This is a genomic window from Azospirillum mesophilum, assembly GCF_053470405.2.
This window is the reverse complement of record NZ_JBPXMQ020000003.1, coordinates 331,566-381,304: the sequence shown is the minus strand read 5'-3', so window position 1 is coordinate 381,304 and position 49,739 is coordinate 331,566. Positions and strand designations below refer to the sequence as shown.

Annotated in this window: 44 protein-coding genes and 2 tRNA genes (1 of these 46 only partly in view); 11 read left to right on the top strand and 35 right to left on the bottom strand. The window is 67.9% G+C overall.

Translation table 11 applies throughout. From position 1 onward, the window contains the following. The 5 genes from ACSVC7_RS06040 to ACSVC7_RS06020 form a co-directional block, all read right to left on the bottom strand. Window positions 1-676 (bottom strand): Rossmann-fold NAD(P)-binding domain-containing protein (locus ACSVC7_RS06040; RefSeq protein ID WP_483508072.1); only part of this gene is annotated, 676 nt, incomplete at its 3' end. A gap of 66 nt (window positions 677-742) precedes the next feature. Continuing rightward, window positions 743-1,198 carry a CBS domain-containing protein gene (locus tag ACSVC7_RS06035; RefSeq protein ID WP_448208635.1) on the bottom strand — a complete coding sequence of 152 codons (456 nt, stop codon included), beginning with the start codon at window positions 1,196-1,198 and terminating at the stop codon, window positions 743-745. An 84-nt stretch (window positions 1,199-1,282) separates the two neighbouring features. Continuing rightward, window positions 1,283-2,311 carry a 2-dehydropantoate 2-reductase gene (locus ACSVC7_RS06030; RefSeq protein ID WP_448208634.1) on the bottom strand — a complete coding sequence of 343 codons (1,029 nt, stop codon included), beginning with the start codon at window positions 2,309-2,311 and terminating at the stop codon, window positions 1,283-1,285. Between the two features lie 201 nt (window positions 2,312-2,512). Further along, window positions 2,513-2,953, bottom strand: coding sequence for a GNAT family N-acetyltransferase (locus ACSVC7_RS06025; protein WP_448208633.1), 441 nt, complete (start codon window positions 2,951-2,953; stop codon window positions 2,513-2,515). A 114-nt stretch (window positions 2,954-3,067) separates the two neighbouring features. Beyond that, entirely contained in the window at window positions 3,068-3,997 is a 930-nt protein-coding gene (locus ACSVC7_RS06020; RefSeq protein ID WP_448208632.1) for a histone deacetylase family protein, read from the bottom strand. A gap of 421 nt (window positions 3,998-4,418) precedes the next feature. On the opposite strand from ACSVC7_RS06020, the gene ACSVC7_RS06015 reads away from it, so the two are divergent. Both ACSVC7_RS06015 and oxlT read left to right on the top strand, forming a co-directional pair. Beyond that, window positions 4,419-4,622 (top strand): hypothetical protein, encoded by a 204-nt coding sequence (locus ACSVC7_RS06015; RefSeq protein ID WP_448208631.1) that lies wholly within the window; start codon window positions 4,419-4,421, stop codon window positions 4,620-4,622. Between the two features lie 365 nt (window positions 4,623-4,987). Next, window positions 4,988-6,292, top strand: a complete 1,305-nt coding sequence (oxlT, locus tag ACSVC7_RS06010) for an oxalate/formate MFS antiporter (RefSeq protein WP_448208630.1) — start codon at window positions 4,988-4,990, stop codon at window positions 6,290-6,292. A 120-nt stretch (window positions 6,293-6,412) separates the two neighbouring features. Here the strand turns inward: oxlT and ACSVC7_RS06005 are convergent, their stop codons facing one another. From ACSVC7_RS06005 to ACSVC7_RS05965, 9 genes are all read right to left on the bottom strand, one after another. Further along, complete coding sequence (locus tag ACSVC7_RS06005) at window positions 6,413-6,619, bottom strand: hypothetical protein (protein ID WP_448208629.1); 207 nt, start codon at window positions 6,617-6,619, stop codon at window positions 6,413-6,415. Window positions 6,620-6,725: 106 nt separating this feature from the next. Beyond that, entirely contained in the window at window positions 6,726-8,945 is a 2,220-nt protein-coding gene (locus ACSVC7_RS06000) for a PAS domain-containing hybrid sensor histidine kinase/response regulator (RefSeq protein ID WP_483508069.1), read from the bottom strand. 524 nt (window positions 8,946-9,469) lie between these two features. Beyond that, the gene (locus ACSVC7_RS05995) at window positions 9,470-11,905 is read right to left on the bottom strand and encodes a sensor histidine kinase (protein WP_448208628.1); all 2,436 of its coding nucleotides are present in this window, start codon (window positions 11,903-11,905) and stop codon (window positions 9,470-9,472) included. Between the two features lie 25 nt (window positions 11,906-11,930). Further along, complete coding sequence (locus ACSVC7_RS05990) at window positions 11,931-12,605, bottom strand: response regulator transcription factor (protein WP_448208627.1); 675 nt, start codon at window positions 12,603-12,605, stop codon at window positions 11,931-11,933. A gap of 4 nt (window positions 12,606-12,609) precedes the next feature. Further along, complete coding sequence (locus ACSVC7_RS05985; RefSeq protein ID WP_483508067.1) at window positions 12,610-13,737, bottom strand: AbrB family protein; 1,128 nt, start codon at window positions 13,735-13,737, stop codon at window positions 12,610-12,612. Between the two features lie 96 nt (window positions 13,738-13,833). Continuing rightward, a complete protein-coding gene (locus ACSVC7_RS05980) occupies window positions 13,834-15,213 on the bottom strand; it encodes a 2-hydroxycarboxylate transporter family protein (RefSeq protein ID WP_448203509.1) in 1,380 nt (459 codons plus the stop codon). Window positions 15,214-15,377: 164 nt separating this feature from the next. Continuing rightward, the gene (locus ACSVC7_RS05975) at window positions 15,378-16,217 is read right to left on the bottom strand and encodes an aldo/keto reductase (RefSeq protein WP_448203508.1); all 840 of its coding nucleotides are present in this window, start codon (window positions 16,215-16,217) and stop codon (window positions 15,378-15,380) included. 206 nt (window positions 16,218-16,423) lie between these two features. After that, window positions 16,424-16,564: a hypothetical protein gene (locus tag ACSVC7_RS05970; RefSeq protein WP_448203507.1), complete on the bottom strand. Its 141-nt coding sequence runs from the start codon at window positions 16,562-16,564 to the stop codon at window positions 16,424-16,426. A gap of 171 nt (window positions 16,565-16,735) precedes the next feature. After that, window positions 16,736-18,112: a cytochrome P450 gene (locus ACSVC7_RS05965; RefSeq protein ID WP_448203506.1), complete on the bottom strand. Its 1,377-nt coding sequence runs from the start codon at window positions 18,110-18,112 to the stop codon at window positions 16,736-16,738. A 142-nt stretch (window positions 18,113-18,254) separates the two neighbouring features. Between ACSVC7_RS05965 and ACSVC7_RS05960 the strand changes: the two genes are divergently transcribed. Further along, on the top strand, window positions 18,255-19,193 hold the full coding sequence (locus tag ACSVC7_RS05960) for a helix-turn-helix domain-containing protein (protein ID WP_448203505.1): 939 nt from the start codon (window positions 18,255-18,257) through the stop codon (window positions 19,191-19,193). A gap of 19 nt (window positions 19,194-19,212) precedes the next feature. Here the strand turns inward: ACSVC7_RS05960 and ACSVC7_RS05955 are convergent, their stop codons facing one another. After that, window positions 19,213-20,442, bottom strand: a complete 1,230-nt coding sequence (locus tag ACSVC7_RS05955) for an MFS transporter (protein ID WP_448203504.1) — start codon at window positions 20,440-20,442, stop codon at window positions 19,213-19,215. A 123-nt stretch (window positions 20,443-20,565) separates the two neighbouring features. Here ACSVC7_RS05955 and ACSVC7_RS05950 point away from each other — a divergent pair, with 123 nt between their 5' ends. Next, window positions 20,566-21,453, top strand: a complete 888-nt coding sequence (locus ACSVC7_RS05950; protein ID WP_448203503.1) for a LysR family transcriptional regulator — start codon at window positions 20,566-20,568, stop codon at window positions 21,451-21,453. Between the two features lie 31 nt (window positions 21,454-21,484). On the opposite strand, the gene ACSVC7_RS05945 is transcribed toward ACSVC7_RS05950, so the two are convergent. The 8 genes from ACSVC7_RS05945 to ACSVC7_RS05910 form a co-directional block, all read right to left on the bottom strand. Next, a tRNA-Glu gene (locus ACSVC7_RS05945) sits at window positions 21,485-21,560 on the bottom strand. A 66-nt stretch (window positions 21,561-21,626) separates the two neighbouring features. Then, window positions 21,627-21,702, bottom strand: a tRNA-Glu gene (locus ACSVC7_RS05940). A gap of 98 nt (window positions 21,703-21,800) precedes the next feature. Continuing rightward, on the bottom strand, window positions 21,801-23,600 hold the full coding sequence (recJ, locus tag ACSVC7_RS05935; RefSeq protein ID WP_448203502.1) for a single-stranded-DNA-specific exonuclease RecJ: 1,800 nt from the start codon (window positions 23,598-23,600) through the stop codon (window positions 21,801-21,803). A 233-nt stretch (window positions 23,601-23,833) separates the two neighbouring features. After that, window positions 23,834-24,829 carry a class II fructose-bisphosphatase gene (glpX, locus tag ACSVC7_RS05930; protein WP_448203501.1) on the bottom strand — a complete coding sequence of 332 codons (996 nt, stop codon included), beginning with the start codon at window positions 24,827-24,829 and terminating at the stop codon, window positions 23,834-23,836. A 45-nt stretch (window positions 24,830-24,874) separates the two neighbouring features. Then, window positions 24,875-26,167 carry a homoserine dehydrogenase gene (locus ACSVC7_RS05925; protein ID WP_448203500.1) on the bottom strand — a complete coding sequence of 431 codons (1,293 nt, stop codon included), beginning with the start codon at window positions 26,165-26,167 and terminating at the stop codon, window positions 24,875-24,877. After that, window positions 26,167-27,441, bottom strand: a complete 1,275-nt coding sequence (locus tag ACSVC7_RS05920; protein WP_448203499.1) for an LL-diaminopimelate aminotransferase — start codon at window positions 27,439-27,441, stop codon at window positions 26,167-26,169. The genes ACSVC7_RS05925 and ACSVC7_RS05920 overlap by 1 nt, the downstream gene beginning before the upstream one ends. 153 nt (window positions 27,442-27,594) lie before the next feature. Beyond that, window positions 27,595-28,941 carry a multidrug effflux MFS transporter gene (locus tag ACSVC7_RS05915; RefSeq protein WP_448203498.1) on the bottom strand — a complete coding sequence of 449 codons (1,347 nt, stop codon included), beginning with the start codon at window positions 28,939-28,941 and terminating at the stop codon, window positions 27,595-27,597. Further along, the gene (locus tag ACSVC7_RS05910; RefSeq protein ID WP_448203497.1) at window positions 28,938-29,402 is read right to left on the bottom strand and encodes a MarR family winged helix-turn-helix transcriptional regulator; all 465 of its coding nucleotides are present in this window, start codon (window positions 29,400-29,402) and stop codon (window positions 28,938-28,940) included. The genes ACSVC7_RS05915 and ACSVC7_RS05910 overlap by 4 nt, the downstream gene beginning before the upstream one ends. A 253-nt stretch (window positions 29,403-29,655) precedes the next feature. On the opposite strand from ACSVC7_RS05910, the gene ACSVC7_RS05905 reads away from it, so the two are divergent. After that, window positions 29,656-30,846 carry an acyltransferase family protein gene (locus tag ACSVC7_RS05905; protein WP_448203496.1) on the top strand — a complete coding sequence of 397 codons (1,191 nt, stop codon included), beginning with the start codon at window positions 29,656-29,658 and terminating at the stop codon, window positions 30,844-30,846. Window positions 30,847-31,124: 278 nt separating this feature from the next. On the opposite strand, the gene ACSVC7_RS05900 is transcribed toward ACSVC7_RS05905, so the two are convergent. Then, entirely contained in the window at window positions 31,125-31,415 is a 291-nt protein-coding gene (locus tag ACSVC7_RS05900; RefSeq protein WP_483508063.1) for a hypothetical protein, read from the bottom strand. Between the two features lie 303 nt (window positions 31,416-31,718). Here ACSVC7_RS05900 and ACSVC7_RS05895 point away from each other — a divergent pair, with 303 nt between their 5' ends. Continuing rightward, the gene (locus ACSVC7_RS05895) at window positions 31,719-33,518 is read left to right on the top strand and encodes a PHA/PHB synthase family protein (protein ID WP_448203494.1); all 1,800 of its coding nucleotides are present in this window, start codon (window positions 31,719-31,721) and stop codon (window positions 33,516-33,518) included. Between the two features lie 274 nt (window positions 33,519-33,792). Here ACSVC7_RS05895 and ACSVC7_RS05890 read toward each other — a convergent pair whose 3' ends face one another. The 7 genes from ACSVC7_RS05890 to ACSVC7_RS05860 form a co-directional block, all read right to left on the bottom strand. Further along, a complete protein-coding gene (locus tag ACSVC7_RS05890; RefSeq protein WP_448203493.1) occupies window positions 33,793-34,380 on the bottom strand; it encodes an OmpA family protein in 588 nt (195 codons plus the stop codon). Between the two features lie 223 nt (window positions 34,381-34,603). Further along, window positions 34,604-35,122, bottom strand: coding sequence for a gamma carbonic anhydrase family protein (locus ACSVC7_RS05885; protein ID WP_448203492.1), 519 nt, complete (start codon window positions 35,120-35,122; stop codon window positions 34,604-34,606). Window positions 35,123-35,142: 20 nt separating this feature from the next. Further along, on the bottom strand, window positions 35,143-36,195 hold the full coding sequence (gene argC / locus ACSVC7_RS05880) for an N-acetyl-gamma-glutamyl-phosphate reductase (RefSeq protein ID WP_448203491.1): 1,053 nt from the start codon (window positions 36,193-36,195) through the stop codon (window positions 35,143-35,145). A 113-nt stretch (window positions 36,196-36,308) separates the two neighbouring features. After that, entirely contained in the window at window positions 36,309-36,797 is a 489-nt protein-coding gene (rpsI, locus tag ACSVC7_RS05875; RefSeq protein ID WP_448203490.1) for a 30S ribosomal protein S9, read from the bottom strand. A 4-nt stretch (window positions 36,798-36,801) separates the two neighbouring features. Then, window positions 36,802-37,266, bottom strand: coding sequence for a 50S ribosomal protein L13 (gene rplM / locus ACSVC7_RS05870; protein ID WP_448203489.1), 465 nt, complete (start codon window positions 37,264-37,266; stop codon window positions 36,802-36,804). A gap of 196 nt (window positions 37,267-37,462) precedes the next feature. Continuing rightward, a complete protein-coding gene (locus ACSVC7_RS05865) occupies window positions 37,463-37,948 on the bottom strand; it encodes a PaaI family thioesterase (protein WP_448203488.1) in 486 nt (161 codons plus the stop codon). 33 nt (window positions 37,949-37,981) lie between these two features. Further along, window positions 37,982-40,204 carry a PAS domain-containing protein gene (locus ACSVC7_RS05860; protein ID WP_448203487.1) on the bottom strand — a complete coding sequence of 741 codons (2,223 nt, stop codon included), beginning with the start codon at window positions 40,202-40,204 and terminating at the stop codon, window positions 37,982-37,984. 348 nt (window positions 40,205-40,552) lie between these two features. Here ACSVC7_RS05860 and ACSVC7_RS05855 point away from each other — a divergent pair, with 348 nt between their 5' ends. The 3 genes from ACSVC7_RS05855 to ACSVC7_RS05845 are packed head-to-tail and all read left to right on the top strand — an operon-like array spanning window position 40,553 to window position 43,176. Further along, a complete protein-coding gene (locus tag ACSVC7_RS05855) occupies window positions 40,553-41,356 on the top strand; it encodes an enoyl-CoA hydratase (protein WP_448203486.1) in 804 nt (267 codons plus the stop codon). Beyond that, on the top strand, window positions 41,353-41,871 hold the full coding sequence (locus ACSVC7_RS05850) for a CoA-binding protein (protein ID WP_448203485.1): 519 nt from the start codon (window positions 41,353-41,355) through the stop codon (window positions 41,869-41,871). Before ACSVC7_RS05855 ends, ACSVC7_RS05850 begins: the two co-directional genes overlap by 4 nt. Before the next feature lie 15 nt (window positions 41,872-41,886). Further along, window positions 41,887-43,176 carry an O-acetylhomoserine aminocarboxypropyltransferase gene (locus tag ACSVC7_RS05845; protein WP_448203484.1) on the top strand — a complete coding sequence of 430 codons (1,290 nt, stop codon included), beginning with the start codon at window positions 41,887-41,889 and terminating at the stop codon, window positions 43,174-43,176. Between the two features lie 331 nt (window positions 43,177-43,507). Here the strand turns inward: ACSVC7_RS05845 and ACSVC7_RS05840 are convergent, their stop codons facing one another. Both ACSVC7_RS05840 and cutA read right to left on the bottom strand, forming a co-directional pair. Beyond that, a complete protein-coding gene (locus ACSVC7_RS05840; protein ID WP_448203483.1) occupies window positions 43,508-44,713 on the bottom strand; it encodes an MFS transporter in 1,206 nt (401 codons plus the stop codon). 96 nt (window positions 44,714-44,809) lie between these two features. Then, a complete protein-coding gene (cutA, locus tag ACSVC7_RS05835; protein ID WP_448203482.1) occupies window positions 44,810-45,151 on the bottom strand; it encodes a divalent-cation tolerance protein CutA in 342 nt (113 codons plus the stop codon). Window positions 45,152-45,274: 123 nt separating this feature from the next. Here cutA and ACSVC7_RS05830 point away from each other — a divergent pair, with 123 nt between their 5' ends. After that, the gene (locus ACSVC7_RS05830; protein ID WP_448203481.1) at window positions 45,275-45,574 is read left to right on the top strand and encodes a hypothetical protein; all 300 of its coding nucleotides are present in this window, start codon (window positions 45,275-45,277) and stop codon (window positions 45,572-45,574) included. Between the two features lie 32 nt (window positions 45,575-45,606). On the opposite strand, the gene ACSVC7_RS05825 is transcribed toward ACSVC7_RS05830, so the two are convergent. Beyond that, window positions 45,607-48,936 (bottom strand): PAS domain-containing protein, encoded by a 3,330-nt coding sequence (locus ACSVC7_RS05825; RefSeq protein WP_448203480.1) that lies wholly within the window; start codon window positions 48,934-48,936, stop codon window positions 45,607-45,609. A gap of 63 nt (window positions 48,937-48,999) precedes the next feature. Then, window positions 49,000-49,206, bottom strand: coding sequence for a hypothetical protein (locus tag ACSVC7_RS05820; protein WP_448203479.1), 207 nt, complete (start codon window positions 49,204-49,206; stop codon window positions 49,000-49,002). 336 nt (window positions 49,207-49,542) lie between these two features. Here ACSVC7_RS05820 and ACSVC7_RS05815 point away from each other — a divergent pair, with 336 nt between their 5' ends. Further along, on the top strand, window positions 49,543-49,739 hold the 5' end (the start) of the coding sequence (locus ACSVC7_RS05815) for a sulfate ABC transporter substrate-binding protein (RefSeq protein ID WP_448203478.1). It continues 817 nt past the right edge of the window; 197 of the gene's 1,014 nt are visible here — the first part of the coding sequence; its start codon is at window positions 49,543-49,545; the stop codon falls past the right edge of the window.

Below are 49,739 nucleotides of genomic sequence, written 5' to 3'. Positions count from 1 at the left end.
CCACGAAGCTGCCGCCGAGCGACTGCACCTGCTCCTTCACCGCCGGGCGCACGTCGGTCGCCGAGACGATGGCGCCCAGCCGCTTGGCCGTGGCGATGGCCTGTAGGCCGGCGACACCGACGCCCATGATGAAGGCCTTGGCCGGGGCCACCGTGCCCGCCGCGGTCATCATCATCGGAAAGGCCCGGCCGTACTCGGCCGCGGCGTCCACCACCGCCTTGTAGCCGGCGAGGTTGGCCTGGCTCGACAGCACGTCCATGACCTGGGCGCGGGTGATGCGCGGCATGAACTCCATGGCCAGCGCGGTCACCCCGGCGGCGGCGTAGGCCTGGAGGTGGTCGCGGCTGGCGTAGGGCTGGAGGATGCCGAGCAGCAGCGCCCCGCGCTTGACCAGCGCCAGCTCGTCCTGCCCGCCTTCACCGCTGGTGATTTCCTGGGCGATCAGGGGGCGCTGCACCTTCAGCACGATGTCGGCGTCGGCCAGCGTCGCGGCGGCGTCCGGCGCGATGGCAGCACCCGCGTCGGCATACAGCGCGTCCGGCAGGTTGGAGCCCAGACCGGCCCCGCTTTCCACGGTCACGTCGAGACCGAGGGCCTTCAGTTTCTTGACCGTCTCCGGAGACGCCGCCACGCGTGTCTCGCCCGCGCGCCGCTCCCTGGGTATGGCGATTTTCATGATTCTTATGTGCCTCCCACAGCCGCCGGCCGGGCGAGCCTTCGGCCTTCCGGCCGGCGGACAGGCTTATTGGTTTGCGGCGACGGGATAGCTCCACGTCTCCGTGTCGGCGTCCTCGCGCGGGACCGCCTCAAGCTGCGCCTTGATGATGTCGCGTACGCTGACCACGCCGATAAGGGTCGCGCCGTCCAGCACTGGAACGTGCCGGATCGTGTGCTCGTCCATGAGTTGGAGAACGTGGCGCACGGAATCGCCCGGCGCGCAGCAGACGGGCTGGCGGCTCATCAGCGCGGTGACCGGTTGGCCCAGCACAGCCGGCCCACGGTCGGTGAGGCCGCGCACGATGTCGCGTTCGGAGATGACGCCGACGACGGTGTTTCCCTCCGTCCGGCAGACGTCCTTGACCACCAAGGCACCGGTGTTCTCGGCCTTCAAAAGTCGCAGCGCGGTCTCGATGGTTTCGTTGATCCGCACCGTGCCGATGCGGGTTCCCTTCCGGCGGAGAATGTCTTCAACCCTCATGACGTTCCTCCTTTGAACCTGGGCTTTGAACCCGGGGTCCGGCCCCCATTCTTTTTGATTGGAGTGGGGCCGGACCGTTTCCGCCTATTGGGCCGCGACGGCGGGTGCCGTCACCTCGTCCGTCTTGCGGCCGGGCCGCGTGTAGAGCCCGGCGACCTCGCCCCGCTGGCGCACGAGGGCCAGCACGACGTCGATGGTCGGAGTGGCGAAGCCGACCATGCGGCCCATCTCCTGAACCACCGACAGCAGCGCGTCGATTTCCATGGGACGGCCGCGCTCAAGGTCCTGCAACATTGAGGTCTTGTGCGCCCCGACCGCGCCGGCGCCGTTGATGCGGCGTTCCACATCCACACGGAAATGCACGCCCAGCCGGTCGCCGATCTCCTTGGCCTCCAGCATCATCGCCTTGGCGACCGCGCGGGTCTCCGGGTCGGAGCAGATGACATCCAGCGTGGCGTGGGTCAGCGCGCTGATCGGGTTGAAGCACAGGTTGCCCCACAGCTTCAGCCAGATCTCGTCACGGATGCGGTCGAGCACCGGGGCGCGCAGGCCGCCCTTCTCCATGGCCGCGGACAGCGCCTTAACGCGCTCCGACTGCGTGCCGTCCGGCTCGCCCAGCGAGAATTTGTCGCCATAGATGTGCTGGATGACGCCGGGCTCCACGACCTCCGTCGCGGGGTAGACGACGCAGCCGATGGCGCGCTCCGGCCCGAAACCGTTCCACTGCACGCCGCCCGGATCGACGGAATCGAGCTGCCGCCCCTCGAACGGACCGCCGTTCTTGTAGAAGTACCAGTAGGGGATCCCGTTCACCGCGGTGACGATGGCGGTGTCCTTGCCCAGCAGCGGCTTGATCGCGTCCACCACGCCCGGCACGGAATGGGCCTTCAGCCCGATGATGACGTAATCCTGGGGACCCAGGTCCGCCGCGTTGTCCGTGCAGCGGGGACGGACGACGGTCTCCTCCTCCCCGACGATAAGCTTCACCCCGTTCTGGCGCATCGCCGCGAGGTGGGCACCACGCGCCACGAGGCTGACGTCCGCGCCCGCCTGGTGAAGGCGCACGCCCAGGTAGCCGCCGATGGCCCCGGATCCGTAGATGCAAATTTTCATGTCCCGATCCCTTCCCCCCTTTTTGCCGCGCCCCGCGCGGCCATTGCACGAACCCCTATCAATCAGCACTCCTAACAAATACAGAGTTTGGTATACCAGATACCAGATGTCAACACGCAAAAAGGGGCCGAAGGCCGGGCATGAAAAACCGGGCGCCCAGGGGTCCAGGCGCCCGGTTCGAACAGGTTCGCGCGGCCTGGATCAGCCGATCGGCAGCACCAGCTGGAAGGACTTAATCGTCATGCGCTTGCGGTGGTAGAAGCGGTGGGCGTCGCCGCGCTGGACGCCGGAGATGATCTCCATCTGCGCGCAGTTGCGCTCCTTGGCCTGCCCGACCAGCCAATCGAACAGCTGGTCGCCCAGCCCGTAGGAGCGCAGCTTCGGCGAGGTCACCAGATCCTCCACATACATATAGCGGCCGCGCGACAGGGTCTCGTGCACCCGGAAGCCGCCGCAGCCGGCCACCTCCCCGTTGAAGCGCAGGAGGGCGAGGTTATAGCCGTCCTCCATCTGGCGCTTGATCTGGTCGCGGTAGGCATCCGCGTCGGTCATGTGGGTGCGAAGCTCCTTCATGACGAAATAGCTTTCGTTGATGTCGGAGTCGGTCTTCGCCAGGGTGATCTCGACCGTCTGCTGCTCCATGATGCGCAACTCCCTACCTTGATTTTGTTTGGGTAAACGCGGGATGGTCCGCGTTGGTATATGGTATACCAACAGAAAGCGCGCCAGAGCAACACCACCGATGGGCAAGATCCGTCAAGCACGCATCAGTGCCCGGAGATGGGCGGCGCAGCCCTCCCCCAGGCCGACATTGTCGTAGCCGCCTTCCAGGGCCGACACGACCCGCCCGCCGCACAGACGGTCGGCCGCATCCACCAGCTTGCGGGTCGCCCATTCGAAGTCGGCGGCCGTGAAGTTCAGCTGAGCGAGCGGATCCCGCGCGTGTGCGTCGAACCCGGCGGAGATCATCACCAATTCCGGCTGGAAGGATTCCAGCGCCGGGAGGATCTGCCGCTCCATGGCCTGCCGGAACTCCACCGTGCCGGAATACGGCGGCAGGGGCACGTTGAGGACGTTGCCCGCGGACCCGGTCTCCCCCGCCCGTCCCGTCCCCGGATAAAGCGGCGACTGGTGGGTGGAGGCGAAGAACAGGTCCGGCTCGTCCCAGAACATGGCCTGGGTACCGTTGCCGTGGTGCACGTCGAAGTCCACCACCGCGACCCGCTTCAGCCCATGGCGCTTGCGCGCGTGCTCGGCGCCCACAGCGATGTTGTTGAAAACGCAGAAGCCCATGGCGCGCGCGGGCTCCGCGTGATGGCCGCAAGGGCGCACGGCGCAGAAGGCGTTCGTCGCCTGCCCGCCAAGCACCGCGTCCACCGCCGCGCCGACGGCTCCGGCCGCCCGCAGGATGGCGGAACGCGAACCGGGCGACAGCAGCGTGTCGGCGTCGAGCCGGACATAGCCGTTCTCCGGCATCGCCTCCAGCACAGCGTCCACATAGGCCGGCTCATGAACCCAGCGAAGCTGCTCCACGGTCGCTTCCGGCGCCATGTGGCGGGGCAGCGACCGGAACTCGTCCCGGTCGAGCACCTCCCACACCACGGCGATCCGTTCCGGCCGCTCCGGGTGGCCGGGGCCGGTGTCGTGCAGCAGGAAATCGGGGTGGGTGAAAATGGCGGTGGTCATGGTTTCGGTTTCCCCCAGGCTGGCCCTGTTCCGGGCGTGTGATGGCGGCGCGCCCGCACGGAGAACGCCACAGGCATACCAAATGCCAATTGCGTACCGTTTGTTTTGCAAGCAGACAATACGCCTACATACGAAAGGCGAAGCGGCGCCCGGCGTCGGTGGCGGGAACGGTCGTCCAATTCCGGTGTTGTGCAGATGCACAAAGCCATTTGGATCGCGAATTCCTGCACAAGGCCCTGGTGAACCTTCGTTTTCTTACGTTTGAAAATATATGCGTATCCAACACCCGCTCGGCGCCGCACCATGCTCAGAACGCATGACCGGTATCTGGTATACCAAAAACACTTGCTGATGCCCTCGCCAATGGGCATAGTCATCGCAACAACGAAGCAACAACCCATCCCCGAAACGGAGAAAACTCATGCTGGACGTTCTGGCCCTCGCGCTTCTGATCTCGGTCTTCGGTGGGACGGTGAGCCATCTTCTCGCCGCGCAGCTGGGGGCCGGCGGCTCCACGAACGCTTCGACGTCCGGCCTTCCCGTCAACCGCCTGCGCCGCATCGAAAAGCCCGCGGATGACGAGGTTTCCGGCCCTACCTGGGCGAGCTTCCCGCGCGCGTTCTAATCTCTTGCCGGACGATCCGTCCGGCCCGATACGGCGATTAGCCAAACGAAAAAGGACGGCCTTCCCGGGCCGTCCTTTTTCGTTTGCGCAAGGCCCCAACAGCCTCTCTGGAAGATCGTTACGCTAATAGTTCGCTACACGCACAAAATCCTTGCGCGCTCAGAGCGTATCTGGCATACCATATCTTTAATGCCAATCGGCGGTTCCCGAGAAGCCCGCACCGGATGGAGAGGGCGCCGGCATCTCGGCAGCAAGGGCCTGGGCACGGACGCGGCACCTGAACAAAGGCCAGCATCCCAAAAGAAAAAAACTAAAAAAACAACAACCCGACTCACCGAAAAGAGATCGATTCGAGGAGGAGACAAATGCACCAATCGCTCTCGGAGGGTCACAAGGCCCCCCTCGGCGGACGCTGGTTCCAGCTCGTCATCGGCGTGATCTGCATGTCGATGATCGCCAACCTGCAGTATGGCTGGACCCTGTTCGTCAACCCGATCGACGAGAAGTATCATTGGGGCCGCGCCGGCATCCAGGTTGCCTTCACCATCTTCGTGGTCATGGAAACATGGCTGGTCCCGGTCGAGGGCTGGTTCGTCGATAAGTTCGGCCCCCGCATCGTGGTCCTCATCGGCGGCGTGCTCTGCGCGCTGGCCTGGGCGATCAACTCCGTGGCGGACAGCCTGGCGATGCTCTATCTGGGCGCGGCGCTCGGCGGCATCGGCGCCGGCGGCGTCTACGGCACCTGCGTCGGCAACGCGCTGAAGTGGTTCCCCGACCGCCGCGGCCTCGCGGCCGGCCTGACGGCCGCCGGTTTCGGCGCCGGCTCCGCCCTGACGGTCGTTCCGATCGCCAACATGATCAAGTCCTCGGGCTATGAAGCCACCTTCATGACCTTCGGTCTGGCTCAGGGCGCGGTCGTCTTCCTGCTCGCCTGGTTCCTCGCCGAGCCGAAGGCCGGTCAGGTTCCGGAATTCAAGAAGGGCATGGTTGCGCAGTCCCGCGAAAACTACACCCCGGTGCAGATGCTGAAGACCCCGGTCTTCTGGGTCATGTACCTGATGTTCACGATGGTTGCGGCCGGTGGTCTGATGGCGACCGCTCAGCTCGGCCCGATCGCCAAGGACTTCCACCTCGACGGCGTTCCCGTCAGCATCATGGGCCTGACCCTGCCGGCGCTGACCTTCGCACTGTCGATCGACCGCGTGTTGAACGGCGTGACCCGTCCCTTCTTCGGCTGGGTGTCGGACCACATCGGCCGCGAGAACACGATGTTCGTCGCCTTCGCCCTGGAATGCTTCGGCATCCTGGCGCTCAACCAGTGGGGCCACAACCCGGTCGCCTTCGTGATCCTGACCGGCCTGGTGTTCTTCGCCTGGGGTGAAATCTACAGCCTGTTCCCGGCCTGCTGCGGCGACACCTTCGGCTCGAAGTTCGCCACCACCAACGCCGGCCTGCTGTACACGGCCAAGGGCACCGCGTCGCTGGTCGTTCCCTTCGCCAACATCGCCGTCGCCTCGACGGGCAGCTGGCAGGCGGTGTTCTTCTTCGCCTCCGCCGTCAACGGGATCGCGGCTCTCCTGGCCATCTTCGTCCTGAAGCCGATGCGGGCCAAGCAGATGTCGGCGGTCGACCAGAAATCCTCGAAGCTCGCAGCCGAACCGGCGCAGTAATCCGCCACGCTGCACACCGAAGCACCCTGACGCAGCCGGGCCGGGAGGAAACTCCCGGCCCGGTTCGCGTTCGCGCCCGGCGTGACGCTGATCAGCGCAACAGCGGTCAGCGAGACAGGATCAGAAACCGCGCGGGAAGGACGCCCAGGACGGACCGGCGGCGATCTCCTCCTCGGTCTTGCGCTCCTGCTTCACCCGCTTCAGATGGCTCGCCGACCAGGGATCGCGCACCGGCTGGCCGGCGGTGGCGACCTGGGCCGACAGGATGCGGAAGATCACGACGGCGAAGCCCGACAGCAGGAGAGACAGGACGACAATCGCAAGCATGGTTCGACCCCCAAAAGGCGTAGGCGTACCAATACGCCTTTTGGGCAAGCGAATCGAGTCCGCACTGCAACATGCCCATTACCTAATGGTATCAGGGCCTGAGCTGTCAGGAGCAGCGGACGAGGCGCAGGTGGTCTTCCAGCATGCTGTGAAGCTGGCGGGGGGTGACCGGCTTGTGCAGCAGCCCCAGCCCGTGCGCCTGCGCGTCGCGGTGGCACTCGGCCCCGGTCTCTCCGGTCAGGATGACGCCGGGGACCGGAGCCCCGACCCATTCGCGGATGCGCAGGATGGCCTCGGTTCCCACGCGCCCGTCGCGCAGGCGGTAGTCGGCAACCACGATGTCCGGCGCCCGACCGTCTTCCTTCAGCCGTTCCAGCGCCTGATCGGTGGAGCCGGCGATCAGCACTTCGTAGTCCCAATCCTGGAGCATGGCGCGCAGCCCCAGCAGGACGATGGCGTCGTCGTCCACCAGCACCGCCAGCCGGTCGCGGCCGGACCGTTCCAGCATCGGCTCAACGGGCGCCTCGCGCTCCCCCTGCCCCGCCGCCATGGGAACGGCGATGGAAAAGGCCGAGCCCCGTCCCGGCTCCGACCGCACATCGACCGGATGACCGAGCAGGGCCGACAGCCGCTCGACGATGGCGAGGCCCAGGCCCAGCCCCTGGGCGCGGTCGCGTTCGGGATTGCCGACCTGATGGAACTCCTCGAAGATCCGCTCCAAATGGTCGGGCGGGATGCCGATGCCGCTGTCCTCCACGCTGATGGTCAGCGTGTCGGTTTTCGCCTCGGCGCGGCAGCGCAGCCGCACGAAGCCCTCGTCGGTGTAGCGCACCGCGTTTTCCACGAGGTTGCGCAGCATGCGGGCCAGCAGCGTCGGGTCGCTGCGCACGGCCACGCCGCATTGCGTCTCCACCGCGAAGGCCAGCCCCTTGCTGGCGGCGATGGGTGCGTAGGCGGCGCCGACCTCCTCCAGCAAGGGGCCGAGCGCGACGTCCTCGACCTCCGCCTTGATCACGCCGGCGTCCAGGCGCGACACGTCCAGCAGGCTGTCCAGCAGGCTCTTCAGCGTGTCGAGCCCGCGCTCCAGCATCGTCAGGGCGCCGCGCCCCTCCTCACTCGCGACATGGCCGCGCACGACCTCCGTGAACAGGAACAGCGACTGCATCGGCTGGCGCAGGTCGTGGCTGGCGGCGGCGAGGAAACGGCTCTTGGCCCGGTTGGCCTGTTCCGCCTCGGCCCGCGCCTCATAGGCGTCGTGCACATCCACCGCCGTGCCGATCCAGGCGACCAGCCGGCCGTTCTGCATCATGGGATTGACCCGGCCCAGATGGTGCCGGTACAGGGCGTCGGCCCGCCGCAGGCGCAGGTCGAATTCGTAGGGCACGCCCGCGGCGATGGCGTTGCGGCTGAGGTCCACGACGCGCTGCCGGTCGTCCGGGTGCAGGATGTCCCACCGTTCCATTTCCGTGATCATCCGGCCGCCGTAGTCGCGCCACGCCTTGTTGAAGAACTCCAGCGTGCCGTCCGGGCGATTGATCCACATGATCTGCGGGGCGTTGTCGATCAGCGCCCGGAACCGCTCCTCGCTGGCGCGCAACGCCTCCTGGGTCCTCCGGTGTTCGGTCACGTCCACGGTCAGGCCGATCATGCGCTCCGGCCGGCCGCTCGCGGAGGAGAGGACGCGCCCCCAGGCCGACAGCCAGCGCTCCTCGCCATCGGGACGGACGATGCGGTATTCGACCTCGAAATGCGGATGGAGCCCGGCGATGATCTCGCTCCGGTGTGCGAGGAAGCCATCCGTCCCGTGGTCAGGGTGGATGAGCCGCATCCAGGTCTCGACCCCTGGCTCGTCCCGCTCGGGATCAAGCCCGAGGATGCGGAAGGTCTCCGCCGACCACACGGCCTTGCCCGTGATCAGGTCCGTCTCGAAGCTGCCCGCCCGTGCGGCGCTGAGCGCCATGCTCAAATGCTCTTCGCTGCTCCGCAGCCGCTCCTCCATGCCGCGCCGTTCGGTGACGTCCTGGAGGTAGGCGACCACCCCGCCGGAGGATGGGAACAGGCGCACCACATACCAGCGCCCGCTGCGCGGCCCCCTCAGTTCGAACTCCGCCGGCTCCTGCCCGGTCATCACCGCCTGCGCCGCCTCCCAGACCGGTGTCCCGACGAACTCCGGCACGATGTCGTAGAGGCTTCGGCCGATCAGGGGCGGCTCGTCCAACATCAGGCGGTCCGCGCGTTCGTTGGCGAAGGTCACCCGCCAGTCGCGGTCGAATTCGATGATCGCGTCCGTGGTGCTGCGCAGCACCGCCGCCATCCGATGAGCCATGAAATTGGCGTGCCCGCGCGCACGCAGGAATTGCCGGAAGGCCCAAATTCCGCACAGACAAACGGCCGCCAGGATTGCCACGAGGATTGTGGATGATCCCGCTGCGGCCTCGGCCTCTGGAAGGACCTCCATCGCCCATGCAGCAGAACAGGCCGTCATGGCCAGCAGAAAGACGATTTGGATCATTACATTTTCATTGGAAATGGGACGGCGGAGGCAAGCGCAGCCCTCCGGGAAGGCGGGACGCCACTATAACCAAAGGAAATCCCGTGAAACGAGTACGCAGAAGAGGATAGACGGCTTTGCCCAAAGTCCATGCATTTTCACGCGATTGACGATTCGTTTTTGCAACCGCTTTTTCAAACGCCGTGACAGGTTTCCGACAGCTTTCGCGACCATAAGACACGCCATCGCGTCGCATCTTTGCGCACGCGCTGCGTTTCCTCCAAAAAGCACCTGCGCCCCCTCGGCCCCGCCGCCGAGGGGATTTTTGGCTCAGACCGTTTTGACTCACGCCGGGGCGGTCACGGGCGTTGCACGACCCGCTGCCAGTGCCGCAGGAAGCGTTCGTGCTTCAGGTCGTCCAGGAACACCAGCAGCGCCGGCCCCAGCGCGATGCGCTGCACCGGACCGCTCAGGCCCTCCAGCAGGTGCGCGGCCGACATCGGCCCTTCGGCCGTGGGCGACAGGGCGTAGAAGGCGTCGCCCTTGGCGATCACCCCCTGCCCGCGTTCGGACAGCAGATAGTCGATGAAGCGCCCGGCGAGCTGCGGCGAGCGGGCATCCTTGTGGATCGTCGCCACGCGCATGGCGACCAGCGTGTAGTCGGACGGCGCCACGATGCCGATGGGCGCCCCGGCGATCTGCCGCACCCGCGCGTAGGTGCCCAGCAGGTTGTAGCCGATCAGCGCGTCCCCCCGCTCGATGGCGTCCAGCATGTCGGCGGTGCAGCAGGCGACACGCACCCCCACGTCCCCCAGCGTGTCGGCCAGTTGCCAGAACTGGCTGGACAGCACGGAATCCTGCGCCGCGAACAGATAGCCGATGCCCCTCTGAGCGAGGTCGTAGGTGACGACGCGCCCGCGATACCGCTCCTCCTGGTCGCGCAGCAGCCGGATCAGCGCGTCGCGGGAGTGCGGCACCTCCGCCTCCGGGACGAGGGTCCGGTTGTAGACGATGACCGCCGGTTCCAGGGTGAAGCCGAAGGCCTCGTCCCGCCAGTTCGCCCAGTCCGGCAGGGCCGCGGTGTAGGCGGAGACATAGGGCTTCGCGAAGCCGTCGTTCACCAGCTTCGCCTGAAGGTCGGCGGAGGAGCTGATGAGCAGGTCCGGCGCTTCTCCCGTGGGGGCCACCACGCTGTCGTACAGCTCCGTGTTGGTCATCTGGACGTAGTGGATGGCAACGTTCGGGTTCGCCTGTTGAAAGTCGTGGATCAGCACCTCCATCTGCGGCCGGTCGGTGGCGGTGTGGATGCGCAGCCGCTCCGCTTCGGGGCCAAGCGCCGGGAACAGCGTGATCTCGTCCGCCCACCCCACCCCCGGCCACAACGCCAGCAGCATCGCCAGCACCAGCGGCAGCAGCGCCGCCTTGGCACCCGCCTTAGCGCCCTCTTGCGGCGGCGGAAAGGCCAGCCGCGCCAGCAGCCCGCCGTCGGGCCGGTCGTGCAGCGAAAAGGCGGCGTCGTGCGCCTCCGCAACCGCCTCCACGATGGCGAGGCCGAGGCCGCTGCCGACCGTTCCGGCCGCAGCGCTGCCGCGCCCGAAGCGCCGCAGCACGACCGGCTTTTCCGTGTCTGGGATGCCGGGACCGTGATCGGCGATCTCCACCACCGGGCCATGGCCATGCCCGCCCGGCCGCAGCCGCACCTCCACCCCCGCCGGGCCGCCGCCGTACTTGACGGCGTTGTCCAGCAGGTTCGCCAGGGCCTCCCGCAGGCTGACGGGATCGCCGGAGACGAGGAAGGACGTGGCCTGCCCCTCCTGCACGATGCGGATCGGCGTGCCCTCCGCCACCGCCTCCGCCCGGTGGACGACCTGCCCGATCAGGGCCGCCAGATCGACCGTCTCGCGCTGCACGGCCTCGCCCCGGTGCAGCACCATGGCGTGGCTGAGAAGCTGGGTGGTCAGTTCGCTCACCTCCACGGCGTTGCGGTGGACGCGCCCGACGATGCGGCGCAGGCGGTCGGTCTCGGTCTCCTCCGCCGCGATTTCGGCCTGCGCGCGCAGGGCGGCGAGCGGCGTGCGGATCTGGTGCGCAGCGTCGGCCAGGAAGGTCTTGGTCTGGTCGAGGTTCGCCTTCAGGCGGCCCATCAGGTGGTTGATGGCGCCGAGAAGCTGACTGACCTCAGCCGGGGCCGGCACGTCGATGGGGCTGAAGTCGTTCGGCCGGCGCGCGCGGATCAGCCGTTCCAGATAGCCCAAGGGCTCCAGCGCCTGCCGCACCCCGAACCACAGCAGCGCGGCACCGGCCAGCACGGCCAGCAGGATGGGCGCGAAAGCGTTGGCGAAGATCTCCTGGGCCAGCGCGTCGCGCGCCTCCCGCGTCTGCGCGACGACGATGGTGACCGGCCCGGTCACGTCAGGCCGCACGATGAGGCGGCCGAGCACCGCCACCCGCACCGGCACACCCCGGTAGACAGCGTCCGAGAAGACGGGACCGCTCTCCCCACCGTGCGCCGGCTTGGCCGGAAGATCGCCGTAGCCGGTGAGCAGCGCCCCACCCGGCGCCACGATCTTGTAGAAGACGCGGTCGCGCCGGGCCATGCCCAGGATGCTCAGCGAGGAATAGGGAAGGTCCACGGTAATCGCCCCCTCCTCCACCTGCACCGCGTCGGCGATGGCGAGCGCGGAGGCGGACAGGAGCTGGTCATAGGCCCGGTCCGCCGCCCGGTGCGCGTAAGCGCGCACGAACAGGAACAGCACCGCGCCGACGATCCCCAGCACGACCAACAGCCGCAGCAACAGCCGCCGTTGCAGGGAGGAGGCTTCAGCGCTCCTGCGTGAGATCCGCAACATAGCCCAGCCCATGCACGGTGCGGATCACCACCGACGCCCCGTCCAGCTTGCGCCGCAGGCGGGAGACGTACAGCTCGATCGCGTTGGGGGCCACCGCCTCGTCCAGGCTGCACAGCTGGTCGATGAGGGCGCCCTTGCTCATGACCCGGCCGATGTTGGCAAGGAACAATTCCAACAGGCGGAACTCGCGGGCCGACAGGTCCACCGGCTGCCCGGCGACGGCGACCTTCTTCCCGGCCCCGTCGAAGGTGACGTTGCCGAAGGCCGTCTCCGACGAGGCGATGCCCTGCGGTCGGCGCAGCAGGGCGCGGCAGCGCGCCTCCAGTTCCCGGAAATCGAAGGGCTTGACCACATAGTCGTCGGCGCCGAGGTCGAGCAGGTCAACCTTGGTGTCCACCTCCGACCGCGCGGTGATCACCACCACCGGCGTCCGGTCGCCGCGCCGACGCAGGGTCCGCAGCAGAGTCTGCCCGTCCATTCCCGGCAGCATGATGTCCAGCACCAGAAGCTGGTAGGTCTCGGTCCGTAGCAGTTCCGCCGCCTGTTCCCCATCCGCCGCCCAGTCCACCCCGTAGCCGAGCTTGCGCAGGCGATGGATGATCGCGTCGGCCAGATCCTCGGTGTCCTCGACGACCAGAATGCGCATGGTCTTATCGCTCCGCGAGGTCCTGCACCGGAATCTGGCTCGGTTCCCGTACCTTGCCAGAGCCGGGCTTGCGCGGCTCCCACAGCGGGGTGCAGACGCCGATGCCGAGGAAGCGCACCACATGGTGCGCGCCGATGAAGGCCACGTCGAGCCCCAGCGCGAAGGCCACGATGGTCATCGCTTCCAGCCCGCCCGGCGCGTAGGCGATCCACAGGGAGCCGAAGGGCATCTCCAGCCACCGGGACGCCGCCCCGGCGAAGCCCGCCGACAGGACCAGCGCGATCAGCACGCTGGCCACCGACGGCCCGATGGCGAGCCGCAGCGTCGCCATCGGCACGCCCCGGAACCGCGCGCCGATGGTCGACCCGGCGGTCAGGAACCCGGCGACCAGGACCGCCGTCGGCACGACGCCGTGCACCAGCCCCGACAGGTGCAGCGCGGAACTCGCCAGCATCGCGCCGAGCAGCACGTCGCCCGGCAGGCGGAAGCGCTTGAACAGCCACGCCCCCGCCCCGCTGGCGGCCAGCAGCCCCAGGACGCCCAGCGCGCCTTCCGGGTCGACCGCCGCCGCATGGGCGCCCAGCCCCGGCGGCGGCGCCACGTAACGCAGGATCCAGGGCATGGCGACGACCAGGATGAACAGCCGCAGGCTCTGCGCCAGCGCCACGCGCGGCAGGTCCACCCCGGCCTTCGCCGCCATCGCCAGCACGGCGGCCAGCGCACCGGGGATGGAGCTGAAGCGGGCCGTGGCGCGGTCCCAGTTGTGCACCCGCTCCAGATAGGCCGAGCACACCATCACCGTGGCGGCGATGGACAGCGCCAGCATCAGCATGCTGAGCGGCCACGTCCGCATCACCCGCCACGTGTCGGGCGAAATGCCGGAGCCCATGGACATGCCGATCAGCGTGTAGGAGACCTCGCGCATCCAGTCCGGCACATGCAGCGGCACCCGCGTGCCGATGGCCCCGGCGGCGACGGCCACCATGGAGCCGGCCAGCCACGCCGCCGGCATGCCGATCCAGTTGAACAGCGCCCCGCCCGCTCCGCCGAGAGCCAGCGTCATGACCACGACGCCCGCCTCCTTCAGCCGCAGGCCGAACGTTCCCTTACCCTCTGCACCATCACGAGGCATTCGCGCCCGTTTCCCTTTTTCTTCGCAAACCACACAAAAAGCACCGCCCTCCGCCGGACGCGGAAGGCGGTGCCTGGAGCCATATGGCTGTCAGCCTCAAACGATGTGGGCCAGGACGATCAGCACCACGGTCACCGTGATAGCACCCCCGATGCGCGTGGCGATCTGCGCAAAGGGCATAAGCTGCATGCGGTTGGCCGCCGTGAGGATCGCGACGTCGCCGGTGCCGCCCTGCCCGCTGTGACAGGCGTTCACGATGGCCGTCTCGATCGGGTACATGCCCAGGAACCGGCCGACCAGGAAACCGGTGCCCATCAGGGTCGCGACCGTGGCGACGATGGTCACCATGTAGGGCACGTTGAAGGCCGACACCAGCTTGTCCCAGGGCGTCATCGCCACGCCGATGGCGAACAGCAGCGGGTAGGTCACGGCGGTGGAAAAGAACTTGTAGACCACATAGGCACCCTGCTGGAGGCCCGGCGACACGGCGCGCAGCAGCTTCACCAGCACGGCCAGGAACAGCATGGACACGGGGGCCGGCAGGCCGAACAGGCGATGGCACATCAGGCCGACGAGGTACAGCGTGATCGCGGTGATCCCGGCGGCGGCCAACGTGCTGACGCAGTTGGTGCCGGTGATCTCCGGCTGCTGGGCCGGGTGCAGGTCGTCGTCGCCGGCCGGCTGCAGGCGGCCCTCGCCGGTCAGGTGCGGCTTGCGCTTGCCGAGGTAGTTCAGCGCGCCGGACAGCAGGATGGCGGTCAGGCTGCCCAGCATCACCGGCGGCAGAACCTGCGCGAACAGCTCGCCCTGCGGGACGTGCAGGATTTCCGAATAGCCGATGGACAGCGGGATGGCCCCCTCGCCCACGCCGCCGGCCATGATCGGCACGACCACGAAGAAGAAGCTGTGATAGGCGCTCATGCCCATCGCCACGCCGACCAGCGTGCCGACGACGCCGGCCGCGACCGACCCGATGGCGAGCGGCACGAAGATCTTCAGGAATCCCTTGACCAGGACGTTGCGGTCCATGCCCAGGATGCTGCCGACGATGATCGCGGAGATGAACAGGTAGAGGAAGTTGGTCGACTTCGTGAAGTCGGTCACCACCGTAAAGATCTGGTCCGGCAGCAGGTGCTTGTAGGCCAGATAGGACGGGATGAAGGTGGCGAAGATCGCCGCCGCACCGATGTTCCGGAACACCGGCAGACGCTTGCCGATCTCCGCGCAGCTATAGCCGCAGACCGCCAGGACGGCGATCACCATGCAGATCTCGGTCGGCAGCTTGCCGGTCGCCAGGAAGCCGGCGATCAGCGCCACGAGGATCGCGTAGATCGGCAGCGGGATGACGCCGATGCGCGTGTCCACCAGCTTCCACCAGAAGGCGAGAACGCTGTTTTCCGGCGCCGCCTTCCCGTCGATCAGCGCGGCGGCATCGGTTGCGCGGTCGATGACCGCCGTGTTTTGTGCGACCTGCATGGTCGTCCTCCCCAGACGAGTTTTCCGCGCGCCGTTTCGTTCCGCACCCGCCCGCGTGCCGTGCCGGCAGGGCTTGGTCGGCGCATTCGTCCGTTATGCTGACGATTCCTGTCAGGAAGCTGTCAGCACGGTTGGGAGTGAAAAAGTTTCCGAGGAAATGAGATCTACAGCATCTCCAGCGGACGCGGCCCCTTGGGCGGCGGGAAGGCACGGTCCAGGTCGGCCATATCCTGGTCGTCCAGCCGCAGGTCGAGTGCTGCGCGGTTCTCCCGGACGTGATCGGGGTTCGACGCCTTGGGGATGGGAATGACGCCGTCCTGACGCAGCAGCCACGCCAGCGCCACCTGGGCGGGCGTCGCCCCGTGCCGCTCCGCGACGCGCCGCAGTTCGGCGTGGCGCAGCATCCGCCCCTGCTCGATGGGCGAATAGGCCATGATCGGGATGCCGCGCTGCCGGCACCAGGGCTTCAGGTCATAGTCGATGCCCCGGCGCGTCAGGTTGTAGAGAAGCTGGTTGGTCTGGACGGCGTCCCCGCCCGGCACCTCCACCAGCTCCTCCATGTCGGCGAGGTCGAGGTTGCTGACGCCCCAGTGGCGGATCTTGCCGTCGCGGATCAGCGCCTCGAACGCCTCGACCGTCTCGGCGAAGTCGGGGCTGCCGCGCCAGTGCAGCAGGTAGAGGTCGATGCGGTCGGTCTTCAGCCGGCGCAGGCTGCGCTCGCAGGCCGCGATGGTGCCGCGCCGGCTGGCGTTCTGCGGCAGCACCTTGCTGACCAGGAACACCTCGTCGCGGCGCCCGGCGATGGCCTCGGCCACCACCTCCTCCGCCCCGCCGTCGGCGTACATCTCCGCCGTGTCGATCAGCGTCATGCCGAGGTCGAGGCCGAGCCGTAGCGCCGCGACCTCCCCGGCGTGGTCCCGGCGGTCCTCGCCCATGTACCACGTGCCCTGGCCGAGCACCGGAACAGCCTCGCCCGAAGGCAGGAGCGTCGTCGGAATCGTCATGACCAGCCTCTCCGTCGGATCGCGGGTGAAAAGCCCTTCTCCCCTTGGGGGAGAAGGGTTGGGATGAGGGGTCGGTACCGCCGTAAGGCGGGAAAATTGCTGGCCGGCTTTGCCGGCGCCACCCTCACCCCAACCCCTCTCCCCTCAAGGGAGAGGGGCTCTAAAGATTTATCCGCTGCGGGTCGGCGCGCAGCGCCAATGAAAACTCAGCCGTCCACCCTCCGTCTGGTCGTGGGCCCGGTGGCGGATTGGTTCAGCTTCTCGGACAGCAGCTTGGCCGTGTCCTCGGGAAGCTCGTCCAGGCGAAGGGCCGCGGGAACGGCGTAACCGCCGGTCCTGCGGTCCATAACACACCAGCCCGCACCATCGTCGCGAAGCCGTGCCACATACCGCTGTCCTTGTGTCCGCATGCGTCCCTCCCATTCGAAAACCGCTCTTGGCGGTCATTGGACGCACACAAACCCAGGGCTCCAGCGCTGGCCTGGGCCAAGCATCGGGGGTACTCCCGGCGCGGACTCTCACGCAACCGCCGACAGCCGCAAGCGCAGGGGCTGGGCCGGGCGCAGCGACACCGTCATGACCGGTTGCGGAGGAGCCGCCCCCTCGGGCACGGACAGTTCGAAGCGTTGCAGCACCATCGCCGCGATCACCAGCATTTCGGTCATCGCCAGATGCTGCCCCAGGCAGACGCGCGGACCGACGCCGAACGGCAGGTAGGCACCGCGCGGGAAGGCTGGCGCGTCGGGGGCGAAGCGCTCCGGCCGGAAGGACAGCGGCTCGGGAAACCAGCGCGGGTCATGGTGCATCACCTGCACCGGCAGTATGAACATGGTGCGGGCGGGAAGCTGCCACGAACCCAGGGTGATCGGCCGCGTCGACCGGCGGCTGTTGAGCACCGGCGCCGCCGGGTAGAGGCGCAACGTCTCCTGAAGGGTCTGCGTCAGGAAAGGCAAGGACCCCAGCCTGTCCGCCGTCGGCACGCCGCCCTTCAGCACCCGCCGGACCTCGTCGCGCGCGGTGGCCTGCGCCGCAGGGTTCGCGGCCATGCACCACGCCCACCAGACCAAGGTGGCCGCTGCGGTCTCGTGCCCGGCCAGGAACATGGTCGTGCACTCGTCACGCACGGTTTGCAGCGGCCACGCCGTGGGGTTATCCCTATGCAGGCGCAGCAGGCGGGACAGCAGGTCGTCGGGCCAGGCGTCGGGCTCCAACGCCAGCCGTGCCTGCACATGCCGGTCGATCAAGCCCCGCAGCGCCGCAAGGGCGCGCCGCTTCGCGCGCTTCCAGGGCACCCAATCCGGCCAGCTCGCCGGCCAGTACAGCTCCGCGTTGACCGCCCGCAGGATGCTGTGCACCGCGTCTTCCGCCATGCGGGCGTCGTCGCCGATCTCGTCCGAAAACATCATTCGGACGATCACATCCATCGCCAGAGACGTGAAGGCGCTCTCCACCGGCCGGGGCTTCCCGTCCAGGGACCAGCGCGCAAGCGCCTGCCCGGCTGCGGCGGCGATGGTCGGGACGAAAGCTTCCACCGCCTTGGGCTGGAAGCTCGGTTGCATGGCGTGCCGCTTGGTGCGCCAAGCCTCGCCCTCGGCGACGAACAGGCTGCGCCCCTGGATGCGGGCGAAGACGCGCATGCCGCGTTCCCAGCGGATCAGGGCGTCGTGCTGGCCCACCAGCAGCGCGCGCGCGAGTCCGGGGTCGGCGACGATGACCTGATGCTCCGGCCAGACGCGGAGGTGCACGACGTCGCCGAATTCCCGCTGCCACGCGGCCAGCGTGCCGAGCAGGTCGCGCGACATCCGCGCCAGCAAGCCCCAGCCGGTCAGCCCGGACGGAGGTCCCGGCGGCCAGAAGCCGGGTGGATGGGACGCGGAAGTTTGGAGTGCCGCCATGGGGGACAGCGCATCCCCATGGAACGGGCATTTCGGGGGCGATGAGGTGTTCATGACCGGCATTGTTCGGCGGCACGCACCGATTGTCTTGAACGCAACCGACATCGACGGGCTGTCCCGCTGCCGTCTATGATGCCCGACGATGTCGTCCGACCCGTTGCCTCCACCACCGCACTGCCCCGACCCGCTGACGCGCGCGCCCCGCCTGTCCGGCGAGGGAGAGACCGCGCACACGCGCCTGCACCTTGCGCCGCTGGCGTTGCAGGGTGCGGTAACGGCGATCATCGGGCGGGACACGCGGGGCGTCGATTTGAACGACGCACAGCGCCTGTCGCATTTCCCCGCCTCGCCGCTGGTGTGCCTGTCCTGGCTCCAGGGGCTCGACGGAGGGCTCGTGGAGCGCACCGCCGGCGGCCCGCGCTGGCGGCCGTTCGGCGCCTCCGTTCTGCTGTCGGGCAGCCAGTCCCGGCCGACGGTCAGCTGGGCGCCGACCAGCGGGCGGGGCGGCATGGCGTGCTTCCCCGCGGACGTCGCGCGGGACCTGTTCGGCATCGACCCGGGCGCCATCCACGACCGCTTCGTCCCCGCGTGGGAGGTGCTGGATGCTTCCTGGCGGCCGTTGCTGGACGCGCTGCTCGACGCCGACGACGATGCGGGGACGCTGGCCGCGCTGGAACGCCACTTGGCCGGGCGCTGGAACGCGCTTCAAAGCCGCACGACCTCCATGCCCTCCCTGCGCCGCTTCGGCCGCCACTGGGTCGAGCGGCTGGCGTGGCAAGCCCACCAGTGGCAGCGCACCCACAGCCCCCGGCAGGTCGAACGCCGCATCATGGCGCAGAGCGGGCGGTCCCTGCGCCAGTGGAAATCGCTCGTGAAGACCGAAGGCTTGTTCTTCTCCGCACGGGAGCGGGTGGAGGCCGGCCGGCCCCTCGACTGGGCGGAGCTGGCCCAGGACGAAGGCTTCGCCGATCAGGCGCATTTGTGCCGCGCGACCAAGCAGATCACCGGTTTCCCACCGGGCGAGTTCGCCCGGCGCTTCGTCGAGGACGAATCTTTCTGGCTGTACCGGGCGTGGATGTGAGGCGGACGCCAGCCTCCCCTTAACCGACCTTGCGGACCGGGCGAGAGGACGCCGTAACGGCGAGCGCCGCGACAGCCACCGCGAGGGGGACGAACGAGACCCACAGGACCGTGTCCCATCCATAGGCCGTCAGCAGCCCCCCGGACGCGAAGGAACCCAGGGCCATCGTCCCGAACACGATGAAGTCGTTGAGCGACTGCACCCGCGTCCGCTCCTCCGGACGGTGGCATTCCAGCACCAGGGCCGACGCGCCCAGGAAGCCGAAGTTCCAGCCGACGCCCAGCAGGATCAGGCTCAGCCAAAAATGCGCCTCGTCCACCCCCGCCAGTCCCACCGCGGCGGAGGCGGCGATCAGCACCAACCCGGCGGTCACCATGCGGGGGGCGCCGAAGCGCGCGATCAGCCGCCCGGTGACGAAGCTCGGCGCGTACATCGCGATGACGTGCCATTGCAGGCCGAGGTTGGACGCCTCCTGCGACAGGCCGCACAGACGCATCGCTAGGGGGGCGGCCGTCATGATGAAGTTCATGAGCAGGTAGGACACGAGACCGCAGATCACGGCGGTGACGAAGCGGGGCTCGCCCGCGATGGCGCCGAGCGGGCGGCCGCCGGCAACCTCCGCCGCCGTCGGCATCGGAAGCCGGACGCCGAGCAGGACGAGGGCGGACACGGCCGCCACAGCGGCTTGCGCCAGATAAGTGGCCGCGAACAGGTACGGCGGCCAGAGGTCCATCGTGTGGGTGACGAGCTGCGGACCGATGACCCCCGCGAACACCCCACCCGCCATCACGGCGGACATAGCGCGGGGGCGCCGCTCCGCCGGGGCGCAATCGGCGGCGGCGAAGCGGAAGGAGAGAACCACGGCGGCGTAGGCGCCTCCGAAGATCATCGCCGCGCAGAACAGCCAGAAGGACCCCAGCACCACCGCCAGGGCGGACAGCACCCCGACCAGAGCGCCGCATCCCGTGCCCGTCAGGAACGCGGCGCGGCGGCCGTGGCGGCGGGCGATGGCGCCGGCCGGCAGGGTGCACGCCGCCATCCCCACCACGAAGATGGAGATCGGCAGCGTCGCCAGCGCCGCGCTGGGTGCCAGCGTGTTGCCGACGATGGCGCCCGTTGCGTACACCACCACCGCATTCGCGCCGGCAAGCGCCTGCGCAACCGACAGCCGCAGGACATTGCCCAGCTCATGCCCATACGGATTCGCGGGCGCGAGCGCGGTCGCGGTGCTGGCTTCGGCTTGGGACATGGGTTTCCTCGGGCGATGGGTTGGGCTTCGTGACGCCGGCGGGCGCGGTTGATCCAGGATTAACGGCCATCCATTATGAGCGGAAATGGTATGTTCTCATGAATGAATGAGCGGGAGTCATGGATGCTTGATCGCCAGCTTCTTGCGATCCTGCGGGAGGTGGACCGCCTGGGCAGCGTCACCGCCGCCGCCGACCGGCTGAACGTCAGCCAGTCGGCGCTGAGCCACACGATCCGCAAATTCGAGGAGCGCACCGGCGTCGCGATCTGGATGAAAAAGGGGCGCAACCTCCGCTTCACCCAGGCCGGGAACCACTTGCTGTCGCTGGCCCAGCGCGTGCTGCCGCAGTTCGAACATGCCGAGCGGGCTCTGGCCGACTTCGCCTCGGGCCAGCGCGGCGCACTACGGGTGGGGATGGAATGCCACCCCTGCCAGAAATGGCTGATGCGGATGACCGCGGTCTATCTCGCGCAATGGCCGGATGTGGATTTCGAAGTCCGCACGGCCTTCCGCTTCGACGGCGTCGCCGCGCTGCTGGACAATGAGATCGACCTTCTGATCACCCCCGATCCGATCGATTCGGCCGAGGTCCTTTTCACGCCGGTCTTCGATTACGAACTCGTCCTGGTCGTGCCTGAGGCGCATCCGCTGGCCACACGCGGCGTGGCGCTGCCGCAGGATCTGCTGGGCGAGGAACTGATCACCGTTCCGGTCAGCCTTGAGCGGCTCGACGTCTACACGCGCTTCCTCGTGCCGGCCCACTGCCGGCCGCGCCGCCACAGCACGGCGGAGGCGACCGACCTGATGCTGCAACTCGTTGCCGCCGGACGCGGGGTCACCGTCCTGCCGGATTGGCTCGTGCGCGAGGAAGGTTCGGACCTGCCCATCCGCACCGTGCGGCTCGGGCCCGACGGGATCGGCAAAAGCATCCACCTTGGCATTCGCCGGGGCGAGGAGAGCGTGGACTACATCGCCGGATTCCTGGCGCTGGCACGGGAAACGGGAGGGTAGAAGCGCCCCAGCGCGATATCGGGAATTGAGATGGCGTCCCCAAGGGGATTCGAACCCCTGTCGCCGCCGTGAAAGGGCGGTGTCCTAGGCCTCTAGACGATGGGGACATCGTTGGCGCGGCGGGCGTGCCGGCCAGATCAGCCAAACAATTCCCAGCCGTTATGCCGGGAAAGTGGCGTCCCCAAGGGGATTCGAACCCCTGTCGCCGCCGTGAAAGGGCGGTGTCCTAGGCCTCTAGACGATGGGGACGTCGTTGGCGTGGCGGGATTACTAATGGCCGGTCGTTGAGAGTGCAAGCACATTTTTCTCCGCCCCCGTCACATCGGCGTATGCCCTCACATGGGTCCTCACATGGACTGCGCGGGTGCCGCGTCGTCGATCAGAAGCTGGACACCCTCCGCCCCGTTCCAGCGGTCGATGCGCAGGATGCCCGCAAGGTGGAAGGGCGATCCCCGGCCCATCAGCAGCGCCTTTCCAAGCTCCGTTTCCAGCGCGCGGAAGGCGATGGCCTTCAGCCGGGCGCCGTCGTTGCCCTGCAGGATGCAGCGGACGTGGTTCGCCCCCACCACGTCGGCGCGCACGACGCGGGCGTCGGTGACGGCGAAGCGTGGCTCCGCGTTGCCCGTGCCGAAGGGGCCGAGCTTGTTCAGCGTGTCCACGAGGCCGGAATTCGCCGCCCCTACGGACAGGGCGCCGTCCAGCTCCAGAGTCGGCACCAGCGGGGCCGCCGCGACCTGCTCGGCGATTCGGCTGGTCAGGAACGCGCGCAGGGCGTCCATCTTGTCGCCGGCCACGGTGAAGCCCGCCGCCATGCGGTGGCCGCCGCCGGCCATCAGAAGCCCTTCCTGCCGGGCCGCGATCACCGCCGCGCCCAGATCGACGCCGCGCACCGACCGGCCGGAGGCTTTGCCGATGACGACGCCACCGGCCCCCTCCTCCAGCGCGATGACGCAGGCCGGGCGGCTGTAGCGCTCCTTCAGGCGGCTCGCCACGATGCCGATGACGCCGGGATGCCACCCCTCCCCGGCCACGAAGACCAGCTCGGCGACCTCGTCCGCGTGCTCCTCCAGCCGGGCGATGGCGTCTTCCAGCACGCCCTGCTCCACCACGCGCCGCTCGGCGTTGTGGGCCTCCAGCTTCTGGGCCAGTTCCATCGCCTCGATGGGGTCGTCGGTGGACAGGAGCCGCGCGCCGAGGTCCGACGCACCGACCCGCCCGCCCGCGTTCACGCGGGGGCCGAGCACATAGCCGGCGTGGTAGGCGTCCGGCTTCTCCTTCACGCCGGCGATGTCGGCCAGCGCCGACAGGCCGGGGTTGGAGCGCCGCGCCATCACCTTCAGCCCCTGCGCCACCAGCGCGCGGTTCAGCCCGGTCAGCGGCACCACGTCGCAGACCGTGCCCAGCGCCACGAGGTCCAGCCAGTCCAGCAGGTTCGGCTCGGCCCGGCCCTGGTAGAAGCCGGCGGTGCGCAGGGCGCGGTTGATCGCCACGACGGCCAGGAAGGTCACCCCCGCCGCGCAGAGCGTGCGGTAGGTCCCGTCCTCGTCCAGCCGGTTCGGGTTGACCAGGGCCAGGGCGGGCGGCAGCCGGGGCTCCGCCGCGTGGTGGTCCAGCACCACCACGTCCAGCCCGGCCTCCGCCGCCGCCTCCAGCGCCGCAAAGGCGGAGATGCCGCAGTCCACCGTCACCACCAGCCGCACGCCCTCAGCCTTCAGCCGCAGCAGCGCCGGGGCGTTGGGGCCGTAGCCCTCCTTCATGCGGTCGGGAACGTAGATGCGCAGATCCGCCCCCACCGCCCGAAAGAACCGCCGCAGCACCGCCGAGGAGGTCGCCCCGTCCACGTCATAGTCGCCGAAGACGGCCACCGGCTCCCCGTCCAGGATGGCGCGGGCGATGCGCTCGGCCGCGGCGTCCATGTCCTTGAAGCGGGAGGGATCGGGCAGCAACGCCTTCAGGGTGGGGTTGAGGAAGGTGTCGCAAGCCTCCTCCGTCACCCCGCGCGCCGCCAGCACCCGCCCGACGATCTCCGGCAGCCCCCTGCCCTGCGCCAGCCCCCAGGCCAGCCGCTCGTCATAAGGCCGCGCCTGCCAGCGCTTGCCGGACAGGGAGTGGGCGACGTTCAGGAAAGCGGGAACGGTGTCGGTCATGCTGCCCAGGATGCCACGGAAGGAAGGGGCGAACCCATAGCAGATGAGAGCGACGAAGGTACAGGTCGCCTATTGCGTCAACCGTGTGACGACAACCTTGTGACGGCGGGTGCCGTGACGACCGGCTATTCCGATCGGTCGCCACAACTCATGAAAAAGGGGCGTGCGGTTGTGCACCGCACGCCCCTTACCTTTCCCGGACGGGGACCTTGCGGCTCCCGTCTCAGCGCTCGTTACTTCGCGACGCCCGGCTTGCGGTGCCAGTTGTGGTGCGCCTCGATGTAGCGGACGGTGCCGGACTTGGAGCGCATGATCACCGAGTGGGTGGTGGCGCCGCCGGCGAAGCGGCGGACGCCGCGGAGCATGGCGCCGTCGGTCACGCCGGTGGCGGCGAACATGACGTTGCCCTTGGCCAGTTCGTGCAGGCTGTACTTCTTGTTCAGGTCGGTCACGCCCCAACGGGCGGCGCGGGCCTTCTCGTCGTCGTTGCGGAACAGCAGGCGGCCCTGGAACTGGCCGCCGATGCAGCGCAGCGCCGCCGCGGCCAGCACACCCTCCGGCGCGCCGCCGGAGCCGACATACATGTCGACGCCGGTGCCGACCTGGCTGGTGGCGATGACGCCCGACACGTCGCCGTCGTTGATCAGCATGATGCGCGCGCCGGCTTCACGGACGCGGGCGATCAGTTCGGCGTGACGCGGACGGTTCAGGATGCAGACCAGCAGCTCCTGCACCTCGGTGCCCTTGGCCTTGGCCAGCGCCTTCAGGTTGTTGGCCGGGGTCTCGTCCAGATCGACGATGCCTTCCGGCAGGCCGGCGCCGACGGCGATCTTGTCCATGTAGACGTCGGGGGCGTTCAGGAAGCCGCCCTCGTCCGCCATGGCGATGACGGCCAGCGAGTTCGGGCCGCCGGTGGCGCAGATGGTCGTGCCTTCCAGCGGGTCGAGCGCGATGTCGACCTTCGGACCCTTGTCGATGCCGGCGCCGACCTTCTCACCGATGTACAGCATCGGCGCCTCGTCGCGCTCGCCCTCGCCGATCACGACGGTGCCGTCGATGTAGAGGGTGTTGAGCGCCTGGCGCATGGCGTCGACCGCAGCCTGGTCGGCAAGCTTCTCGTCGCCGCGGCCCATCAGCAGCGACGCGGACAGCGCAGCCGCCTCGGTGACGCGGACGGCTTCCAGAGCCAGGTTCCGGTCCATACCGGACAGGTCGACATGAACGGACATTGGTAGTTCTCCCCCGAAACGATGCTCGGTTCTTCTGTGGTTCGGTTAAAACTGCTCGATGCGGATCATGCGCGGCGGCTCGACCACGGCGTCCTTGGCGCCGATGGCGGAGAGCGCGCGCTGCATGGCCGCCTCGTCGGTGTCGTGGGTCGTCAGGACCACCGGCACCGCTTCTCCCGGCGCGCGGCCGCGCTGCAGGAACTGCTCCATGGAAACGTTCTGGTCGCGCATGGCCGCCGCGATATCGGCTATCACGCCGGGGCGGTCGAGGACCATCAAGCGTACGTAGTACGCCCCCCGACGGGCCTCCATGGGCGAGGGCTGGGCCTTCGCAAGCTGCGCGGCCGGCACCCCAAAGGTGGGGGTGGAGCGGCCCCGGGCCACGTCGATCAGGTCGGCGACGACGGCCGAGGCGGTCGGGCCGGCCCCGGCGCCGCGCCCGACGAACAACACGCGGTCCACGAAATCGCCCTGGGCGATCACGGCGTTGAACACGCCGTCCACCGCCGCGATGGGCGCGGCCTTCGGCAGCATGCAGGGGTGCACGCGCTGCTCGATGCCCTGCTCCGTCCGCCGGGCGATGCCCAGCAGCTTGATCCGGTAGCCCAGCGCGTCGGCGTAGTCGAAATCCACCGCCGAGACGTGGCGGATGCCCTCGACATAGACGTTCTTGAAATCGACCGGGGTGCCGAAGGCGACGGAGGTCAGCACGGCCAGCTTGTGGGCCGCGTCGACGCCGTCGATGTCGAAGCTCGGATCCGCCTCGGCGTAGCCAAGCTTCTGCGCCTCCGCCAGCACGTCCGCGAACTCGCGGCCGGTGGTGCGCATCTCGGTCAGGATGTAGTTGCAGGTGCCGTTCAGGATGCCGTGCACCTCGGACACGCGGTTGCCCGCCAGCCCTTCGCGCAGCCCCTTGATGATCGGGATGCCGCCGGCCACCGCCGCCTCGAAGGCGATGGCGAGGCCCTTGGACTCGGCCTTGGTCGCCAGCTCGGTGCCGTGGTGGGCCAGCAGCGCCTTGTTCGCGGTCACGACGTGGCGGCCGAGATCCAGCGCGGTCTCGACGGTGGTCTTGGCGGCCCCTTCGGAGCCGCCGATCAGTTCCACCACCACGTCCGCGCCGGGATGCGCGGCCAGCTTCACCGGGTCGTCGTACCATTCGATCCCGGACAGGTCGACGCCGCGGTCCTTGCCGCGCGACCGGGCGCTGACGGCCACCACCTCGATCCGGCGGCCGCAGCGCTGCTCGATGATGTCGGCCTGCTGGGCCAGCAGCTTCAGGACGCCAGCCCCGACCGTTCCCAGCCCGGCGACCGCGATTTTCAGAGGGGCGGCCATCAGACTTTCGCCTTGTCGGAGTCGAGGAGAGCGGCGCGGGCCGCCGGGTCCTTGCTCGCCGCAGCACCACCCGCGTTGGAGCGGAAGAACTCCTTGATGTTGCGGGTTGCCTGGCGGATGCGGTGGACGTTCTCCACCAGCGCCAGACGGACATGGCCATCGCCGTACTCACCGAAGCCGATGCCCGGCGCCACGGCCACCTTGGCCTCCTGCAGCAGCAGCTTGGAGAATTCCAGCGAGCCGAGATGGGCGAACTGCGGCGGAATCGGCGCCCAGGCGAACATGGAGGCCGACGGGCTGGGAACCTCCCAACCGGCGGCGGCCAGCCCCTCGATCATCACGTCGCGGCGTTGGCGGTACATGGTCCGCACCTGCTCCACGCAGTCCTGCGGGCCGTTCAGCGCGGCGGCGGCGGCGACCTGGATCGGCGTGAAGGCGCCGTAGTCCAGGTAGGACTTGATGCGGGCGAGCGCGGTGATCAGCTTCTTGTTGCCCGTGGCGAAGCCGATGCGCCAGCCGGCCATCGAGTAGGTCTTCGACATCGAGGTGAACTCGACCGCCACCTCGCGCGCCTCCGGGATCTCCAGGATGGACGGGGGCGGGTCGCCGTCGAAGAACACTTCGGCGTAGGCCAGATCCGACAGGATGTAGATGCCGTGCTTGCGGCAGAACTCCACGATCGGGCGGTAGAAGTCCAGCCCCACCACCTCGGCCGTCGGGTTGGACGGGTAGTTCAGTACCAGCGCCAGCGGCTTCGGCACGCTGTGGCGCACGGCGCGCTCCAGCATGTTCATGAAGCTGTCGATGTCGGTGGAGGTGCCGTTCGCCTGCCCCACCGGCAGATGGCGCACCGACGCGCCGGCCAGGATGAAGCCGAACGGGTGGATCGGGTAGCTGGGGTTGGGCACCAGGATGATGTCGCCGGGGCTGGTGATCGCCTGGGCGAGGTTGGCGAGCCCTTCCTTCGACCCGATGGTGACGATGCACTCCGTCTCCGCGTCGATGTCGACGTTGAAGCGGCGCTTGTAATAGGCGGCGTGCGCCTTGCGCAGGCCGGGGATGCCGCGGGAGTTCGAGTAGCGGTGCGTCTTGGGATCGCGCACGGCCTCGATCAGCTTATCGACGATGTGCTGCGGGGTGGGCTGGTCGGGATTGCCCATGCCGAGGTCGATGATGTCCTCGCCGGCGGCTCGGGCTCGCGCCTTCATCGCGTTCACTTCGGCGAAGACGTAGGGCGGAAGCCGCTTGATCCGGTGGAATTCTGAATCGCTCATGGACGCTCCGAAGCCTGTCCGGCCACGCCACGAACCCATACCAGCGGACCGGGACCACCTATCTACCGCCCCGCCTCAGCAGATGCGAGGCAAAATTCGCGTTGCGCGAATATAGGCCGCAGGAAGTGCCGTCCCGGCCACCGGCACCGGCGTTCAAGCGCCGGATTTCGACGGGCCGGTTTTCGGCGGAGCGCTGCCCTGGTGGAGCACCACCTCGATCTCCTCGCCACCGGCCCCGACCACGGCGGCCGGGTCGACCGCGATCTCCAAATCGGCCAGATCGGGCGCCGGCGCCTCCTCCCTCGTCCGCGGGCGCAGCAGCGCGAAGGAAAGCAGCGCAACCAGCGCCATCCCCGGCATGATCGTGGTCATGGCCGTGAAGGGATCGGAAAACAGCAGCGCCGCGATGGCGGAACCGGCGAGCCCGCCGCCGATCTGCATGAAGCCGATCAGGGCGGAGGCGGCGCCGGCCATGCGCGGGAAACCGGCCAGGGCATCGCTGGTCGTCCCCGGCATCACCAGGGCGATCCCGAAGGCCCAGACCGCCGTCGGCAGCATGACGGTCGCCACCGACGGCGGCAGAAGCCGCAGCCCCACCGCGTAGCCAAGGCCACCCAGAATCACGAAGCCAATCCCGAAGGGTACCAGCCGCATCGCCTCCACCCGGCGCAGCAGCCGCCCCGCGACCGCCGCGCCGGCGGTGTAGGACCCGGTCTGCAACAGCATGGCAAAGCCGAACTGGGTGGGCGTCAGACCGACCCGGTCGATCATCACGAAGGGCAGCAGTGCGGCCAGCGTGTAGAGCCCGCCGAGCGTCAGGCCGAGCACGAGTCCCGAGCTCATGAAGCGCCGGTCGGTCAGCAGGGTGGCGTAGTTGCGCAGCACCGGGCCGGGCCGGGCGGCGGCCGGGTTGCGGCTGCGGTTGGTCTCCGTCGTGCCCAGCGCGAAGACGGCCAGTACCGCCAGCCCGTAGACGGTCATGACCACGAAGATCGCGTGCCACCCGACGCTGCCCAGGATCACCCCGCCCAGAGTCGGCGCGATCGCCGGCACGATGGCCAGCATCAGGCCGATCAGGTTCAGAATGCGCGCCGACTGCTGGCCGGTGAACTGGTCGCGCACCATGGCGCGGGAGATGGCGATGCCCGCCGCCGCCCCGATTCCCTGGAGGGCGCGCCCCGCCAGCAGCCATTCGATGGAACCCGACAGCGCCGCCACGACGCTGCCCAGCGCGTAGGTGACGAAGAAGCCCAGCGCTACCGGGCGCCGCCCGAAGGCGTCCGACAGCGGCCCGCAGGCGAGCTGTGAGAAGGCGAATCCGAAGAAATAGACCGACAGGCTCAGCTTCAGCGCCGCCGGGGTGGTGTGGAAGGCGTCCACCAGCGTCGGCAGCGCCGGGGTGTAGAGCGCAAGGCTGAGCGGCCCCAGCGTGACGATCAGCGTGCCGATGATCGCCGTGCGCATCTCGGACATGACGGGGGTGGTCTGGCTGGCGCTCACTGCGGCACCCCTTCCCGCTCGTCGGCGATCAGGTCGGCGATCAGGCGGGCGCGCAGCCGGCCCAGCATGGTCCGGAACCGCTCGACCTCCTCGGGAGCGAAGTCGTCCAGCGCCGCCTCGCGCACGCCACGGAACACCGTCACGACGCGCTCCAGCAGAGGCTCCGCCTGCGGCGTCAGGCGGACGATCTTGGCGCGCCGGTCGGACGGGTCCGCTTCCCGCGCCACGAGGCCCAGCGCCTCCAGGCGGTCGAGGAAGCCGACCAGCGTCATGGGCTCCACGCCCATGTGCGCGGCCAGCACCGTCTGGCGGGAGCCGCCGTGCCGGTTGACGTAGACCAGGGCGCGCGCCTCGCCAGCCGTGAGGCCGAGTTGCGCGTCGTCGAGAGCCCGGTCGAAGCGCGCGCGCAGCAGCCGCGCGCTGTCGATCAGGAGGAGTCCGAAGGGGGCGTCGTCTTGCATGCCTTATAATAAGGCTGCCTTAACATCCAGACAATATGCTTGAAATGGGACCCGGAACGCCGCGTTCACCCGCGCTCGACGCGGCCGGCACGAAGCCCGCACCGCACCCGCGGACGACGGCAGAAGCCCGCTGTCGAACAGAGCCCTTACCAGCCCATGTCGCTGGACATTTTGCAAAAAAGAGGGCAAAAGGCCCCAAGCCTATTACCATAGGTTTGCAAAACTCCTTTCCTCACACGCAGCACAAAAATTCATGTCCCTGCCCTTTAAGCACGTCCCCGGCTTGGACGGCGTCCGAGGCCTGGCGGTACTTTCCGTGGTCTTACACCACACCAGCATTATCGGATGGGGCCCTTTCTTTCAGGGGCATCCTCCGCTGCCTTCTTTTTTGATCGGCGGGGTCGTCGGCGTTGATATATTCTTTGTCCTTTCCGGATTTTTGATCACAAACATACTGATCAGTGAATACCAATCCCATGGTTCGATTTCGATCTTTAATTTCTATATGCGCCGATTTTTGAGACTGTATCCGGCCCTGTTGATCGTGGCCGGCTTCTCCGCCGCCCTTTTGTTCTCCGGCCAAATCAGCATGAAGCCACAGGTGCTGGTCTACGCGCTGACCTACACCACCAATTTTGCCTGGGCTATCGAGGGGCAGCAGGGGCTCCTTGAAGCCTTGAGCTTACTGAATCACGCCTGGTCGTTGGCGGTTGAAGAGCAGTTTTATCTTGTTTGGCCGTTCTTTCTGGTTTGGGCATTGAAAAGCAGCACCGCTCGGCGCAGCCATGTCGACAACCGCCGGCTTCTTGGAATGGTTGCTTTGATCGCCTGCGCCTGCTTTGCCTTCCAATGGGTGGCCGTTTACTTCTCCGACTTCCATCTCGGCCTTAATCTGGCCACACGGACACTCGTCGGTCGCGCCGGCCCCATACTCTGCGGTTGCGCCACCGCGATTATCTTAAGCTATCGTGACCGTTTTCCCGTGCTCTCCGCTCTGATCACGCACTGGCTGACACAAATCGTCGCGTTCGTCGGCCTGATGATTCTGGTGTCGTTGATCGACAGCGACCTGCATTACATTATCTACAACGCGGTCCCGGTGTCTGTTTTCACTTCGGCGCTGCTGTTCGGCCTGTCGTTTCCGGAAAAACCGAAACGGCGCGTCAGCGCGTGGGTACATTTGCTGTTTTCAAGCGCACCGCTGCGCTACATCGGGCGAATTTCTTATGGCATCTATTTATACCATGTGCCGATTTTCTTTCTTTTCCCGGCTTCGTGGGTGATGGGCACTTTCGACCCAAAGCTTGCCTTTGCGATCGTATTTGCAATCCCGTTCGCACTCAGCCTCGCCGTTTCCGCCTTCTCCTTTCACGTCATCGAGCAGCCGATGCTGCGACGCAAGGACCGCTATCATCGCTTGGCTGCCAGCGTGGCGGTCGGCTGAGCGTTTGCCACGCCTTCATGGATCGTGGGGCGGCGAGCGGCGAGCGGATCGCCGCCTGGGCCGGAGCCGCGCGAGGAGCAGTTGGCCCGCGCCTAATTGCCGCAGCCTGAAATTCTGTTGCGGCAGCACCACCGCTGGACGTAGGGTTCCGTTCCTTGTTGTCGCAGAGGCTGCCCCGTGGTCCGCTCCGCCACCGTCGAACACCCGCATCGACCCAGCGAAGGCCGGCCCGCACCCCGCTTCCCCAAGGCCCGGCCTCCGCTTGCTGGAAACCCGCCTCAGCCCGGCTTGCCGGGCGTGATCTCGGGCTTGGGCGGCACTTCGGCCGGGGTCGGCAGCATCTTCTTCGCCTCGTCGCGGTCCTTGGCCAGCTTGTCCAGCTCCTGCTGGCGCTGCGCCTCGGTCCGGATGTCGGTCGGGCGTGGGGGCACGGTGCCGAGGTTCGGGTATTCCTTGTTCTCGCCCGACAGCCCGCGGATCAGCGTGGTGTCGTCCTTGACCGGCTTGTCCTCGCCCGTCACGGCGCCGAGCAGGCCGGTGTCCAGCACGCTCGCGCTGCACGCCGACAACGCAAGAACAACCGAAGCGGCGGCCAGCGATCGTCCGGCCCCCGTCTTTGTCGCCAGACCCCGGCGTATGGCTTTTTCCATCCTGCGAACCCCATGTTCTTACCCGTCGCGCCGCTTGAATGGCGCCGGGCTACATAAAATATTCATACGAGAGGTGTATGACCGTTCCCGCGCTCGCTAGCCCAAATGGCCAATCGAGGCCGGATCGAACAGAATCCTGAGCAGACTTCCGGCAGGCTTTGTATAAACCTCAGCACGTCCCTCCAGAAGCTTAAACTCGCCTAAAGAAGAAGGACCGAACCCATGGCCGAGAATCAGGCCCCTGACGTCAAGCTCCCCGATCCGGTCGAAATGTCGCGGGCGATGACCCGCATCGCCGAGCAGAGCCAGCGACTGGTCACCGAGTTCCTCTCCCGTCAGGCCTCGGACGGCGTCGGCGCGAAGAACCCGGACCCCATGGGCGTCGGCCACGCCTTCCTGGAAATGACCACGCGCATGATGGCCGACCCGGCCAAGCTGATGAAAGCGCAGATGACGCTGTGGCAGGATTACCTGACCCTGTGGCAGCGCACCACCCAGCGCTTCTTCGGCCAGGAGGCCCAGCCGGTCATCGCCCCGGCGAAGGACGACCGCCGCTTCAAGGACTCGGCCTGGGACGAGAACACGCTGTTCGACTTCATCAAGCAGTCCTACCTGCTGTCCGCCCGGTGGATGCAGTCCACCGTGAACGAGGTGGACGGGCTGGACGAGCACACCGCCAAGAAGGTGGACTTCTACACCCGCCAGTTCGTGGACGCGATGGCGCCCTCCAACTTCGTCATGACGAACCCGGAAGTGCTGCGCACGACCATCGAATCCGGCGGCGAGAACCTGGTGAAGGGCCTTGAGCACCTGCTGAAGGACCTGGAGCGCGGCAAGGGCGAGCTGCGCATCTCCATGACCGACTACGACGCTTTCCAGGTCGGCAAGAACATCGCCGTCACGCCGGGCAAGGTCGTCTTCCAGACCAGCCTGATGCAGCTGCTCCAGTACACCCCGACCACGCCGGAGGTGAACAAGCGGCCGCTGATGATCGTGCCGCCGTGGATCAACAAGTACTACATCCTCGACCTGCGCGAGAAGAACAGCTTCATCAAGTGGGCGGTGGACCAGGGCCATACGGTCTTCGTTCTGTCCTGGGTGAACCCGGACGAGAAGCTGGCCGCCAAGGGCTTCGAAGACTACATGGTCGAAGGCCCGCTGGCGGCACTCGACGCCATCGAGAAGATCACCGGCGAAAAGGACGTGAACGCCATCGGCTACTGCCTGGGCGGCACGCTGCTGGCCTCCACGCTGGCCTACATGGCGGCCAAGAAGGACGACCGCATCAAGTCGGCGACCTTCTTCACCACCATGCTGGACTTCACCGAGGCCGGCGAACTGTCGGTCTTCATCGATGAGGAGCAGCTGACCTTCATCGAGAGCCAGATGGCCGAGCAGGGCTATCTCGACGGCTCGAAGATGGCGACGACCTTCAACATGCTGCGCGCCAACGACCTGATCTGGTCGTTCGTCGTGAACAACTACCTGCTGGGCAAGGATCCGTTCCCGTTCGACCTGCTGTACTGGAACAGCGATTCGACCCGCATGCCCGCGGCGATGCACAGCTTCTACCTGCGCAACATGTACCAGAAGAACCTGCTGGCCCAGCCCGGCGCGGTGACCCTGGGCGGCGTTCCGATCGACCTGCGCAACGTGAAGACCCCGTCCTTCTTCCTGTCCGCCCGCGAGGACCACATCGCGCCGTGGAAGTCCACCTACATGGGCGCCCACCTGTTCAGCGGCCCGGTGAAGTTCGTGCTGGCGGCGTCGGGCCACATCGCCGGCGTCGTCAACCCGCCGGCGGCCGAGAAGTACTGCTACTGGACCAACGGCAAGCTGCCGAAGGCGTCGGAAGACTGGCTGAAGACGGCCGACCAGACCCCCGGCTCCTGGTGGCCGGAGTGGAACAACTGGGTCGGCAAGTTCTCCGAAGGCAAGGTCCCGGCCCGCGACCCGAGCAAGGGCGGCCTGCCGGCCCTGGAGGACGCGCCGGGCTCGTACGCCAAGGTGCGGATCGTCTGAGGCGTTTTTGCCCCCTCCCTAACCCTCCCCCGCCCTTGGCGGTGGAGGGAACTCTGCCGCAAATCCCAATACCCTCTCCCGCGCAGCGGGGGAGGGAGGGACCCGCGAAGCTCTCGCGCAAGCTTCGCTTGCGCTGACGCGGCAGGCGGACCTTTCAGGTCCGCTGAGAGCGGGAGGGAGGGGGCAAAACGCGCCCCAAAGACAGTGCCCCCAAAAGACAAAGGCCCCGGATCGCTCCGGGGCCTTTTCTTTTCCCAACCTACAGCGTGCCGTCTTACGACGACGGGGCGTTCACGCCGCGCGGCAGGATCTGGGCGCGGCGGTTGGACGGCTCGCGGACGTTCGGGCCGGTCTGGACGAGGAGCTGGCTCTCGCCGCGGCCTTCGGTCGTGATGTTGGCCGCCGGAATGCCCTTGGAGACCATGGCGCTCTTGACCGCCTCGGCGCGGCGGACCGACAGGCGCTGGTTGTAGGCCGGCGAGCCCGAGGTGTCGGTGTGGCCGATCACGTGGACGGTGGCGTTGGCGCCACGGCCGATGGCGGCCACGGCGTCGCCGATCACGCGGTCGGCGGCCGGGGTGATGTTCGACTTATCCCAGTCGAAGAACACCAGATATTCGGTCTGGGCGCGGGCCGCCGGAGCCGGAGCCACGGCCGGAGCCGCCGCCGGCGGGCACGGATAGCTGCCCTGGTGGATGGCGTAGCCGCCGCTGGCGGTGCGGACCGGGGTGTTGCCCCAGCCGATGACGGGGTTGCACCACTCGCCGCTGGGATTCTCGGCGGTCGCCTGGGCCTGGGCCCCGGTGGACAGGCCGAAGGCGATGATGGCGGCCGGAACAACGGCCATGGTAGCGCGAATCATGCTTTTCATTGTCTCCACTCCCGTAAAGATCCGCTCCGCGACGTTCAGCGCGCGGAGGACGAATCGCACAAACGATAGGTCATCCCGCGAGCATGCGACGTGACAAATCGCGAAACATGTGGGGTGGATCGCTGTTCCGACATCCCCTCCGGAAGTCCTAACCGTTTCGCTTCGGCGTCACTGTTGCTGCGCCGCAACGCACCGGACGCGCCGAAAGGAGTAGTCAGGCGTCCCGGTAGGTCCGCGCCAGTTGGACGTAGTTCCGCGCATTCAGGGGGAAGAAGGCGAGGTCTTTTTCGTTGAGTTCGCGGATCGGCCGCGCGGGGCTTCCGGCCCAGAGCTGGCCGCTCTTCACGCGCTTGCCGGGCGTGACCAGCGCGCCGGCCGCGACCATGGCGCCCGATTCGACGTGGGCGCCGTCCATGATGCAGGCCTTCATGCCGATGAAGCAGCCGCTGTCCAGCGTGCAGGCGTGCAGCAGGGCCATGTGGCCGACGGAGATGTCGTCGCCGATGTAGGTGCCCTGCCCCGCCGCGGCGACGTGGATGATGGTGCCGTCCTGGATGTTGGTGCGGGCGCCGATGCGGATCTCGTTGACGTCCCCGCGCACCACGCAGCCGAACCAGATGCCCGTGTCCGGCCCGATCACAACGTCGCCGATGACGGTCGCGGTCGGCGCGATGTAGGCGCTTTCGTCGATCGTCGGCAGCGTGCCCCTATAGGGCAGGATCAGGCCGGACATGGGATACCCTCCTTACGGGATCACGGGAACAGCGGAGCCTGCTCCAGGCCCGTGGTCTCGCCCAGGCCGAACATGACGTTCATGTTCTGGATGGCCTGGCCCGAGGCGCCCTTCACCAGATTGTCGATGACCGACACGATGATGGCGCCGCGCGGCGTGCGGTCCGGGAACACGCCGATCAGCGCGTGGTTGGAGGCGCGGACGTGCCGCGTCGCCGGGGCGATGCCCGCCGGAGTGACGCCGACGAAGGGCTCGCTCTCGTAGCGCTTGGTCAGCGCGTCGCGCAGGTCGTCGGCGTTGGCGCCGTCGGCCATGCGGACGTAGATGGTCGCCATCATGCCGCGGTTCATGGGCACGAGGTGCGGGGTGAAGCTGACCGTCACCGGACGCCCGGCCGCCAGCCGCAGCTCCTGCTCGATCTCCGGCATGTGGCGGTGGTAGCCGACGCCATAGGCGTTGAAGCCCTCCGACACCTCGGCGAAGAGGTTCTGCTGCTTGGCGTCACGGCCGGCGCCGGACACGCCCGACTTGGCATCGATGACGATCCCGCCCGGCTCGATCAGCTCCTCCATCAGCAGCGGCAGCAGCGGCAGCAACGAGCAGGTCGGGTAGCAGCCGGGGTTGGCGACCACGCGCGCCTTCCGCACGCCCTGCCGGTTGAACTCGGTCAGGCCGTAGGCGACCTCCTTCTGGAGATCCACGGCGCGGTGCTCATGGCCGTACCAGGTCGCGTATTCGGCCGGGTCGGTCAGGCGGAAGTCGGCGGACAGGTCCACCACCTTCAGGCCGTGCGGCAGGCCGGCGATGACCTCCTGCGTGGTGCCGTGCGGCAGGGCGCAGAACACCATGTCCAGGCCGTCCCACTTCACCTCCTCGATCTTCACGAGGCCGGGAAGCTTGTACTGGCCCAGATGCGGGAACACCTCCGCCATGGGCTTGCCAGCCTGTCGTTCCGCGGTCAGCGCGCTGATCTCCACGCCCGGATGGCGCAGAAGCAGGCGCACCAGCTCGGCGCCCGTGTAACCGGACGCGCCCAGAATGCCGACGCGGATCGGGGAGTTGCTGTAGGCCATGGAAAGGGTTCCTCTCGACGCACGGGAAATTGTTGGCGCGGAAAGCAAGAAAGGGGCGCCCCGGCCGGGACGCCCCTCGCTTGTACAGTAGATTCGCGGGTCCGCGGTAGGCTTTAGCGCTTCGAGAACTGGAAGCTGCGGCGGGCCTTGGCCTTACCGTACTTCTTACGCTCGACGACGCGGGCGTCGCGGGTCAGGAAGCCGGCGGCCTTCAGCGGCGGACGCAGCGTCGGCTCGAAGTAGGTCAGGGCCTTGGAGATGCCGTGGCGAACGGCACCGGCCTGGCCCGACAGGCCGCCGCCGGTCACGGTCACCGTCACGTCGAACTGGTCGACGCGGTCGGTGATGCCGAACGGCTGGGCGATCATCATGCGCAGCACCGGGCGGGCGAAGTAGACTTCCTGGTCGCGGCCGTTCACGGTGATCTTGCCGGAGCCCGGCTTGATCCACACGCGGGCGACGGCGTCCTTGCGCTTGCCGGTGGCGTAGGCGCGGCCCTGGGCATCCAGCTTCGGCTCGACAACCTCAGCGGAAGCGCCGGCCGGGGTGGCGGTGCCGGCGAGGCCCTTCAGGTCGGAAAGGGTGGTGGTAACCTGAGCCATTGGATTACGCGCTCCGCTTATTCTTCGGGTTCATGGCGCCGACGTCGAGGGCGACCGGCTGCTGGGCCTCGTGCGGGTGGGCGGCGCCCTTGTAGACCTTGAGGTGCGTCATCACCTTGCGGCCGAGCGGACCGCGCGGAACCATGCGCTCCACGGCCTTCTCGATGACGCGCTCCGGATACTTGCCGTCCAGGATCTGGCCCTTGGAACGGCCCTTGATGCCGCCCGGGTAACCGGTGTGCCAGTAGAACATGTCGTCCTGGCGCTTGTTGCCGGTCAGCTTCACCTTCTCGGCATTGATCACGACGACGTGGTCGCCGCAATCCATGTGCGGGGTGAAGGTCGGCTTGGTCTTGCCGCGCAGGATGTTCGCCAGGATGCTGGCGAGCCGGCCGAGAACGAGGCCGTCGGCATCGACGACGTACCACTTCTTCTCGATGTCGGACGGCTTCAGATTGTAGGTCTTCATCGCCACACTCGTTGACTGAAACGTGGATCGGCGGGCCACCGAATCTGGACGTTCAATCCCCGGGGCGCCGAAGCGGCCGGTTTTGTACGTTTTCGAATGCGCGCTGTCAACGGAAAAAGATGCGTGCGATATCAATGGCTTGCAAGCGCGGTATCAAAATACCGTTTCCGCAAAGCCATTGATACGACAGCGTTTTTCAGCCTTCGCCGGAGGATTGGTATCCAGATACCGTGAGGGAAACCGGGTCGTGGGACGGAATCGAATAGGTGCCGGTGGCGTGGGCCACGGGCTCCGGATCGCCTTCGGAGAACAGCAGGACTTCGCCGTAGGCCAGCCGCTTGCCCATCTTCAGGATGCGGCAGTCGGCGGTGATGGCGACCGGGGCCGGGCGGCGCAGGAAGTTGATGGTCATGCTGGTGGTCACGGCCAGTTCCACCCGCCCGATCAGGCTGAGCACCGCGCCGTAGAGCGCCACGTCGGCCAGCCCGAACATGGCCGGGCCGGTCACCGTGCCGCCGGGGCGTACGAAGGTTTCGTTGTAGGGCAGCTTCATGCGGATCGTGCCGGCGCCGAGCTGCTCGATGACGATGCCGTAGTTGCCGACCAGCGGCACGCCCTCGCGGATCAGGGCTTCCAGTTCGCCAACTGAGATTTTAGGAGCGGGGTTTGCGGACGTGCTCATTCCTCACCGGATCGTTGTTGGTTGTCGTTGCTCTTATAACTGGGCCGTCTGGGGCGCGATTGCCCGCGCGGAGTCGCCGCCGCGCTCCGCCGGGAAGCGCAGGGCGACCACGGTCCCCTGCCCCGGCGCGCTTTCCAGCCCGGCGGTGCCGCCGTGGGCCTCGACCAGCGCGCGCGTGATGGCGAGGCCGAGCCCGACTCCACCGCTGCGCCGCACCAGCGCGTCGCCGGACTGCACGAAGGGATCCCACACCTTGGGCTGGTCCTCCGGCGCGATGCCGACGCCGGTGTCGCGGACGATGAAGAGGAAATCGCCCTCCCCGTCCCGCTCCGCCTCCATGCGGACGAGCCCGCCGCGCGGGGTGAACTTGATGCCGTTGACGCCGACGTTCACCAGCGCCTGGATCACGCGGCGCGCGTCGCAGCGCAGCGGCGGCAGGTTGGGCTCCACCTCCACTTGAAGGGAGACGCCGGCCTCGCCGGCGCGGTTGGCGAGGATCTGCGCGGCGCGGGCGACGATGTCCGGAACCAGCGCTGGTTCCTCGTTCAGGTCCACGACGCCGAGTTCGATGCGCGAGATCTCCAGGATGTCGTCGATGATCTCCAGCAGATGCCGGCCGGAGGTGTGGATGGCGTCCACATAGCCCTTGTAGCGGTCGTTCCCGATGGGGCCGAACAGCCCGACCTGCATCACCTCCGAATAGCCGAGCACCGCGTTCAGCGGCGTGCGCAGTTCGTGGCTCATCACCGCCAGGAACTGGGTCTTGGAGCGGTTGGCCGCCTCGGCCTCCCGCTTGGCGGCGCGGAGCGCGGCTTCCGTCTCCTTCAGGTCGGTGATGTCGCGCCCTTCGGGGACCAGGAAGATGACCGTCCCGTCCTCGTCCAGGATCGGGCGGAGCGAGAAGTCCACCATGATCTGCCGGCCATCGGGCGCGCTGTGCGAGGTTTCGAATCGCACGAACTCCCCGCGCGCGGCGCGCGCCACGCCGTCCTTCAGCCGCTGCTGATCGGCGGGCGAATGGCGCCACCAGGGCGTGTCCCAGAAGAACCGGCCGTAGACCGCGTCCTCCGGCGCGCCGATGAAGGACAGGGCGGTCTCGTTGGCCTCGATCATGCGGCCTTCCGGGGTCAGCAGGCCGATGAACTCGAAGGTGTGGTCGAAGATCGCCTTGAAGCGCCGCTCCCGTTCCCGAAGGGCGAGCGTGGCGGCGCGCTGGTCGCTGACGTCCATCACGACCGCCTCGACCGTGCCGCCCTCGGTGCGCCACGCGCTGATGGACAGCCAGCGCTCCCCGCCGTCGTCGGCGCGCAGACGCACGGTCAGCGGCAGCGGAGCGCCCCCCTCCGGGCAGGCGCCGGTCCAGCCGATGATGGCCGGCACATCGTCCGGATGCAGCAGATCCAGCAGCCCGGCCTGCTCTTCCAGCAGCTTGGCGCGGCCGATTCCCAGACGGCCGAGGTTGTCCGTCGCGTATTCGATGGGGTAGTTGCCCTCCGACCGCCAGGCCAGCCCGACGACCGGGCTGCGGCCGACCATGGCGGCCAGCCGGGCGCGCTCCTGCTCCGCGCGGTGGCGCAGGGTGGTGTCGCGGCCGACCGACTGCACGGCGGTGATTCGGCCCTGCGCGTCGAACAGGGCGTAGCGGCGCCAGCTGATCCAGCGCTCCGTCCCGTCGGCGTGGGGCCACAGTTCCTCCTGCGCGGAGGCCGGGGACTCGGGCGTGACGGAGGCCAGGAAGTCCCGGATCGCGGCGGCGGTGGCGGCGGGCAGCAGATCGCCCAGATTGCGGTCGATCATCGCCCGCGGGCCGCTGTCGAACAGCGCCGCGAAGGCCCGGTTCACCAGCGTGACCGTCAGGTCGGGGCGGAAGCGGCAGATCAGCTCCGACTGGTCGTCGATGGCGGTGCGGAACTTCTCGCGGCTCGAATAAACCTTGCAGACGACGCAGTGCTCGCTGTTGGTATCGGTCAGCGTGACAACCCGGCCGCCATCGGAAAGCGACGCCCGCGCAACGGGCACGCAACGCGTCTCCCCGTCGCCTTGCCGCAGGAAGGCCATGCCCTCGCTTGGTACCTCCGGATCGTCCAGCGCCAGAACCTCGTCCAGCGGCACGCCGGACAGGGCGTCCGGTTCGACACCGACCAGTGCGGCGAAGGCGGCGTTGGCCGCCCTGACCCGCCCGGTCCCGCCGACCACCACGGTCGGCGCCGGGCTGGCGGCGAACACGGACGCCCAGTCGACGGATTCGGTGTCCACCAAAGCCCCCTTTCCCCCATGCTCCGCTGATGCGTCCGGCGGCTTTCGCACGGAGCGTTCCTGTCATTGTGCGCCGCCCAGGGGTTCATTTTGACGGAGGTTCCCTCACGCGCCAAGCGAATCCACCGCACACCAATCGTCCTAGGCATGAACCGGCGGGGATCCGCAAAAGCGCATTCCCTATTGTGAAAATGCGCAATTATCTCGCCAACCACTCGACAAACATGTTGAAATCGGCGCAGGCCTGTCGTCTCATGGCTGTGTTTCCAACGGCCCGGTTTCACGGGAGTGAGCGGCGGGGTAATCTCCCCGCCAACCATCACGAAAGACCGGGAGGATCACGAACCCATGAGCGCAGCCCTTCCCTCCACCGCCGACGACGCGCTGGTCCTGCGCGAGGACCGCGACGGCGTCGCCACGCTCACCCTGAACCGGCCGCAGGCGCGTAACGCGCTGTCCGTCGGGCTGATGGGTGCCTTGCAGGCGGAACTGGACGCCATCAACGAGGATTCGTCGGTTCGCGCCGTGGTGCTGACCGGCGCCGGCCCGGCCTTCTGCGCCGGCCACGACCTGAAGGAGATGCGCGCCACCCCCGCGCGGGAGGCGTACGAGGCGCTGTTCGTCCAGTGCTCCCGGCTGATGCTGACGGTCAGCCGCATCCGCCAGCCGGTGATCGCCAAGGTGCACGGCATCGCCACGGCGGCGGGCTGCCAGCTTGTTGCGACCTGCGACCTCGCCTACTGCGCCGACACGGCGCGCTTTGCGACGCCGGGCGTCAACATCGGCCTGTTCTGCTCCACCCCCATGGTGGCGCTGAGCCGAGCGGTCGGGCGCAAGGCGGCGATGGAGATGCTGCTGCTGGGCGACCTGATCGACGCGGCGGAGGCGGAGCGCATCGGCCTCGTCAACCGCGCGGTGCCCGCCGACCAACTCGACGCCACGGTGCAGGCGGCGGCGGCGAAGATCGCGTCCAAGTCGCCGCTGACGCTCGCCCTCGGCAAGGAGGCCTTCTACCACCAGATCGACCTGGACGTGGAGCAGGCTTACGCCTACGCCGCCAAGGTGATGACCGAGAACATGATGGCCCGCGACGCCGCGGAGGGCATCGACGCCTTCCTGGGAAAGCGCGCGCCGGTGTGGTGCGGCCAATGACGACCGTCCTGACGCATCACGACGATTACAGCGACGACTTCATCCGCAGCGTTCTGGACCGCGTGAAGTCCATCGCCATCGTCGGGGCCAGCAACGACCCGGTGAAGGCCAGCTTCTTCGTGCTGAAATACCTGCGCGATAAGGGCTACCGCGTCATCCCCGTCAACCCGAAGCTGGCCGGCCAGACCATCCTGGGCGAGCCCGTCTACGCCAGCCTGAAGGACCTGCCGGAGCCGCCGGACATGGTGGACGTCTTCCGCAATGCCACGGCCGCTGCCGGCGTGACGGAGGAGGCCATCGCGGCCGGCGCCAAGGTGGTGTGGATGCAGCTTGGCGTCCGCAACGACGAGGCGGCGGCCAAGGCCGAGGCGGCGGGCCTGACCGTCGTCATGAACCGCTGCCCGAAGATCGAAGTCCAACGCCTGTTCCACGAGATCGGGCGCATCGGCGTCAATTCCAACATCCTGACGTCCAAGAAGACCGCACCCGCCAAAAGCTTCAAAAAACTCATCTAATAAGAGGAACCAGCCATGAGCGAGCAGAAGTCCTTCGGTTTCGAGACCCGCGCCATCCACGCGGGCGCCGCCCCCGACCCGGCCACGGGCGCGCGGCAGACGCCGATCTACCAGACGACCAGCTTCGTCTTCGACGACGTGGACGACGCCGCGTCGCTGTTCAACCTGCAGAAGGTCGGCTTCATCTACTCCCGCCTGACCAACCCGACGGTCGCGGCGCTGGAGGAGCGGCTCGCCAACCTCGAAGGCGGTGCGGGCGCCACGGCGACCGCCTCCGGCCACGCCGCCCAGCTGCTCGCCCTGTTCCCGCTGCTGTCGCCGGGCGACGAGTTCATCTCCTCCCAGAAGCTCTACGGCGGCACGCTGAACCAGTTCGCCAACAGCTTCCCGCGCGCCTTCGGCTGGAAGGCCGTGTTCGTGGACACCGACAACCCGGAGAACGTCCGCGCTGCCATCACCCCGAAGACCAAGGCGATCTTCGTGGAAAGCCTCGCCAACCCCGGCGGCGTGGTGACCGACCTTGAGGCCATCGCCAAGATCGCGGACGAGGCCGGCATCCCGCTGATCGTCGACAACACGCTGGCGACGCCGTACCTGATCAACCCGATCCAGTGGGGCGCCACGCTGGTCGTGCACTCCACCACCAAGTTCCTGTCGGGCAACGGCACGTCGGTCGGCGGCGTGGTCATCGACAGCGGCAAGTTCGACTGGACCAAGTCCGGCAAGTTCCCGGCCCTGTCGGAGCCGGACACCGGCTACCACGGCCTGAAGTTCCACGAGACCTTCGGCCATCTGGCCTTCACCATCCACGGCCACGCCGTGGGCCTGCGCGACCTGGGTCCGAGCCAGGCGCCGCTGAACGCCTTCCTGACGCTGAACGGCATCGAGACGCTGCCGCTGCGCATGCAGCGCCACAGCGACAACGCCTTGAAGGTCGCACAATTCCTGGAAAGCCACCCGGCGGTCGGCTGGGTCAGCTACGCCGGGCTGGAGTCGTCCAAGTACAACGCGCTGGCCAAGAAGTACCTGCCGCGCGGCGCCGGCGCGGTGCTGACCTTCGGCGTGAAGGGCGGCTATGACGCGGGCGTGAAGGTGGTGGAGAACGTCCAGCTCTTCAGCCACCTCGCCAACATCGGCGACAGCCGCTCGCTGATCATCCACCCGTCCTCGACCACCCACCGCCAGCTCCCGCCGGAGGGTCAGGCCCTGGCTGGTGCCGGCCCGGACGTGGTGCGCCTGTCCATCGGCCTGGAGAGCGTCGAGGACATCACCGCCGACCTCGATCAGGCGCTGACGAAGGTCTGAGCGTAGCGGAGGGGGCAACCCCCTCCCTCCCACTTCGTGGTCTCCTCCCTCCCCTGCGAAGCGCTACGGCATTCACAGATTTCGCTCGTGCGATAGCCCTTCTCCCCTCCGGGGGAGAAGGGTTGGGATGAGGGGGAGCCCCGCCAGGGGCTATAAACGCGGGCATAGTGGCGATTTTTCCGGGCTGCCGCCCGTAACCACCCTCACCCCAACCCCTCTCCCCTCAAGGGAGAGGGGCTTTCCCAGGGTAAATCAACCACTTACCGCACACGCAGCATCCGTGCATCCCATAGCGCCTGCGCGGAGGAGGATTAGGGAGGGGGCAAGGCCGCTATTCCGCGGGTGCCGGCACGGGTTCGGCCGGTTCCTCGCGCCCGGAGGGCAGCAGGAGCGCCGCGAGGAAGGCGATCAGCGCCAGGAGCGACAGCGTGATGTAGAGCATCACGAACTCGCCCGTCCGCTCGTAGATGAAGGCGACGAGTTGCACGGCCAGCGGCCCGGCCCCGAAGGACAGGATGAACTTCGCGCCGTAGGCGAGACCCCGGTGCTTCTCCGGCGTGTAGCGGGCAAGCAGCAGGTTTTCCGCCGGGATCTGCACCTGGGACGCCACGACCACCAGCGCCGCCGCCCCGACCAGCGGCAGGCCGGCCAGCATCGCCACCGCCGCCATCATCGGGAACTGGACGAACAGGCACAGGGTGTAGATACGCTTCAGCGGGTACTTGTCCGCCAGATGCCCGCCGATCAGCTGCGGCAGGGCGGCGACGAGATAGACCGCCGTCACCACGCCGCCGACGCCCAGCGTGCCCTCGCCCAGCAGGTGGCTCAGCCGCGCCTCGAACAGCTTGGGCAGCACCACCTGCATGCCGTTGAACATCAGCCCGGCGCAGACCATCGTCACCGACAGCACGAAAAAGGCGCGGATCACGTCGCCGCGCGACGCCTTCCGTTCGGGCTTCACGTCGCCCTGCCGGTCCTCCACGACGCCGAAGGCGATCAGCAGGGCCAGCGCAACGCCCAGCGCCAGACAGAGCGCCCCCGGCACCAGGAAGGCCGCGCGCCAGCCGTACCACTGGGTCAGGCCGCCGGCCACCAGCGCCGCCGACGCGATGCCCACCGTGCCGAAAATCCCCTGATAGCCCAGCGCCTTGCCCCGGTTGACGGCGTTCTTGACCATCCAGGACATGCCCACGGGGTGATAGATGGAGGAGCCCAGCCCGAGGGCGGCCAGCGCCCACAGCATGCCGGTCGCCCCCTCGACCAGCCCGCACGCCACCGTGCCGGCGCCGGTGACCAGGAAAAAGACCGCCATCATGCGGCACTCGCTCCACCGGTCGCCCAGCCAGCCGGCGAGCGGCGCGCCCAGCCCGATCAGCAGCGAGCCCAGGGTCCACAGCCGGATCAGCTCGTCGTAGGGAAGGTGCCAGTCCCGCTCCAGCCCCAGCACGACCGTCAGGTACAGCGCCGTGACGATGTGCATCAGCGCATGGCCGACCCACGAGAATCCGATCGACAGACGCGCCGACATGTCGGTCATTGAACCACTCCGCACCCGGAAGAATTGCAGTTGAAACTGGCACGAGGCTCAGCGGCGGTCCAATGCGCGCCGGACATGCCCGTCATGCGGACGCTCTCATTCCGTCCCAGCCCTGAGCCAGTCCAGATAGGCCGGATTGCCCCGCCCGACCGGCAGCTCCACCACGCAGGGCACCTCGTAGCTGTGCAGCTCCCGCACGCGCGCGGCCAGACGGTCGAACAGCGCGGCGCGGGTCTTGGCGATCAGCACCGTCTCCGTGGCCTCCTCGATGGCGCCCTGCCAGCGGTAGATGGAGGCCATGCCGTCCAGGATGTTGGCGCAGGCGGCGAGCCGCTCCTCCACCAGCGCGCGGCCGATGCGCGCCGCCTCCTCGCGCGAGCCGGCGGTGATGTAGGCGAAGACGAATTCACCGGTCATTCCGGTGACGCTGTTCTCCATGTCGCACCTCGTTATGGCGTGCCGTGATGCGCGGCCGGCGATTCCGGCGTAGACTGTCCGAACTTTGCCACAGCCGCCCCATCCCGCACCATCGCCCCGCTTCACAACAGTGCAGAGACGACCATGGCCACGCCGCGCCGCTCCTCCTCCCGACGCTCGCCCACCGATCAGCAGGTCGCCTGGCTGCGCCGCGGGCTGGACCAGGCGGGCGGCAAGCTTCCCCTGTTCGACGAGCGCGGCCAGCGCGTGAAGAAGCAGACCATCGAAAGCTGCCTGAAGGCCGGCTGGGCGGAGCGCTGGTTCGACAACCCGCTGAAGCCCGACTGGCTGGTCTGCCGCCTGACCGATTCGGGCCGCGCAGCGGTCTTCGCCCGCTCCACGGTCATCCCGGTGAATTTCCAGGAGGGGGCGCGGGCGGAGTAGCGCCCCCCACTCCACGCCCCTACTCCACACCCCTACTCCACGCCGGCGCGCAGCTGCTGGTCCACCGCGGCGCCGAGTTCGCGCGGGGTCACCGGCTTGTGGATCACCGTCAGGCCGTGCGCGGCGGCGTCGTGCAGGCAGTCGGGGCCGGTCTCGCCGGTCAGGATCACGCCGGGTACCGCCGCGCCGTAGCGTTCGCGCACCCGTAGGATCACCTCCGTGCCGACACGCCCCTCGCGCAGGCGGTAGTCGGCGATGACGATGTCCGGGGATTCGTCCTGCGCCTCCAGCCGCTCCATGGCCTGATCGGCGCTGCCCGCCGACAGCACGGTGTAGCCCCACTCCGCCAGGATCATCTGCAAGCCCATCAGCACGATGGCGTCGTCGTCCACCAGCACGGCGAAGCGCCCGTGCCCCTTGCCCGGCGCGGTCTTCACGCCCTCGACCGCCTCCGACGGCTCCGCCTCGCCCAGCGGGACCAGCACGCGGAAGGCGGAGCCGCGCCCTTCGACCGAGCGCACCTCCACCGGATGCTCCAGAAGCCGCGACAGGCGACGCACGATGGCGAGGCCGAGGCCGAGGCCCTGGGTCCGGTCGCGCTCCGGATTGCCGACCTGGTGGAACTCCTCGAAGATCCGTTCCAAGTGCCCGGCCGGAATGCCGATGCCGGTGTCCTGCACGACGATGGAGACCGACCGCCCCTCCACCCGGCACTGCACCCGCACCAGCCCGCTTTCGGTGTAGCGGACGGCGTTCTCCACAAGGTTGCGGAGCATGCGCGGCAGCAGCGTGCGATCGCTGCGCACCTTCGCGGAGCAGCTTTCCACCGACCAGCCCAGCCCTTTTTCAGAGGCGACCGGCGCGTAGGCGGTGCGGATGGGGTCCAGCACCTCCGCCACGTCGAAATCCTCGATGACCGGCGTCACCACGCCGGCATCCAGGCGGGACACGTCCAACAGGCTGTCCAGCAGGCCCTTCAACGTGTCCAACCCCTGTTCCAGATGGCGCAGCACCTGGATGCCGGCGCCGTTCTCGATATGGCCGGCCAGCGCGGCGGCGAAGAAGAACAGCGACTGCAAGGGCTGGCGCAGGTCGTGGCTGGCGGCCGCCAGGAACTTCGACTTGGCGAGGTTGGCGCGCTCCGCCTCGTCCTTGGCGAATCGCAGCTCCTCCTCCATAGCCTTGCGCTCGGTGATGTCCTCGACGATGGAGATGCGGTAGGCCATCTCCGTCCCCGTGATGCGCGCCAGCGAGGAGGTCACGCGCACCCACACCGGCCGGCCGTCCTTGCGGCGGTAGCGCTTTTCGATGGCGTAGCTGGGGATATCGCCGCCCAGCAGGCGGTCGAGCAATGCCTCCTCGGCAGGCTGGTCGTCCGGGTCGGTGATATCGCGGTAGCCGCGCCCCAGCAGCTCCTCCCGCCGGTAGCCGAGGATGGAGCAGAGCTTGGCGTTGACGTCGAGAAAACGCCCGTCGAGCGCCAGCCGCTCGATCCCCACGGCAGCCATTTCGAACACGGACCGGAAGCGCTCCTCGCTCTGGGTGCGGGCCGCCTCGGCGCGGCGCAGGTCGGTGACTTCCATGACGACAGCGCCGACCGCGACCACATCCGGCCCGTCGTGGACCGGGAAGAAGGCGGTCAGCCAGTGGCGGCGCACGCCAAGCTGGCTGGGGGTCTCGCCGACGATCTCCTGATAGGAGAGCGACCGCCCGGACTGGAACACGCTGTCGATCATCGGATCGACGCTGACGGCGTTGACCGGCAGCAGTTCCTCGATGGTGCGTCCGATGTGCGCTTCGGGCGGGATGCCGTTGATGTCCGCCAGCTTCTCGTTGATCCGGATGTAGCGGTGCGCGCGGTCGAAGAAGGCGAGGCCGACCGGGGCGTTCTCCAGCAGGCCGTTGAGCTGGGCGAGCAGCGCGTCCTTCTCGCGGTTGGCGAAGACCAGCGCCTCCTCGCCGCGCTTGCGGGCGGTGATGTCCTGGAAGAAGATCGCCAGCCCGTCGCGCGAGGGAAAGGCGCGGACGGCGTACCAGGCGTCCAGCGGCGGGTAAAGCCCCTCGAACTCGACCGGCTCCTGCTCGTCCATGGCGTGCCGGTAGCGGTCGCTGAAGATCGTGCCGACGGCCTGTGGAAAGGCGTCCCACAGGCACTGCCCCATCAGGTCGCGGCCGTTGGCGATCAGCATCCGCGCGCGGTCGTTCATGAAGGTGATGCGCCAGTCGCGATCCACCTCGAACACGCCGTCGGTCGTGCTGGCCAGAACGGCGGCCATCTTGTGGGCCAGCGCGTTGGCCTCCTCGGCGGCGCGGTGGCGGCGTTCCAGCTCCTCCGCCATGCTGTCGAAGGCGCGGGCGAGCGTGCCGATCTCGGAACGCTCACCGGCGACTCCGCTGCGGACCGCCAGGGTGCCCTCGCTCCAGCGCTGCGCCGCGTGGACCAGAGCCGCCGTCGGCCGGCGCAGCAGCCGGTGGCCGCCCCACCAGGCGGCGGCCAGCGTCGCCACCAGGATCGCCGCGATGCCCGTCAGCGCGCGGACCATGGCGTCGTGGATCGGCCCAAGCGCCTCCTGCATGTCCAGCGACACCATCACGCCGACCCCGTCCAGCCCAACCTTGGTGGGGCGGTAGGCGATGATGCGGGGCTGCCCCTCGAAGGCGGCGGCTTCGATCACCCCCGGATCATCCCGCTCCATCAGCTTGCCAAGGTCGGGCGGCAGCGGAGTACCGGCCATGCCGGGGATGGGCGGCACCTGCGCGATGACGACGTTCCGGCGATCGACCACGGTGACCCGCGCGCTTGGCGGCAACGGCTTGTCCGCCAGGAACCTGTCGATCCAGGCGATGTCGGTCAACGCCGTCACGACGCCGGCGATGCGGCCGGCCGGGTCGCGGTAGGATAAGGCGACCGGCAGGGCCTCCCGGCCGTTGGAGCGCTGCCGGATATGCTCGCCGACGACGAACCGCCCGCTCGCCAGCGCTTCCCGCACATGTGGGCGGTCGGCGATGGAGCGCCCGATGGCCGCGCGGTCGGTGGAGCAGCGAACGCCTCCCGCCGGGTCCACCACGTTGACGCGCAGGTAGTCGGGGTAGGAGGCGTGCAGTTCATCCATCATCGTCTGGCAGGCCGCCGGGTCCGGCCCCCGGATGGCGTCGGTCACAGCGAGCGTGTTCAGAAGCTGATGCAGCCCGTCGACCATCCGGTCCTGCTGCGCCTCGACCAGGGCGGCAAGGCGCAAGGCGCTCTGGCGCACTTCGTCCTCGCGGGTCTGCCGCAGGGCGAGTTCGTTCTTCACCTCGATGACCGCCGCCGGAACCAGCGACAGGAAGACCAGCAGCAACAGTCGGTGAAGGAGGCTCATGCGAGACCGCTTTCGGGAGAAATGGCGAAGCTGGAAACGGAAAGGAACTGTTGGGAGAGCCCCTTAACGCGCCCGCGTTGCCCGCCACAGCCCGGAACGTTCGGCCCCGGCGGCGATGCGGCGATCCGCAATTTCAGCTTCGTCGACTTCCGCGATCCCGGCAAGCTTCAAGGCGCGCAGCAGGACGCTGCGCACGGTGGTGCCCTCTTCCTCGGCGCGGCGCCGCACCGCGCGCTTCACGCTTTGCGGCACCATGGCGGCAAGCTGCACATCGGGCTCCCGCCGGTCCAAGGAGCCCCTGGATTGCGGTTCGGCGCTCAGCGGGAGGGCGTTGGCGGGGTGGAATCGATCGTCTCGCATGTGTCTTGCCGTTCATGGTTCGAACATGCGAGTCCTCGCACGTTATGGTTAATTACCGATTAACCATAACTCGCTTTCGCGCGACGGCCAGGAGCGTTCAGGAATTGGATATTTTACATTTTGTTATTGGTGTCTGCCCTCCGCTCCTTACAAATTCACACAAAAATTTTCCATTTATCGACTTGCTCTATAGACTATTTACGTGTTCAATCACACCCGAGATAAGCAATTCGGGGGAAATCACACATGGCGTCGCGCTTCAGCCTGAGCGTCCTGGTCGGGGGCTTCATCCTCGCCGCACTCGCCACCGCCAACGCGGCCGGCGAGGACACGATCCTGAACGTGTCCTACGATCCAACCCGCGAGTTGTATGTGGAATTCAACCAAGCCTTCGCCAAAGCCTGGTCCGCCGAGACCGGGCGTTCCGTTTCGATCAAGCAGTC

Excerpts from the sequence above, each read along its gene's own strand:
- ACSVC7_RS05845 (WP_448203484.1), top strand. The coding sequence starts at position 41,887 with ATGAGCGAGCAGAAGTCCTTCGGTTTCGAGACCCGCGCCATCCACGCG.
- ACSVC7_RS05890 (WP_448203493.1), bottom strand. The coding sequence starts at position 34,380 with ATGATTCGCGCTACCATGGCCGTTGTTCCGGCCGCCATCATCGCCTTC.
- ACSVC7_RS05895 (WP_448203494.1), top strand. The coding sequence starts at position 31,719 with ATGGCCGAGAATCAGGCCCCTGACGTCAAGCTCCCCGATCCGGTCGAA.
- ACSVC7_RS05925 (WP_448203500.1), bottom strand. The coding sequence starts at position 26,167 with ATGGCCGCCCCTCTGAAAATCGCGGTCGCCGGGCTGGGAACGGTCGGG.
- ACSVC7_RS06030 (WP_448208634.1), bottom strand. The coding sequence starts at position 2,311 with ATGAAAATTTGCATCTACGGATCCGGGGCCATCGGCGGCTACCTGGGC.
- ACSVC7_RS05970 (WP_448203507.1), bottom strand. The coding sequence starts at position 16,564 with ATGGACCGCAGGACCGGCGGTTACGCCGTTCCCGCGGCCCTTCGCCTG.
- argC (WP_448203491.1), bottom strand. The coding sequence starts at position 36,195 with ATGGCCTACAGCAACTCCCCGATCCGCGTCGGCATTCTGGGCGCGTCC.
- ACSVC7_RS05920 (WP_448203499.1), bottom strand. The coding sequence starts at position 27,441 with ATGAGCGATTCAGAATTCCACCGGATCAAGCGGCTTCCGCCCTACGTC.
- rpsI (WP_448203490.1), bottom strand. The coding sequence starts at position 36,797 with ATGGCTCAGGTTACCACCACCCTTTCCGACCTGAAGGGCCTCGCCGGC.
- ACSVC7_RS06000 (WP_483508069.1), bottom strand. The coding sequence starts at position 8,945 with ATGGCTCATCGGATGGCGGCGGTGCTGCGCAGCACCACGGACGCGATC.
- ACSVC7_RS06025 (WP_448208633.1), bottom strand. The coding sequence starts at position 2,953 with ATGGAGCAGCAGACGGTCGAGATCACCCTGGCGAAGACCGACTCCGAC.
- glpX (WP_448203501.1), bottom strand. The coding sequence starts at position 24,829 with ATGTCCGTTCATGTCGACCTGTCCGGTATGGACCGGAACCTGGCTCTG.
- ACSVC7_RS06005 (WP_448208629.1), bottom strand. The coding sequence starts at position 6,619 with ATGCTTGCGATTGTCGTCCTGTCTCTCCTGCTGTCGGGCTTCGCCGTC.
- ACSVC7_RS05865 (WP_448203488.1), bottom strand. The coding sequence starts at position 37,948 with ATGAGCACGTCCGCAAACCCCGCTCCTAAAATCTCAGTTGGCGAACTG.
- ACSVC7_RS05950 (WP_448203503.1), top strand. The coding sequence starts at position 20,566 with ATGCTTGATCGCCAGCTTCTTGCGATCCTGCGGGAGGTGGACCGCCTG.
- ACSVC7_RS06035 (WP_448208635.1), bottom strand. The coding sequence starts at position 1,198 with ATGAGGGTTGAAGACATTCTCCGCCGGAAGGGAACCCGCATCGGCACG.
- ACSVC7_RS05885 (WP_448203492.1), bottom strand. The coding sequence starts at position 35,122 with ATGTCCGGCCTGATCCTGCCCTATAGGGGCACGCTGCCGACGATCGAC.
- ACSVC7_RS05910 (WP_448203497.1), bottom strand. The coding sequence starts at position 29,402 with ATGCAAGACGACGCCCCCTTCGGACTCCTCCTGATCGACAGCGCGCGG.
- ACSVC7_RS05905 (WP_448203496.1), top strand. The coding sequence starts at position 29,656 with ATGTCCCTGCCCTTTAAGCACGTCCCCGGCTTGGACGGCGTCCGAGGC.
- ACSVC7_RS05990 (WP_448208627.1), bottom strand. The coding sequence starts at position 12,605 with ATGCGCATTCTGGTCGTCGAGGACACCGAGGATCTGGCCGACGCGATC.
- ACSVC7_RS05975 (WP_448203508.1), bottom strand. The coding sequence starts at position 16,217 with ATGACGATTCCGACGACGCTCCTGCCTTCGGGCGAGGCTGTTCCGGTG.
- ACSVC7_RS05850 (WP_448203485.1), top strand. The coding sequence starts at position 41,353 with ATGACGACCGTCCTGACGCATCACGACGATTACAGCGACGACTTCATC.
- ACSVC7_RS05965 (WP_448203506.1), bottom strand. The coding sequence starts at position 18,112 with ATGGCGGCACTCCAAACTTCCGCGTCCCATCCACCCGGCTTCTGGCCG.
- ACSVC7_RS05980 (WP_448203509.1), bottom strand. The coding sequence starts at position 15,213 with ATGCAGGTCGCACAAAACACGGCGGTCATCGACCGCGCAACCGATGCC.
- ACSVC7_RS06020 (WP_448208632.1), bottom strand. The coding sequence starts at position 3,997 with ATGACCACCGCCATTTTCACCCACCCCGATTTCCTGCTGCACGACACC.
- ACSVC7_RS05960 (WP_448203505.1), top strand. The coding sequence starts at position 18,255 with ATGTCGTCCGACCCGTTGCCTCCACCACCGCACTGCCCCGACCCGCTG.
- recJ (WP_448203502.1), bottom strand. The coding sequence starts at position 23,600 with ATGACCGACACCGTTCCCGCTTTCCTGAACGTCGCCCACTCCCTGTCC.
- ACSVC7_RS05955 (WP_448203504.1), bottom strand. The coding sequence starts at position 20,442 with ATGTCCCAAGCCGAAGCCAGCACCGCGACCGCGCTCGCGCCCGCGAAT.
- cutA (WP_448203482.1), bottom strand. The coding sequence starts at position 45,151 with ATGGAGAACAGCGTCACCGGAATGACCGGTGAATTCGTCTTCGCCTAC.
- rplM (WP_448203489.1), bottom strand. The coding sequence starts at position 37,266 with ATGAAGACCTACAATCTGAAGCCGTCCGACATCGAGAAGAAGTGGTAC.
- ACSVC7_RS05825 (WP_448203480.1), bottom strand. The coding sequence starts at position 48,936 with ATGAGCCTCCTTCACCGACTGTTGCTGCTGGTCTTCCTGTCGCTGGTT.
- ACSVC7_RS05830 (WP_448203481.1), top strand. The coding sequence starts at position 45,275 with ATGGCCACGCCGCGCCGCTCCTCCTCCCGACGCTCGCCCACCGATCAG.
- oxlT (WP_448208630.1), top strand. The coding sequence starts at position 4,988 with ATGCACCAATCGCTCTCGGAGGGTCACAAGGCCCCCCTCGGCGGACGC.
- ACSVC7_RS05855 (WP_448203486.1), top strand. The coding sequence starts at position 40,553 with ATGAGCGCAGCCCTTCCCTCCACCGCCGACGACGCGCTGGTCCTGCGC.
- ACSVC7_RS05985 (WP_483508067.1), bottom strand. The coding sequence starts at position 13,737 with ATGCCTCGTGATGGTGCAGAGGGTAAGGGAACGTTCGGCCTGCGGCTG.
- ACSVC7_RS05840 (WP_448203483.1), bottom strand. The coding sequence starts at position 44,713 with ATGACCGACATGTCGGCGCGTCTGTCGATCGGATTCTCGTGGGTCGGC.
- ACSVC7_RS06015 (WP_448208631.1), top strand. The coding sequence starts at position 4,419 with ATGCTGGACGTTCTGGCCCTCGCGCTTCTGATCTCGGTCTTCGGTGGG.